The organism is Kitasatospora sp. NPDC088779, from assembly GCF_040685395.1.
In the GTDB taxonomy this organism is placed as follows: domain Bacteria; phylum Actinomycetota; class Actinomycetes; order Streptomycetales; family Streptomycetaceae; genus Kitasatospora.
Window position 1 is genome coordinate 1 of the sequence record NZ_JBFBHW010000059.1, and the last position, 51,688, is coordinate 51,688.

Annotated in this window: 49 protein-coding genes; 18 read left to right on the forward strand and 31 right to left on the reverse strand. The window is 74.6% G+C overall.

The window, feature by feature from the left end:
• Positions 1–123: 123 nt before the first annotated feature.
• Both AB0P03_RS35050 and AB0P03_RS35055 read right to left on the reverse strand, forming a co-directional pair.
• Positions 124–834, reverse strand: a complete 711-nt coding sequence (locus tag AB0P03_RS35050; RefSeq protein ID WP_363632622.1) for a lytic transglycosylase domain-containing protein — start codon at positions 832–834, stop codon at positions 124–126.
• An 84-nt stretch (positions 835–918) separates the two neighbouring features.
• The gene (locus AB0P03_RS35055) at positions 919–1,125 is read right to left on the reverse strand and encodes an antitoxin (RefSeq protein WP_280680643.1); all 207 of its coding nucleotides are present in this window, start codon (positions 1,123–1,125) and stop codon (positions 919–921) included.
• A 259-nt stretch (positions 1,126–1,384) separates the two neighbouring features.
• On the opposite strand from AB0P03_RS35055, the gene AB0P03_RS35060 reads away from it, so the two are divergent.
• Positions 1,385–1,960, forward strand: a complete 576-nt coding sequence (locus tag AB0P03_RS35060) for a DUF6542 domain-containing protein (protein ID WP_363582498.1) — start codon at positions 1,385–1,387, stop codon at positions 1,958–1,960.
• Entirely contained in the window at positions 1,953–3,545 is a 1,593-nt protein-coding gene (locus AB0P03_RS35065) for an LCP family protein (protein ID WP_363582500.1), read from the forward strand. Before AB0P03_RS35060 ends, AB0P03_RS35065 begins: the two co-directional genes overlap by 8 nt.
• A 73-nt stretch (positions 3,546–3,618) precedes the next feature.
• Here AB0P03_RS35065 and AB0P03_RS35070 read toward each other — a convergent pair whose 3' ends face one another.
• Together AB0P03_RS35070 and AB0P03_RS35075 are read right to left on the reverse strand one after the other, a co-directional pair.
• Positions 3,619–4,071 carry a hypothetical protein gene (locus tag AB0P03_RS35070; protein ID WP_363582502.1) on the reverse strand — a complete coding sequence of 151 codons (453 nt, stop codon included), beginning with the start codon at positions 4,069–4,071 and terminating at the stop codon, positions 3,619–3,621.
• A 66-nt stretch (positions 4,072–4,137) separates the two neighbouring features.
• On the reverse strand, positions 4,138–5,415 hold the full coding sequence (locus tag AB0P03_RS35075) for an MFS transporter (protein ID WP_363632624.1): 1,278 nt from the start codon (positions 5,413–5,415) through the stop codon (positions 4,138–4,140).
• Between the two features lie 136 nt (positions 5,416–5,551).
• Between AB0P03_RS35075 and AB0P03_RS35080 the strand changes: the two genes are divergently transcribed.
• The gene (locus AB0P03_RS35080) at positions 5,552–5,995 is read left to right on the forward strand and encodes a helix-turn-helix domain-containing protein (RefSeq protein ID WP_363582506.1); all 444 of its coding nucleotides are present in this window, start codon (positions 5,552–5,554) and stop codon (positions 5,993–5,995) included.
• A gap of 56 nt (positions 5,996–6,051) precedes the next feature.
• On the opposite strand, the gene AB0P03_RS35085 is transcribed toward AB0P03_RS35080, so the two are convergent.
• The gene (locus tag AB0P03_RS35085) at positions 6,052–7,323 is read right to left on the reverse strand and encodes a DUF6777 domain-containing protein (RefSeq protein WP_363632626.1); all 1,272 of its coding nucleotides are present in this window, start codon (positions 7,321–7,323) and stop codon (positions 6,052–6,054) included.
• A 413-nt stretch (positions 7,324–7,736) separates the two neighbouring features.
• Here AB0P03_RS35085 and AB0P03_RS35090 point away from each other — a divergent pair, with 413 nt between their 5' ends.
• Positions 7,737–9,137, forward strand: coding sequence for a streptophobe family protein (locus AB0P03_RS35090; protein WP_363632628.1), 1,401 nt, complete (start codon positions 7,737–7,739; stop codon positions 9,135–9,137).
• Between the two features lie 21 nt (positions 9,138–9,158).
• On the opposite strand, the gene AB0P03_RS35095 is transcribed toward AB0P03_RS35090, so the two are convergent.
• The 4 genes from AB0P03_RS35095 to AB0P03_RS35110 all read right to left on the reverse strand — a co-directional run bounded on the left by AB0P03_RS35095 (position 9,159) and on the right by AB0P03_RS35110 (position 13,861).
• Positions 9,159–9,533, reverse strand: coding sequence for a DUF1304 family protein (locus AB0P03_RS35095; RefSeq protein WP_363617229.1), 375 nt, complete (start codon positions 9,531–9,533; stop codon positions 9,159–9,161).
• A 54-nt stretch (positions 9,534–9,587) separates the two neighbouring features.
• Positions 9,588–10,580: a serine/threonine-protein kinase gene (locus tag AB0P03_RS35100; RefSeq protein ID WP_363632658.1), complete on the reverse strand. Its 993-nt coding sequence runs from the start codon at positions 10,578–10,580 to the stop codon at positions 9,588–9,590.
• A 179-nt stretch (positions 10,581–10,759) separates the two neighbouring features.
• On the reverse strand, positions 10,760–11,338 hold the full coding sequence (locus AB0P03_RS35105) for a hypothetical protein (RefSeq protein WP_363632630.1): 579 nt from the start codon (positions 11,336–11,338) through the stop codon (positions 10,760–10,762).
• 129 nt (positions 11,339–11,467) lie between these two features.
• Positions 11,468–13,861: an ATP-binding cassette domain-containing protein gene (locus AB0P03_RS35110; RefSeq protein ID WP_363582514.1), complete on the reverse strand. Its 2,394-nt coding sequence runs from the start codon at positions 13,859–13,861 to the stop codon at positions 11,468–11,470.
• A 214-nt stretch (positions 13,862–14,075) separates the two neighbouring features.
• On the opposite strand from AB0P03_RS35110, the gene AB0P03_RS35115 reads away from it, so the two are divergent.
• Positions 14,076–15,347, forward strand: a complete 1,272-nt coding sequence (locus AB0P03_RS35115; protein WP_363632632.1) for an acyltransferase — start codon at positions 14,076–14,078, stop codon at positions 15,345–15,347.
• Positions 15,348–15,432: 85 nt separating this feature from the next.
• Here AB0P03_RS35115 and AB0P03_RS35120 read toward each other — a convergent pair whose 3' ends face one another.
• The 12 genes from AB0P03_RS35120 to AB0P03_RS35175 all read right to left on the reverse strand — a co-directional run bounded on the left by AB0P03_RS35120 (position 15,433) and on the right by AB0P03_RS35175 (position 27,167).
• Entirely contained in the window at positions 15,433–16,221 is a 789-nt protein-coding gene (locus AB0P03_RS35120) for a DUF3050 domain-containing protein (RefSeq protein WP_363632634.1), read from the reverse strand.
• 15 nt (positions 16,222–16,236) lie between these two features.
• Positions 16,237–17,205 carry a transketolase C-terminal domain-containing protein gene (locus AB0P03_RS35125; RefSeq protein WP_363582520.1) on the reverse strand — a complete coding sequence of 323 codons (969 nt, stop codon included), beginning with the start codon at positions 17,203–17,205 and terminating at the stop codon, positions 16,237–16,239.
• Positions 17,202–18,227: a thiamine pyrophosphate-dependent dehydrogenase E1 component subunit alpha gene (locus tag AB0P03_RS35130; protein ID WP_363632636.1), complete on the reverse strand. Its 1,026-nt coding sequence runs from the start codon at positions 18,225–18,227 to the stop codon at positions 17,202–17,204. The genes AB0P03_RS35125 and AB0P03_RS35130 overlap by 4 nt, the downstream gene beginning before the upstream one ends.
• Complete coding sequence (locus tag AB0P03_RS35135) at positions 18,224–19,138, reverse strand: phytanoyl-CoA dioxygenase family protein (RefSeq protein ID WP_363582524.1); 915 nt, start codon at positions 19,136–19,138, stop codon at positions 18,224–18,226. The genes AB0P03_RS35130 and AB0P03_RS35135 overlap by 4 nt, the downstream gene beginning before the upstream one ends.
• 33 nt (positions 19,139–19,171) lie before the next feature.
• Positions 19,172–20,158 (reverse strand): 4-hydroxyphenylpyruvate dioxygenase, encoded by a 987-nt coding sequence (gene hppD / locus AB0P03_RS35140; protein WP_363582526.1) that lies wholly within the window; start codon positions 20,156–20,158, stop codon positions 19,172–19,174.
• A gap of 42 nt (positions 20,159–20,200) precedes the next feature.
• Entirely contained in the window at positions 20,201–21,457 is a 1,257-nt protein-coding gene (locus AB0P03_RS35145) for a beta-ketoacyl-[acyl-carrier-protein] synthase family protein (protein ID WP_363617211.1), read from the reverse strand.
• Positions 21,454–23,076: a class I adenylate-forming enzyme family protein gene (locus AB0P03_RS35150; protein ID WP_363582530.1), complete on the reverse strand. Its 1,623-nt coding sequence runs from the start codon at positions 23,074–23,076 to the stop codon at positions 21,454–21,456. Before AB0P03_RS35150 ends, AB0P03_RS35145 begins: the two co-directional genes overlap by 4 nt.
• 270 nt (positions 23,077–23,346) lie before the next feature.
• Positions 23,347–23,946, reverse strand: coding sequence for a hypothetical protein (locus AB0P03_RS35155; RefSeq protein ID WP_363632638.1), 600 nt, complete (start codon positions 23,944–23,946; stop codon positions 23,347–23,349).
• 61 nt (positions 23,947–24,007) lie between these two features.
• Entirely contained in the window at positions 24,008–25,156 is a 1,149-nt protein-coding gene (locus AB0P03_RS35160; RefSeq protein ID WP_363632640.1) for a beta-ketoacyl synthase N-terminal-like domain-containing protein, read from the reverse strand.
• Complete coding sequence (locus AB0P03_RS35165; protein WP_350885552.1) at positions 25,153–25,407, reverse strand: acyl carrier protein; 255 nt, start codon at positions 25,405–25,407, stop codon at positions 25,153–25,155. The genes AB0P03_RS35160 and AB0P03_RS35165 overlap by 4 nt, the downstream gene beginning before the upstream one ends.
• Positions 25,404–25,697 (reverse strand): acyl carrier protein, encoded by a 294-nt coding sequence (locus AB0P03_RS35170; RefSeq protein ID WP_363632642.1) that lies wholly within the window; start codon positions 25,695–25,697, stop codon positions 25,404–25,406. Before AB0P03_RS35170 ends, AB0P03_RS35165 begins: the two co-directional genes overlap by 4 nt.
• A 33-nt stretch (positions 25,698–25,730) precedes the next feature.
• Positions 25,731–27,167: an AMP-binding protein gene (locus AB0P03_RS35175; RefSeq protein ID WP_363632644.1), complete on the reverse strand. Its 1,437-nt coding sequence runs from the start codon at positions 27,165–27,167 to the stop codon at positions 25,731–25,733.
• Positions 27,168–27,347: 180 nt separating this feature from the next.
• Here AB0P03_RS35175 and AB0P03_RS35180 point away from each other — a divergent pair, with 180 nt between their 5' ends.
• The 4 genes from AB0P03_RS35180 to AB0P03_RS35195 all read left to right on the forward strand — a co-directional run bounded on the left by AB0P03_RS35180 (position 27,348) and on the right by AB0P03_RS35195 (position 31,637).
• A complete protein-coding gene (locus AB0P03_RS35180) occupies positions 27,348–28,442 on the forward strand; it encodes an alpha-hydroxy acid oxidase (protein ID WP_363632646.1) in 1,095 nt (364 codons plus the stop codon).
• 49 nt (positions 28,443–28,491) lie between these two features.
• Positions 28,492–29,286: a methyltransferase domain-containing protein gene (locus tag AB0P03_RS35185; protein WP_363582542.1), complete on the forward strand. Its 795-nt coding sequence runs from the start codon at positions 28,492–28,494 to the stop codon at positions 29,284–29,286.
• A 105-nt stretch (positions 29,287–29,391) separates the two neighbouring features.
• On the forward strand, positions 29,392–30,327 hold the full coding sequence (locus AB0P03_RS35190; RefSeq protein WP_363582544.1) for an alpha/beta hydrolase: 936 nt from the start codon (positions 29,392–29,394) through the stop codon (positions 30,325–30,327).
• Positions 30,324–31,637 carry a PLP-dependent aminotransferase family protein gene (locus AB0P03_RS35195; RefSeq protein WP_363632648.1) on the forward strand — a complete coding sequence of 438 codons (1,314 nt, stop codon included), beginning with the start codon at positions 30,324–30,326 and terminating at the stop codon, positions 31,635–31,637. Before AB0P03_RS35190 ends, AB0P03_RS35195 begins: the two co-directional genes overlap by 4 nt.
• Positions 31,638–31,721: 84 nt before the next feature.
• On the opposite strand, the gene AB0P03_RS35200 is transcribed toward AB0P03_RS35195, so the two are convergent.
• The 4 genes from AB0P03_RS35200 to AB0P03_RS35215 all read right to left on the reverse strand — a co-directional run bounded on the left by AB0P03_RS35200 (position 31,722) and on the right by AB0P03_RS35215 (position 35,143).
• Positions 31,722–32,486 (reverse strand): ABC transporter permease, encoded by a 765-nt coding sequence (locus AB0P03_RS35200; protein WP_363582548.1) that lies wholly within the window; start codon positions 32,484–32,486, stop codon positions 31,722–31,724.
• A 22-nt stretch (positions 32,487–32,508) separates the two neighbouring features.
• Positions 32,509–33,483, reverse strand: a complete 975-nt coding sequence (locus tag AB0P03_RS35205; RefSeq protein ID WP_363582550.1) for an ATP-binding cassette domain-containing protein — start codon at positions 33,481–33,483, stop codon at positions 32,509–32,511.
• A gap of 146 nt (positions 33,484–33,629) precedes the next feature.
• The gene (locus AB0P03_RS35210) at positions 33,630–34,823 is read right to left on the reverse strand and encodes a glycosyltransferase (protein ID WP_363632650.1); all 1,194 of its coding nucleotides are present in this window, start codon (positions 34,821–34,823) and stop codon (positions 33,630–33,632) included.
• Positions 34,820–35,143, reverse strand: a complete 324-nt coding sequence (locus AB0P03_RS35215; protein WP_363632651.1) for a hypothetical protein — start codon at positions 35,141–35,143, stop codon at positions 34,820–34,822. The genes AB0P03_RS35210 and AB0P03_RS35215 overlap by 4 nt, the downstream gene beginning before the upstream one ends.
• Positions 35,144–35,288: 145 nt before the next feature.
• Between AB0P03_RS35215 and AB0P03_RS35220 the strand changes: the two genes are divergently transcribed.
• From AB0P03_RS35220 to AB0P03_RS35235, 4 genes are all read left to right on the forward strand, one after another.
• Positions 35,289–36,221 carry a 3-oxoacyl-[acyl-carrier-protein] synthase III C-terminal domain-containing protein gene (locus AB0P03_RS35220; RefSeq protein WP_363632652.1) on the forward strand — a complete coding sequence of 311 codons (933 nt, stop codon included), beginning with the start codon at positions 35,289–35,291 and terminating at the stop codon, positions 36,219–36,221.
• Positions 36,222–36,290: 69 nt separating this feature from the next.
• On the forward strand, positions 36,291–36,581 hold the full coding sequence (locus AB0P03_RS35225) for a phosphopantetheine-binding protein (RefSeq protein WP_079136143.1): 291 nt from the start codon (positions 36,291–36,293) through the stop codon (positions 36,579–36,581).
• Positions 36,582–36,585: 4 nt separating this feature from the next.
• Positions 36,586–37,365, forward strand: a complete 780-nt coding sequence (locus AB0P03_RS35230) for a hypothetical protein (RefSeq protein ID WP_363582557.1) — start codon at positions 36,586–36,588, stop codon at positions 37,363–37,365.
• Between the two features lie 158 nt (positions 37,366–37,523).
• On the forward strand, positions 37,524–39,266 hold the full coding sequence (locus tag AB0P03_RS35235; protein ID WP_363632653.1) for a condensation domain-containing protein: 1,743 nt from the start codon (positions 37,524–37,526) through the stop codon (positions 39,264–39,266).
• A 30-nt stretch (positions 39,267–39,296) separates the two neighbouring features.
• On the opposite strand, the gene AB0P03_RS35240 is transcribed toward AB0P03_RS35235, so the two are convergent.
• A complete protein-coding gene (locus AB0P03_RS35240) occupies positions 39,297–39,953 on the reverse strand; it encodes a hypothetical protein (RefSeq protein WP_363582561.1) in 657 nt (218 codons plus the stop codon).
• 95 nt (positions 39,954–40,048) lie between these two features.
• The gene (locus tag AB0P03_RS35245) at positions 40,049–40,744 is read right to left on the reverse strand and encodes a sigma-70 family RNA polymerase sigma factor (RefSeq protein WP_363582563.1); all 696 of its coding nucleotides are present in this window, start codon (positions 40,742–40,744) and stop codon (positions 40,049–40,051) included.
• Positions 40,745–40,968: 224 nt separating this feature from the next.
• On the opposite strand from AB0P03_RS35245, the gene AB0P03_RS35250 reads away from it, so the two are divergent.
• From AB0P03_RS35250 to AB0P03_RS35265, 4 genes are all read left to right on the forward strand, one after another.
• Positions 40,969–41,772, forward strand: coding sequence for an SAM-dependent methyltransferase (locus AB0P03_RS35250; protein ID WP_363582565.1), 804 nt, complete (start codon positions 40,969–40,971; stop codon positions 41,770–41,772).
• Between the two features lie 118 nt (positions 41,773–41,890).
• The gene (locus tag AB0P03_RS35255; RefSeq protein ID WP_363582567.1) at positions 41,891–42,817 is read left to right on the forward strand and encodes a hypothetical protein; all 927 of its coding nucleotides are present in this window, start codon (positions 41,891–41,893) and stop codon (positions 42,815–42,817) included.
• Between the two features lie 135 nt (positions 42,818–42,952).
• Entirely contained in the window at positions 42,953–43,684 is a 732-nt protein-coding gene (locus AB0P03_RS35260; RefSeq protein WP_244293554.1) for an SDR family NAD(P)-dependent oxidoreductase, read from the forward strand.
• Between the two features lie 23 nt (positions 43,685–43,707).
• Entirely contained in the window at positions 43,708–44,439 is a 732-nt protein-coding gene (locus tag AB0P03_RS35265) for a polysaccharide deacetylase family protein (protein ID WP_363582769.1), read from the forward strand.
• 92 nt (positions 44,440–44,531) lie between these two features.
• Here AB0P03_RS35265 and AB0P03_RS35270 read toward each other — a convergent pair whose 3' ends face one another.
• The 4 genes from AB0P03_RS35270 to AB0P03_RS35285 form a co-directional block, all read right to left on the reverse strand.
• Complete coding sequence (locus AB0P03_RS35270; protein WP_363582569.1) at positions 44,532–45,485, reverse strand: excalibur calcium-binding domain-containing protein; 954 nt, start codon at positions 45,483–45,485, stop codon at positions 44,532–44,534.
• 253 nt (positions 45,486–45,738) lie between these two features.
• A complete protein-coding gene (locus AB0P03_RS35275) occupies positions 45,739–46,818 on the reverse strand; it encodes a hypothetical protein (protein ID WP_363632655.1) in 1,080 nt (359 codons plus the stop codon).
• A gap of 12 nt (positions 46,819–46,830) precedes the next feature.
• Complete coding sequence (locus AB0P03_RS35280; protein ID WP_363582573.1) at positions 46,831–47,775, reverse strand: NAD-dependent epimerase/dehydratase family protein; 945 nt, start codon at positions 47,773–47,775, stop codon at positions 46,831–46,833.
• A 96-nt stretch (positions 47,776–47,871) separates the two neighbouring features.
• Complete coding sequence (locus AB0P03_RS35285) at positions 47,872–48,996, reverse strand: DegT/DnrJ/EryC1/StrS family aminotransferase (RefSeq protein WP_363632657.1); 1,125 nt, start codon at positions 48,994–48,996, stop codon at positions 47,872–47,874.
• Positions 48,997–49,410: 414 nt separating this feature from the next.
• On the opposite strand from AB0P03_RS35285, the gene AB0P03_RS35290 reads away from it, so the two are divergent.
• Positions 49,411–51,600 carry an MMPL family transporter gene (locus AB0P03_RS35290; RefSeq protein ID WP_363582577.1) on the forward strand — a complete coding sequence of 730 codons (2,190 nt, stop codon included), beginning with the start codon at positions 49,411–49,413 and terminating at the stop codon, positions 51,598–51,600.
• Positions 51,601–51,688 lie beyond the last annotated feature (88 nt).

The following is a 51,688-nucleotide window of genomic DNA, read 5'->3' on the forward strand; positions in this document are numbered from 1 at the left end:
AAACCCACATAATATTCTGTGTTAGTGTTTTCCCGAGGTGTGCCCTCCCCACCCCGCGCGCCGGGCCCCGCCCGCCCCGGCGCCAGCTCACCCCCGGCGGGGGCGCCCCGGGGGGCGCCCGCGCTACTGGACGGCCGTGCCGGACTTGGCCCAGTTGTCGTGCAGCCGGTCGAGGTAGGACTGCGCCTGGGAGCCCACCTTGACCCCGCGGGCGAAGGCCAGCATGTTGCCCGCGCCGGCGTTGTAGCCGAGGGCGAGGAGCTCGTCGTGGTTCAGCGGCGCGCTCGGCCGCGCCGGGAGCTGCCCGGCCAGGTCGTGCAGGTGCCAGGCGGCGGCCTGGACGGCCAGGTCGCGGTCGTCCGGCAGCTCCTCCCACTTGCGGTCGGCGAAGGGGCGGCCGGGTTTGGTGTCGTCGAAGGCGGCGCGGTGCATGTTGGCGATGCCGAACGAGGCTTCGGGCTTGCCGCGCTGCCAGGCCCGTTCGAGCTCCGGGTCGTGCGGCTTGTAGGACTCGTTGTAGAGGATCGCCATCAGCAGCTGCGGGTTGACCCCGGCCTCGGCGGCGTACCGGCGCACCGGGGCCGCGTAGTCGGCGGGGTCGTAGCGGCCGGACGGTTTCGACGGTTTCGACGGCGCGGTCGAGGCGGACTCGGACGGGGAGGACGCGGACGCGGAGGGCGCGGCACCGTCCGGGGAGGGGGTCGCGGACGGGGAGGCGTCGGACGACGCCGTGGTGGGGTGGTCGCCGCCGTGGACGATGCCCCACCCGGCCGCGACGAGTACGCCGACGACCAGCCAGCGCCCCCAGCGCGACCCCTGCTGCCCCTCGCTCATCGCTGCCGACCCCTCCCCGTGCGCCCGTGTCCTTGTTCGACCGTCGTACTGCCGATCGTGCCGGCGACCGTGCCCGGTGGCAGGCTACTCGGCCGGCTTCTGCTCGCCGTCGAGGTTGCGCAGGAAGCCCTTGGCCTTCTCGACGCCGGTGTCGATCTGGCCGCTGTACTTGCCGTCCGTGCGGTCGTCGATCACGTCGCCGACCTTGTCCAGGCCCTGCCCGAGCACGTCGCTGTGCTCGCGGGCGAGGTCGGTGGCCTTGTCCGCGAGGTTCTTCAGACTCTCAAACATGGTGACGCTCTGCTCCTCTGACGCGTTCCTGATGGTGTGCCGACGTGGCGGGGGATCATGACCATCCTAACGACGGCCCACCGGGCGCTCGGCCGCTGCCGAAGGACGGCGGATGACTTTGCTGAAATGGGTTTGTATGCTCCAGCCCAACTTCTACAGAACTGTAGAAGTTGGGAACCGCCACCAGGACGGAACGCGTCCCGGCACGCACGGCGGCGCGCACGCGCCGCGGCAGCCGAAACGAGCGAGGGAAGTGCGCATGGCCGGGCAGCGGGCGAGAACGCCGTACCAGGACGCGGGACCGCGCACCGAGGACCCCGCCCTGCCCGCGCAGCGCTCGCGCGCGGCCGACCGGGCGGAGCCCGCCGCGCCACCCGCCGCCCGCCCGCCACGGACCGCGGCCTCCCGCCGCCGGCCGCAGGCCCGCCGGGGAGGCCGGCTGACGGTGCTGCTCACCGCCGTCGGCCTGCCCGTCCTCGGCGGTGTCGCGGACGAACTCGGCGGCCCCGGCGTCGGCGTGCTCTTCGCGGTCGGTGCGGTCGGCGGGACGGGCGCCGCGGCGGCGCTGTGCAGCCGGGCCGGCCGCTGGTGGGTCGTCACCGCGGCCCCGCTCGTGGTGCTGCTCGGCGCCGCCGGCATCGAGTACCTGGCGAACCGGGACGCGTACCAGGGCAAGCAGCTCGGCACCGGCGCGCTGCGGTGGGTGGTGGGGGCGTTCCCGGTGATGGCGGCGGCGGTGGGGGTCGCGCTGCTGGTCGTCGCGGTCCGCGTCGCGCTCGACCGCCGACGGCCCCGCAGTGCGGGCACCCCGACCGGAAGGAGCCGTCGTGGCTGATCGCGCCGCCCGCCTCCGCCCGCGCGGCCGCGCCCCGCGCCGCGGCACCGCCCCGCTGACCGTCGCCGGGCGCACCCTTGCCTGCACCGTCTCCGTCGCCGTCCTCGGTGCCAGCGGCTTCACCTGGTACGAGTACCGCAGCCTCGACGACGGCATGACCAAGTCCACCGCGCTGAGCGAGGCCAAGAAGAACGCCCCGCCCCACCTCGACAAGTCCGTCAACCTGCTGCTGATCGGCCTCGACAGCCGCAAGGACATGGACGGCAACGACCTGCCCAAGCAGTTCGTCGAGGACGAACTGCACGCCGGGTCGAGCGAGATCGGCGGCTACAACACCAACGCCCTGATCGTCCTGCACATCCCGGCCAACGGCGGCAAGGTCACCGCGCTGTCCGTCCCGCGCGACGACTACGTGCAGACCGCCGGCGCCGACGGCAAGATGCACAAGATCAAGGAGGCCTACGGCATCGCCAAGGTGGCCGCCGAGCAGAAACTCGCCGGCAAGGGGCTCTCCAAGGCCGACCTGGAACGGCAGAGCCGCGAAGCCGGGCGCTCCGCCACCATCCAGACCGTGCAGAGCTTCCTCGACGTCCCGATCGACCACTTCGCCGAGGTCAACCTGATCGGCTTCTACGACATCGCCAAGGCCGTCGAGCCGATCCAGGTCTGCCTCAACCACCCCGTCGACGATCCGATCATCGCCCGTACCGCCGCCCACGAGGGCGGCGGAACCGGCCTCAAGCTCCCCGCCGGCATCAGCTCCCTCAACGCCGCCCAGGCCCTCTCCTTCGTCCGCCAGCGCCACCACCTCGCCAACGGCGACCTCGACCGCACCCACCGGCAGCAGGCGTTCATCTCCTCCGTCGAGTACCGGCTCAAGCAGCAGGGCATCCTCAACGACTTCGGGCAGATGCAGAAGCTGTTCGGGGTGGTGAAGAAGGACGTCGTCATCGACAACGAGTGGAACATCCTCGACTTCGCCCAGCAGGCGCCCAACCTCACCGGCGGGAACGTCGAGTTCAACACCCTGCCGATCACCGGGTTCAAGACCGTCGGCGGCCAGGAGGTCAACACCGTCAACCCGGAGCTGATCAAGAAGATCGTCCGGCAGCTGTTCAACCGCGAGCCGGCCCCCGTCCAGGCCGTCCCCGCGCCCACCGAGACGGCCGCCGAGACCGCCACCCCCTCGCCGTCCGCGGCTTCCCCGACCGTGACCAGGGCCGTCGTGGACGTCAACGCCGTCGCGGGCGCCGGCGCGGCCGCCACCGAGTCCAAGGCCCTCACCGAACTCGGCTACCAGCCGGGGAAGATCGGCGACGCCGCCGCCAGGACCAGGGCCACCACCGTCACCTACGGCAGCGGCGCCAAGGCCGACGCCCAGCAGCTCGCCACCCGCTACGGCGTCACCGCCACCGCGGCCGCCGTCGTCGCCCCCGGCCACATCGTCGTCACCCTCGCCGTCACCCGCACCCCCAGCCCCTCCGCCGCCGCCACCGGGCCGGGCGACGCGACCACCGACCCCGCCGCCGGCCTCCCCATGCAGGGCCCCGCCGTCAAGGCCGGCGGCATCCCCTGCGTGGACTGACGGGCGGCGGCGGGCGCCGCGCGGCCGCACCCACGAGGCGGCGGGCGAACCGGCCCGGCGGCCGAACCGGCCGTCACGGGAGGGGAGTCCGGCCCCGGGCGCGCTGGACGAGCAGGCCGACCAGCCACAGCAGGACCGCCGTGGCGCCCACCGCGGCCAGCACGTAGGTCGCGGGCATGTCGTCGTTGGGGTAGTGGTCACCGGCCACGCGGACGGTGGCCGGGTCGTCCGCCGCCGCCTCCAGGGGGACGGTCATCCCGACGTGCGGCTTCTCGACCCGTTTGAGGCCGAGCGCCGACGTGCGGTAGTCGCGATCCCCCACCCGGTAGGTGACGGTGTAGAGCCAGCCGCCCTTGCGCAGGGCCACGGCGCTGACCGTCCCGTCCACCCGCAGCGGCGCGGCGTCTATCCGGCTCGCGGCCCGCCACTGCGCGGACGCGGCGAACAGGCTCCAGCAGAGCACCAGCAGCGAGACCACCGCGCCCGCCAACGGAAGGGACCACACCCGGCGTAACACTGCCTTCATGGCCGGGACGATACCCGCCTCGTGACGCGCCGTCGGATCAGGGGGAGGAGCGGTTCGGGGGTTTCGTCAATTCTGCTTCCTGGCAAGCCAGTAGAGCAGTGCGGCCAGGCTGGTGGCCGCGCCGAGGAGGCAGACGGCCGTCCAGCCCCAGCGCTCGTAGACGACGGTGGAGCCGATCGCGCCCGCCGCGCAGCCGGCGGAGTAGAGGAGCATGTACCCGGCGGTGAGCCGGCTCTGCGCCTCGGGGCGGACCTGGTACAGCAGGTGCTGGTTGACCACGTGCACGGACTGCAGGCCGTAGTCGATCACCACCATGGCGAGCACCAGCCACCACACCGAGTGCGGCAGCAGGGCCGCCGGGATCCAGGCGGCGAGCATGGCCAACAGGCCGATGCCGGCGGTACGTTCGGCCCGGCCGCGGTCGGCCTGGCGGCCCGCGTGGCCGGCGCCCAGGGCTCCGGCGGCGCCGGCCAGGCCGAACAGCCCGATCTGGGTGTGACTGAGGCTGAACGGCGGGGCGGCGAGCGGGAGCACCATCGGGGTGAGCAGGACGGTGATGGAGGTGAAGGTGAGCAGCGCGAGGACCGCCCGGGCGCGGAGCACGGGCTCCTCGGCGAAGAGTGTGAACACCGAGCCGATCAGCCGGGGGTAGCTGATCCGTGCGGTCTGCGAGGTCTGCGAGGTCTGCTCGGTCTGCTCGGTCTGCGCCGACGGTCGGTGGCGTTCGGCCGGGAGGACGACCGCGACGGCGAGGGCCATCGCGCCGGTGGCGACGGCGGACACCACGTAGACGGCGCGCCAGCCGGCCAGGTCGCCGATGGTGCCGGCGACGGTGCGGGCGAGCAGGATGCCGACCACGATGCCGCTGGTGACGGTGCCGACCACCCGGCCCCGGTCGGCGGGCGCGGCGAGCGAGGCCGCGTACGCGACGACGACCTGGGCGACCACCGCGAGGACGCCGACGGCAGCCATCGCGGCGAGCATCAGCAACGCGGAGGGGGCGAGCGCGACGGCGGCGAGGGCGAGCACGGAGAGCCCGAGCTGGGCGGTCGTGAGGGTGCGGCGGTTGACGCGGTCGCCGAGCGGGACGAGCAGCAGCAGGCCGAGCGCGTAGCCCGTCTGGGTGAGGGTGCCGACGAGGCCGATGGTGGCCGGGTCGATGCCGTAGTCCGCGGCGATGAGGTCGAGCAGGGGCTGTGAGTAGTAGACGTTGGCGACGGCGAGGCCGCAGGCGACGGAGAGGAGCCAGGCGGCGGCGGGTCGCAGGCCACGTGAGGGTGCTTCGGCGGCGGCGGTGGCGGCGGTGGCGGCGGTGGCGGCGGTGGCGCGGGTGGGCGAGGTCATGGGCGGGTCTTCCTGGTGGCGGGCGCGGCCGACTGGTTTCAAAGTGCTACCACGCCACCCTGGCATAATGTGGTTTCAATAAGCAACCGCGCGACTCGCCGATAGGCTGGGCGCCGACCGGTGGAAGGTGGGAGAAGTGCCGAAGCGCACCACGCACGAGGAGTCGACCTGCCCGGTCGCCCGCCCGCTCGACGTCGTCGGCGACGGTTGGACGCTGCTGATCGTCCGCGACGCCTTCGACGGGCTGCGCCGCTTCGGCCAGTTCCAGAAGAACCTGGGCCTCGCCAGGAACATCCTCTCGGCCCGCCTCGCCAACCTGGTCGCCAACGGGGTGTTCGCGCTCGCGCCGGCCGCCGACGGCAGCCCGTACCAGGAGTACGTGCTGACCGAGAAGGGGCGCGCCCTCTTCCCGGTGATCACGGCGCTGCGGCAGTGGGGCGACCAGTGGTTCTTCGCTGAGGGCGAGCCGCGCGCCCGGCTGGTGGAACGCGGGACGGGCGCGCCGATCGAGGCGATGGAGGTCCGTGTGGCCGGCGGCCGGGTGCTGGGGCCCGAGGACGCCGAGGTGCTGCTGCCCTGAGGTGCGCCGCCACCGGCGGCGGATGGGCGGCGGGCGGTGCCGGGGAGTCGGGCGGATCAGCTGGGGGTGGCGCTCCCGGCCGTCGCGGTCTTCGGGGGCTCGGTGGTCGTCGCGGTGGTCGTCGTGGTGGTGCCGTTGGTGGTGTTCGTCGTGGTGGAGCCGGCCGTGGTCGCCGGGGCCTTGGTGCTCGGCGTCTGGGTCGGCGTCTTGGGGGTGGACGACCCCGTGGACGAGCCGGTCGAGGAGCCGGTGGACGCGGACGCGGTGCCGGTCGACCTGGTCGTCCCGGTCGGGGCGCCCGAGGAGGTGGACGACGTTGCCGAGGCGGAGCCCGTCCCGGTCGAGGCGCCCGAGGACGTCGCTCCCGAGGAGGTCGAACCCGAGGTCGTCGCCGAGCCGGACCCGGAGGTCGCCCCGGAGGTCGAGGCGGAGGTCGAGGCGGAGGTCGAGTGCGACGTCGAGGCCGTGCCCGCCGGCGTGGTGGGCGTCATCTTCCCCGGCGGCGGGATGCCGGGCGCCAGCGGCCCCTTGGGCGGTCCGACGTTCCGGTCGACCACGTCGATCCGCCCGGTCAGCCGGGAGAACCAGCCGCCCGTCTCGATGTTCACCAGGATGATCTCGGTCACCGGCTGCGGCGCGGGCACCACGACGACCAGCGTGGTCGGGTGGAAGCCGGCCCATGCCTTCCCGGTGTACTTGGCGTCGCTCACCAGCACCGGCGGCTTCAGCGGGTTGCCGCAGGAGCAGCGCACCCGGGGCACGCCCTGGGCGTCCACCAGGACGGCGGTGCCGGCCTGGAGCGCGGACTGGTACTCGACGACGGCGCCGCTCTTGTAGTTGTGGTTGGTGACCCGGGTGTCCACCCGCAGGTAGGCCGAGGTCAGCGAGCGCAGGTAGGACGGGACGTCGGACTGCTGGACGCCCGCGGCGGAGGCCCAGGCGCGGCCGGCGTCCCCGCTGGAGACCATCCCGATCAGACGCTCGGTGTCGCAGCTGGGCTTGGTCATCGTCCCGCCGTACAGCCCGGCGGAGCTGCCCTCGACGCTGTGGATCACCGCCGGGGAGGCGGCCGTGGACCGGCCGCCCGGCCCGGACTGCGCTGCCTGCCCGGACTGCGGCGCCTGCCCGGACTGCGGCGCCTGGGCAGGGGCGGGGGCGCTCACCCCCTGGGTTTCCACCGATGGGGTGAACGGGTCCGGCCCCGGGTCGGCCGGGGCCTGGAGGGCCACCTCGTTGGCGGCCGGCAGGGTGTCGTGGTGACCACCACCCTGGCTGTTCACGATCAGCACCGTGGCCACCGCGGCCACCGCCAGCGTGCCGGCGGCCAACGCGAGCCCCCGCCCGGAGCGCCACCACGGCGTGTGCGGCCCCCGACCGTCCCCGGAGGGCGGGCCGGGCGGACCAGGCGGCCCGGACGGGGGGCCGGACGGACCGGACGGGCCGGATGCCCCGGACGGCGGCCCGAACCGGCCGCCGCCCGACGGGGGACCGGCCAGCGGGCCGGACGGGGGGCCGTGGGGCGGTTCGCTCGGCGGGCCGGACGGCGGCGGTTGGGAACTCATCGAGGCTCCGTTTCGCAGGCGGCCGACGGACGCGCCGACCCGGGAAGCTCCTGCCACTGGCCTTCATTTCCCCCCGGCTCCCCACCTGCCGCAACAGCAGGTGCGGGGGCCGTCGCCGAGCGTGCCCGCCCGCTGTCGGCCACCCTGGAACGCGAAGCCCGACGCACCGAGGAGGCGCCATGCAGCAGCCCACCACCCGGGTCGCGGGCCCGCCCGGCGCCCTGCGCGGCTGGCTGGACGCGCTGGCTGTGGTGCTGGCCGGGTTCGCCGCCATGGCGGCGGTGGCCGCGCTCGGTCTCTGGCTGGCCGGCGCCGACGACCTCCCGGGCGGCGGCTTCCCGGCCGTGCTGGCCGGGGCGGTGGCGCTGGCCGTCGGCGGATCCGTCCAACTCGACGGTGGGGCTGGGCAGTTCGCCGCGGTGGATGCCGGGATCAGCGCCATGCCGCTGTCCGTCTCGCTGGCCGGCGCGGTGGTGATGGCCGAGGTGTTCCTGCGTCAGCTGCGTTTCCGCGCGGTGGCCGGCGGCGGCGAACTGCTCGGCCGGATCGCCCGCACGGTGGTGATCTGGCTGGTCGCCCTCGCGCTGCTCACCCTCGGCGCCCGGCACACCTTCGACGTCCCGCTCGGCGGCGACCTGGCGCAGACCATCGGCGGCGCGCTCGGGCTCACCCCGGAGGTCGGCTTCCACGCGGATGCCCCGAGCACGGTCGGCATCGGGCTGGCCTGGCTGCTCGTCGTCCTCGCGGGCACCTTCGCGGTGTCCCGGCGGGCGCCGCTGCCGCGCGTTCTGCTGCCCTACCAACTGGCCGTCCGCCCGGCCGCGTTCGCGCTCTGGCTGGTCCTGCTGGCGTACCTGGTGATCGGGCTGGCGGCCGGGGTGCTGACCGCGATCGTGCACGGCAACGCCCGGCAGACCCTGGCCGTGCTGCTGCTCGCCCTGCCCGACCTGGTCTGGCTGGCCTTCGGCGTCGGGCTCGGCGCGCAGTGGCACGGGCGGCTCAGCGGCGCGCTCGGCCTGCCGGTGCCCAGGCCGCTCGCCGAGGTGCTGCGGGCGCCGGACGGGCAGCAGGCCACCATCAGCCTGGGCACCCTCGCCGACCAGGACGCGCGCAGCTGGTGGCTGCTGCCGCTGGCCGCCGTGCTGCTGCTCGCGGCCGGCTTCCTCGCCGCGTACCGCTCGCCGCGCACCGTCCGGCTCTGGCAGCACGCCGTCCGGTTCGCCCTGGCCGGCGCGGTGGCGGTGCTGCTGGTCGGGCTCTGGACCAGGGCGGACGCCGACTACGGGCTGTCGGTGCTCGGCGTCGGCGTCGGCCAGGGCGGCCTCGGCGACCTGATCGGCTCGCTCCTCGGCGGGGCCAACCCGCTGGCCGGCCTCGGTGGCGGCAGCCTCACCCTGCGCCCGGTGCTGTGGACGGCCGTCCCGCTGGCGGCGGGCTGGGGCCTGCTGACCGGCGCGCTGGGCGCCCTGCTGGCCGCCCGCACCGGCCGCCGGGGCGAGGTCTCCAGCGGCGATGTCCCCGGCGGCGAGGTCTCGGGTGGTGAAGTGCCCGGCGGCAAGGAAGTGCCCGGGGCGGGCTGACGGCTGCCGGGCGGTGCGCGCTCAGAACGCCTCGGCGATGAGGATCGCCGCCGCCGGCAGCGCCTGGGCGAGGGCGCCGCGCCAGACCTTCGGCTCCGAGGCGAAGAGGGTGACCCCGCCGGCGACCATGAACGCGGCGACGTAGCTGATCACGGCGCGGCCGGAGGCGGCGTGCCCGGTGTGCAGCAGGACCAGTCCGGCGACCAGGCCGAGCGCCAGGAACAGGTTGTAGAAGCCGACGTTGAAGCGCCACAGTCGGACCTCCGGCGCGTCCGCCGTGCTGCCGGTGAGCAGGAAGCGCACCCGCGGGTGGCCGTACAGGAAGCTCTCCAGCGGCCACGCGAGGAGGTGGACCGCGGCGGCGATCACGGCGAAGACCTGGCTCACGGCGTTCATGGCGGTCGGCTTCCTGGGGTTCGGCTTCCGGGGGGGCGGTGGACGGTACGGCGCTCACCACGGCGGCGGGTGGACGACCGGGGCGGCCCACGCGGGCGGCTCGGGCACGACGGCCGCCGCGGCGAGGCCGGGGACGACCGCCTGGACGACCCGGGTCGGCGGCCCGTTCCCGCTCCCGCTCCACGCCCTTGGTGCGGCGCCGTGGCCGGGCACGACGGCGGTGGCCGCGCGCAGCTCGGCGACGAACTGCAGGCAGCTGGCGTAGCGGTCCTGGGGGGCCTTGGCGAGCGCCCGGGCGACCACCGCCTCGACGGCGGCGGGCAGGTCGGGGCGGTGGTCGCGCAAGGTGGGCGGCGGGTCGTTGAGGTGCGCCCAGAGCAGTGCCACGTCGCTCTCCCGGCGGAACGGCGGGGAGCCCGCGAGCATCTCGAAGACCACGCAGCCGAGGCCGTACTGGTCGCAGCGCCCGTCCAGCGGCCTGCCGGAGATCTGCTCGGGCGCGGCGTAGTCCAGCGTTCCGACGATCTGGCCGACGCTGGTCAGGCCGCTCAGCGAGAGGGACTTCTTGGTGAGGCCGAAGTCCGCCAGGTACAGGTGCTCGGGGTGCTCGCTGTCCGTCCCGGCGGCGACCAGCACGTTGCCGGGCTTGACGTCCCGGTGGACCAGGTCGTGGTCGTGCGCGGCGTCGAGCGCGGAGGCGATCTGCAGGGCCAGTCGGGCGGTCCGCTCGGCGGAGAACGGGCCTCCCCGGTTCATCAGCCCGCGCAGGTCGCCGCCCTCGACGTAGCGCATCGCGATGAACAGGATGCCGTCGTGCTCGCCGGCCTCGAACACCGGGATGATGTGCGGGTGGTCGATCGCGGCGGCGGCCTCGGACTCGTGCATGAAGCGCTGCCGGAACACCTCGTTGCGGGCCAGTTCGGGGGCGAGCAGTTTGACCGCGACGGTCCGGCCGAGCCGCAGGTCCTTGGCCCGGTACACCACGGCCATGCCGCCGCGGCCGATCTCGCGCTCCAGCTGGTAGCCCGCGATCCGGCGCCCGACCATGCCGGCCGGCAGGCCGGGTGCGGGCGGCCGGTCGGGGTGGTCGAGCCGGTCGGGGTGGTCCGGCTGGTCGGCATGGCCGGGGCGGTCGGGGCGGTCTTCGGGCACCCGTTCGGCCGGCTGGGCCGCGGGTTGGGCGGCCGGCCGGTCGAGGGGGCGTTCGGGAGGTCGTTCGGCCGGGGTCACGGCGCGCCCGGCCGGGTGGGGGCGTACGGACCGGGCGCGGGCCCCGGCGGGGCGGCGGGGGCGGAGGGCGGTGTGGGCGACGGCCCGGGCACCGGCCGGTCGGTGGCCGCGTACGTCTGGAGCTGGAGCCCGTCGCAGTAGCACCAGCGGTCGCGCACCGCGTCGAACACCCAGAGAGCCTCGGCGTCGACGACCAGGCCGATCCGCAGGCCACGGGTCCGCTCCCGGAAGGCCTCCAGGTCCAGGGCGCCCGCCGCGAGGTCCTCCAGCAGGGCGCGGTAGCGGGCCACCGCGGCCTCGGCCTCCACGAGCGCCGGGCGCGGGTCCGCCGTCCGGGTGGGCGGGCCCCCGGCGGTGGGCGGCGGCTCCGGGAGGGCGACCAGCAGGCGGCCGTCGACCCAGGCCGTCCAGCCGTTGGAGCAGAGGATCTGCGCCCAGTCGCCCTGCCGGGCGACCACCCGCACCGGCAGCAGCGCGTCCAGCCGGGTGGCGGGCCGGGCCGGGTCCGGGGCCGCCCAGGTGGCCATCCCGGCCGGTGGGGCGACGTGGGTGGGGCGGAACGCGAACTCGTCCATGGGCGGCTACATTTCCTCCGCCGCGCGAGCCCGCGGCTGCGCGCGGTCATAGCGATGGGACTCGCACCACAGGTCGCTTCCCACTGTACCGGCGCTGGTCGGCCGGGGCCCGGGGCCGCTGTTCGGGACTCAGCGCCGCATGATCGCGGGCTCGTGCCGCCGCAGCAGGGCCAGCACCAGCAGCCCGTACGCGACCGCGAGGCCGGGCAGCACCGCGATGTCGAGCAGCCAGCCGGCGCGCTCGTGGCGGAACATCGGGTCGGCGGTGATCGAGCTCGGGAAGATGCCGTGCAGCTCGACGGTGCGGGCCATCGCGGCCATGCCCCAGCGGGACGGGATCAGCCAGGCGAACTGCTCCAGCCCGGGCACGCCGTGCAGCTTGAGCATCAGGCCGCTGAAGACGATCTGCACCACCGAGAGGAGCACCAGCAGCGGCATGGTGGCCTCCTCCTTGTCCACGATCGCCGAGACCACCAGGCCGAGCATCATCGCCGAGAACGCCAGCAGCGCGACCGCGATGATCAGTTCGGGCAGCTGCGGCATCACCACCCCGGTCGGCACCGCCCAGGAGAGGTCCACCCCGGCCAGGCCGACCACGGTCAGCACGACGGCCTGGGCGGCCGTGACCGTGCCGAGCACCACCACCTTGGAGACCAGGTACGCGGATCTGGACAGTCCGACCACGCGTTCCCGGCGGTAGATCGCCCGCTCCTTGACCACCTCGCGCACCGAGTTGGCGGCGCCGGTCAGCAGGCCGCCGATGCACAGCGTGAGCAGGCAGTTCACGGCGTTGTCCGGGGTGAGCCGGGAGCCGGCCATCACCCGGCACATCAGGCCGATCACGAAGGGCAGCACCACCATGATGGTCAGGAACAGCCGGTCGGCGGCGAGCACCGCGGTGTACCGGCGTACCAGGGTGCCCAGCTGGGAGAACCAGCCCTGCGGCTTCTCCCAGCCGATCGGGTCCCGCCCGGCCACCGGTGCCCGCGCCGGCTCCGCTGCCGGCCCCGCTGCCCCCGGCGCTCCCGGTGCCGCGGCCGGAGTCAGGGACACCGCCTCGGCGGCGACGTACCGCTCGTACTGCGGGGAGGTGCGGAAGCGGCGCTGCCAGGCCTCGTGGTCCTCGTTCTCGAAGGCCTCGAAGGCCTCCGGCCACTCCGCGAAGCCGAAGAACGCCAGTGCCTCGCCCGGCGGGCCGTAGTAGGCCGTCCGGCCGCCGGGGGCGAGCACCAGCAGGCGGTCGCACACGTTCAGGCTCAGCACGCTGTGCGTCACCACGACCACCGTCCGGCCGTCGTCGGCCAGCCCGCGCAGCATGTGCATCACCGAGCGCTCCATGCCCGGATCCAGACCGGAGGTCGGCTCGTCGAGGAACAGCAGCGAGGGCTTGGTGAGCAGCTCCAGCGCGACGCTGACCCGCTTGCGCTGGCCTCCGGAGAGGCTGCCGATCACCTGGTCGGCCCGGCCGGCCAGACCCAGCTCGTGGACCACCTCGACGACCCGGGCCTCCCGCTCGTGCTTCGCGGTGTCGCCGGGGAAGCGCAGCTCGGCGGCGTAGCCGAGCGCGCGGCGGACGGTGAGCTGGGTGTGCAGGATGTCGTCCTGCGGCACCAGGCCGATCCGGCGGCGCAGTTCGGCGTAGTCGCGGTAGAGGTCGCGCCCGTCGTACAGCACGGTGCCCTCGTCGGCGGGGCGCAGCCCGGTGAGTGCGTTGAGCAGGGTGGACTTGCCGGCGCCGCTCGGGCCGGCCACCGCCAGCAGCGCCTTCTCGGCGAGCGGGAAGCTCACGTCGTCCAGCAGCACCCGGTGGTCGGACCCGACCCGGACCACCAGGTGCCGCACGTCCAGGGAGATCTCGCCGGTGTCGGTGTACTCGACCAGGTGGTCGTCGGCGAGGCAGAGCGCGGAGTGGCCGATGCCGACGATGTCGGCCGGGCCGACCGCTGCCCGCTGCACCGGGCGGCCGTTGTGGTAGGTGCCGTTGTGGCTGTCCAGGTCGACGATCTCGTGGCCGCCGCCGGGCAGTTCGCGCAGTTCGGCGTGGTGGCGGGAGACCACGAGGTCGTCCAGGACCAGGTCGTTGTCGTGCGAGCGGCCGATCCGGACCGTGCGGCCGGGCAGCTGGAGCACCGAGCTGGGGCTGCGGAAGGTGCCGGAGGCCTGCGGGGCGAGCAGGGAGGGCCGTTCGCCGGGGTCGGGGCGGGGCAGGCCGGCGAAGGTCGCGGACGGGCCGTCGGCCGGGTCGCCGAAGCGCAGCCGGGTGCCGGGGCCGATGTCCTCGCGGTCGACCCGGCGGCCCTGGTCGTAGGTGCCGTTGGTGCTGCCGGCGTCCTCCAGCAGCCAGTGCCCGTCGGTGGCCCGCAGCACGGCGTGGTGCCAGGAGACCCGGGGGTCGTCCAGGACGACCTCGCTGGTCGGGTCGCGGCCGAGGTGGTAGGCCAGGGCCGGGTCGATCAGCAGCGACCCGGTGTCGGTGACCAGGACGAGGGGCGGCGCGGTGGGTGCGCCCGGGCGCTCTCCCATGCTGGGCATTCTATCGCCGCAGCAGTCCAGCGGCCTTTCCGGATCCCGGGATTGGACTGGACCACTGTGACGGCGCGGCACTATCGTTCGGCGTGCCCGCACGCCACCCGCCGAACAATCGGGGACGGAACGCATGAGTAGTTGGCCGGTGTTGCGAAGATCCCGGACTGTCAGGGCCGGCCGTGCCCCCGGAACGGTGCTGCACTGCGGCCTGATGGACACCATGCTGGCGGACCTCGCCGTCTCGGTCGTGCTCTACTTCGACCAGGCGCTGGACGAGGACCGGCTGGCCGCCGGGCTGGCCCGCGCGCTCGACCGGGTGCCGGTGTTCGCCGGGCGGCTGCGCACCGGCGGGGGAGGCGCCCTCGAAGCGGTCTGCGACGACTCCGGCGTCCCGCTGGACGTCTACACCGTGGACGGCACGCTCGCCGAGGCGATGGGCCGGGTGACGGCCGCCGGCTCCGAACTGGTCGATCCGGTGGACGCCCCGGCCGCGCGCGGTGGCGGCGTACCACTGCTCACCGTCCGGGTCACCCGCACCGGAGACGGCGGGACGGTGCTGGGCTGCTCCTGGCACCACGCGATCGGCGATCTGCACAGCTTCATGCTGCTGCTGCGGATCTGGTCGGCGGCGGTCGAGGACGAGGAGCTGCCGGAGGCCGAACTGGTCGAGGATCAGGACGAGTTGCTGGACCGGGTGCTCCCCGCCGAGGACTGCGGACGGCCCGGCTTCCGGGTGCCCTCGACGGCGCAGGCGCAGCTGCTGGCCCGCGAGGTGGCGGTCGGTCCGCGGGCCAACCGGACCGTCCAGATCTACTTCGGTGACGCCGAAGTCGAGCGGATGCGCGCGGAGTTCAGTGCGACGGTCGGCCGACGGCTCTCCTCCGGTGACGTGCTCTGCGCCCATGTCGTCAGCACCATAAGGGAGTTGGATGGCGACGAGGCGGAGCGCTGGCTGACCGTACCGGTCAACGCCCGGCGCTGGCTCGGACTTTCACCCGCCCTGGTGGGCAACCTGCTGGGCGACGTCCACGTGTCGCACCGGCCCGAGGACGGCCCGGCGGCGCTCGCGGGCGCGCTGCGGGCGGCGGTCGAGGAGTTCCCGGCCGCCCACCTCAACCTGCGTTCCAATCTCGGCTTCCTGGCCTCGCTCGGCCGCTCCCGGTTGCGGGACTGCGTGCCGCTGGGCTTCGACCCGCAGGAGCGCCGGTTCAGCTTCTCGAACTGGAGCCGGTTCGGGGCCTATCGGGTGAGCTTCCAGGGGCACCGGCCGGTGTTCTTCAGTCCGGCCGCCAACTATCCGCTTCCCTGGGTGAGTTGGACGGTCGAGGGGTTCGGCGGCACCGGATGCCTGACCACCGTGGTGCTGCCGGCCCGGCTCGCCGCCCGGGTGCGGGGGGCGGAGGGCCGGGCCGCGCTGCACCGCTTCCGGAGGGCGGCGGACGAACTGCCCGCGTCGGCCGCCGCCGTCCCGAAGGTGATCTGAGCCGTACCGCACGTGGCGTGAGTCGTACCGCGACGCGCGGGGTGAGCCGCGGGGTGAGCCGCGCCTGGGCCGCGCCTGGGCCGCGCTACGCGAAGGCGGCCTCGATCGCCGTCCACAGCTGTACCCGGGCGCGCAGCGCGGTGCGGACGGTCTCGGCGCACTCGTCCCACTTGGCCTGGTCGTCGCCGCACAGGTCGATCAGCATCTGCATCGCCATCGGGGTGTGCTGCTCGCCGTCGACCTCGATGTGCCGGGCCAGGTAGTCCTTGAAGACGGTGAGCACGCCGTCCGGGTCGTCGATGCCGACCACCTGCGCGAACATGTCCGGGATCAGGTCCTCGCGGCCGAAGGCGAAGGCGGCGGCCCGGCAGTGCACCGGCGCGTTCTCGATGATCGACCAGGTGGTGCCGGTGAAGTCGACGGCGGCCTGCGGCACCGCGGCGGCCTTCAGCGCCTGCGGGACGGCGGTGCCGGTGCCCAGCAGCCCCAGGAACTCCTCCACCGGGCCCGGGTCGGCGCCGGCCTGCCGCATGCCCTCGACGTACAGCTCGAAGTGGCTGGTGTAGCCCTCCCCGAGTTCGTCGCTCTCCTCGACCAGCACGATCTCGTTGATCAGCCGGCGGCTGGCGGTCGGCCCGCTCGGGACCCACGGGACCTCGACGCTGGTGAGGTCGCGTTGCAGGCTCTTCAGCAGCGACATGAAGTCCCAGACCGCGAAGACGTGGCTGTCCAGGAAGGTGCGGACGCGCCCGATGCTGGTCAGCCCGCCGTAGACGCTGTGGCCGACCACCTCGCGGCGCAGCGGGTCGATGGCCTGCTGGAGGCTGGTCAGGCCGGGGTGCGAACGGTCCCAGTGGTAGCGGTTGGTGGACAAGGCGGCTCCTTCTGCTCAGGGGTGCTTGAGGACGGCGTGCAGGGCATGGCGCAGTTGCTCGCGGCCGGGCTGGAGGGCGCGGTCGAGGGCGGGGGCGAACGGCAGGACGGCGCCGTCGGGGCGGGTGACCCGGCGGGGCGGGGCGATCAGGCGCATCTCCTCGGAGGCGGTGGCCAGCACCTCCGCGGCGAAGCCGCAGCTGCGGTTGGAGTCGTCGAAGACGACCAGCCGGCCGGTGCGTTCCAGCGAGGCTGCGAGCGCGGCCCAATCTAGGGGGTACAGCGTGCGGGGGTCGAGGACTTCGACCGAGATGTCCTCGGCGACCTCGTCCGCCACGGCGAGCGCGTCGTGCACCAGGTGTCCGACGGCGACCACGGTGACGTCGGTGCCGGGGCGGTGGATCCGGGCCCGGCCGAGCGGGATCGGCGCGAGGTCCCAGGTGACGGTCTCGCGCACCGGGAGGGCGGCGGCGGGCGCGAACACCACGACCGGGTCCGGGTCGCGGATCGCCGAGCGCAGCAGCCCGTAGGCGTCGGTCGGGGTGGCGGGCACCACGGTCTTCACCCCGGCGTGCGCGAACAGGCTGTACGGGTGGTCGGAGTGCTGCCCGGCCCAGCCGTCCCGGGAGCCCGATCCGGGCACCAGGCAGGTCAGCGGGACGCTCGCCTGCCCGCCGGTCATCAGCGAGAACTTGTGTGCCTGGTTGACGAGTTGCTCGAAGACCAGGAACAGCAGCGAGGGGATCTGGAACTCCAGCACCGGGCGCCGCCCGGTGAGCGCCGCGCCGATCGCCATGGCGGTGAAGGCCTGCTCGGACAGCGGGGTGTCGACGATCCGCTCGGGCCCGAAGCGGTCCAGCAGGCCGAGCGTCGGGCCGGCCATCCCGGCGCCGATGTCCTCGCCGAAGACGCAGACCGCCGGGTCGTCGGCGAGTTCGTCGGCGATCGCCCGGTTGAGGGCCTTGGTGTACGAGAGCCTGGTCATGCCACCGCCCCGGCCCGGGGCCGCAGGCCGTCGGCGTACAGGTGGTCCAACGCGCCGGCCGGGTCGGGGTGTTCGGAGGCGAGGGCGAACTCCTCGGCGGCGGCGAGCTGGCGGGCCACCGCGTCGTCGAGTTCGGCGACGGCGGGCTGCTCCAGCTGGGCGGCGGCCCGGGGGAGCGGGTCGCGGGCGCGCCAGGCCTCGACCTCCTCGGGGGTGCGGTAGTGCAGCTTCATCCGGCGTTCCATGGTGTGGTGGCCCTCGTAGCGGTAGGTGCGGCATTCCAGGAAGCCGGGGCCGCCGCCGGACCGGGCCCGCTCCACCGCGCGCAGGGCGGCGGCGCGGACGGCCTCGGTGTCCATGCCGTCCACCTCCTCGGCGGGGATGCCGAAGGCGGCGGCCCGCCCGGTCGCGCTGCCCGCGACCGCGGTGGCGGCGGGCAGGGTGGTGGCGTAGCCGTTGTTCTCGCAGACGAACACCACCGGCAGGCGCCACATCGCGGCGAGGTTGAACGACTCCAGCAGCACGCCCTGGTTGAGCGCGCCGTCGCCGAAGAAGGCCACGGCCACCCGGCCGTCCCCGGCCTGGCGGGCGGTCCAGGCGGCGCCGACCGCGATCGGGGCGCCGGCGCCGACGATGCCGTTGGCGCCGAGGATGCCGAGCGAGAGGTCGGCGGCGTGCATCGAGCCGCCCCGGCCGCCGTTCAACCCGTCGACGCGGCCCGCGAGTTCGGCGAGCAGCCGGTGCGGTGCGGCGCCCCGGGCGAGCACGTGGCCGTGGCCGCGGTGGGTGCTGGTGAGCCGGTCGGCGGGGCCGAGCGCCGAGCAGACGCCGACCGCGACGGCCTCCTGCCCGATGTACGGGTGGATGCCGCCGGGGATCGCGCCGGCCTTCACCAGGCCGAGCGCCAGCTCCTCGAAGCCGCGGATCAGCCGCAGCATCCGGTAGCGCTCGGCCGGCGTGTCCAGCGGCGCGCTGCCGGGGGCCGCGCTGCCGGGGGGCAGGGTCGCCGGGGGAGCCGTCACCGGGCCCCCCGCCAGATGGTCGGGCAGAACTGCGGGTCGGCGTAGTCGGGCCGGCCGTCGGCGGTGCGGCGCACCAGCACGTCGTGGTTGTACACCACCGGGCCGCCGTCCGCCCGGGTGTGGCGGCGGTACTCGTTGGCGCCGTCCTGGAGGTGCAGCGAGACGGCCCGGCGGGGGAAGGAGGCCAGGTTGGGGCCGCTGCCGTGGTAGGTGCGGCAGTGGTGGAAGGACATGTGGCCGCGCGGGATGTGCATCGGGACGGTGCGCACCTGCTGCCCGTTGTGGGCGGCGTTGGCGGCCAGGATGTCGTCGAGTTGGGTGCGGTCGCGGTCGGCGAAGTGGCGGGTGGAGTCCTCGCCGGAGTCCAGCTCCCGCCAGCGGTGGCTGCCGTCCACCATGGTGATGGTGCCGTTCTCCTCGCGGCAGTCGTGGAACGGGATGAACGCGGTGAGCATCTCCTCCGAGGTGGAGGTCTGCCAGTAGTGCTTGTCGAAGTGCCAGGGCACCTGGTTGCTCGGCTCCCCGGGCACCGGCGGCTTGTAGATCAGGGTCGCCTGGAACACCCGGATCTCCTCGGCGCCGGCCAGCAGGGCGGCCACCGCGCCGATCAGCGGCTTGCGCAGGATCGCGCCGATGGCGTCGCTCTCGTAGTGCACGTAGTCGTTGTGCCGCTGGATCGGGCCCTGCGAGGGATCCCAGGCGGCCAGGCGCGGTGGGCGGGCGGGCAGTTCGCGGTCGCGGTGGCCGCCGTAGTAGAGCTCGGTGGCGGCCTGGAGGGTGTCCAGTTCCTCGTCGCTGAACAGCTTCCGGGACAGGTACCAGCCGTGCTCGCGGTAGTGGGCCACCTCCTCGGGCGTGGGCAGCAGGGCGTGTTCGGCCTCGCTGAGGCGGAACTCGACGGCGGTGGTCATGGGGTGTGCCCCTTCTTGAGGTGTGGGCGGCGGTCAGACGGCGGCGTCGGAGCTCTGCCGCTCGACGGCCTCGTACAGGGCCTTGATGTTCGCGGTGCCGAAGGTGCCGGCGCCCTGGCGCTCGATCAGCTCCAGGAAGTACGTCCGCCGGGGGTGGGTGGAGCGGACGAAGATCTGGAACAGCTGGCCGCCGTGGTCCTGGTCGACGAGCACGTGCAGGTCTCGCAGGGTCTCCACCGGGATCGCCGTCTCGCCGAACCGCTCGGCCAGGGCGTCGAAGTAGGTGCCCGGGGTGCTCAGGAACTCCACGCCGTTGGCCCGGGCGGTGCGGACGGCGGTGGCGATGTCGCCGGTGCGGAAGGCCAGGTGCTGCACTCCGGCGCCGTCGTGGGAGGCCAGGAACTCGTCGATCTGGCCGGGCCGCCGGGTGGTGTCCGGCTCGATCAGGGTGAAGGTGACCTCGCCGGAGGCGCTCTGCACCACGCTGGAGTCCATGGCCTGCCGGCCGACTTCGATGTACTCGCCGAAGATCCGGTGGAAGCCGAGCGCGGCCTCGCAGAACCGTACGGCGTCGGCGAGTTCGCCGGCCGGGACGCAGATCGCGACGTGGTCCAGGGCGTCCAGCAGGCCCGGCTCGTCGGCGGGTTCCGCCGGGCGCGGCGGTACGAACCTCAGGGCGGTGTCGCCGAAGCCGGCGATCAGCCGGCCGGCCCGGTCCAGCACGCGGGCGCCGTGCCGCTCGGCGCGCTCCAGCGCGGCCTGCGGGTCGGTGCAGGCGAGGGCGAGGGCGGCGACGCCGTCCCCGTGCCGGGCGACGAAGCCGGCCACCGGGTGGTCGGGGTCGGCGGCGGAGGCCAGGTGCATCCGGATCGAGCCCTGGCGCAGCCGGATGGTGCGGGCGCCGTCCGGTGCGGTCTCCGGGGCGTCGGCGGCGAAGCCGAAGTCGGCGCAGAGCCCGGCCGCGGTCTTGTCGGCGTCCGCGCAGTGGAACTCGACGTGGGTGATGGACTGGATGGACAACGGGATCTCCCCCGGAGGGATGGAAGGGCGTGGATCGGCGCGCTACTTGGCGGCCCGGGTGGACGCCGGGCCGAGGATCAGGCTGAGGTTGTGGCCGCCGAAGGCGAAGGCGTTGCTCAGCGCGGCGCGCACCGGTGCGGACCGGGCCCCACCCCGGACGTGGTCCAGGTCGCAGGCCGGGTCGGGGTCGGTCAGGTTGAGTGTCGGCGGCAGCGTCCCCCTCGCCACCGCCAGGGCGGTCACCGCCGCCTCCAACGCGCCCGCGGCGCCGAGGAGATGGCCGGTGGCACCCTTGGTGGAGCTGACCGCGGGCGGGTGCGCGCCGAAGACGGCGCGCAGGGCAGCGGTCTCGGCCACGTCACCGAGCTTGGTGCCGGTGCCGTGGGCGTTCACGTAGTCGATGTCGCCCGGTGCCAGGCCGGCGTTGGCGAGCGCGGAGCGCATCGCGTCGGCGGCGCCGGAGCCGTCGGGGCGGGGCATGGTCGGGTGGTGGGCGTCGGTCGAGGCGCCCCAGCCGATGACGTCCGCGTACCCGGCGGCGCCGCGGGCGTCGGCGTGGTCGGCGCGTTCCAGGACGAGGACGGCGCTGCCCTCGCCGAGCACGAAGCCGTTGCGGCGGGTGTCGAAGGGTCGGCTCGCCTGCTCCGGATCCTCCCAACCCTGCGCAAGCGCACGGGCGTTGGTGAAGGCGGCGGCGATGGTCGGGTGCAGCGAGGACTCGGTGCCGCCGCACACCACCACGTCCGCGTCGCCGGAGCGGATCAGCCGCAGCCCCTCGGCGACGGCCTGGGCACCGGCCGCGCAGGCCGTCACCACGGCCGAACTGTAGCCGCGGATGCCGTGTTTGATGGCGATCCGGGCGGTGGCCATGTTGGAGAGCATGCCCGGCAGCAGGTACGGGCTGACGCCGGGGCGGCCGCGTTCCAGCCGGCGGTGCGACTGCTGCTCGAAGGTCTCCAGTCCGCCGCCGCCGGTGGCCAGCACCACGGCGGTGCGGTGCGGGTCGGCGTCCCGGCCGACGACCAGGCCGGCGTCGGCGAGCGCGTCGTCGGCGGCGGCCAGGGCGAGCAGCACGAAGCGGTCCACGCAGCGGGTCTCGGTGGGCGGCAGCACCTCGCGGCCGTCCACGGCGGGGGCGATCCCGGCGGCGGGCAGCCAGCCGTGCGCGGCGTGGCCCTCGGGGACGGCGGTCAGTCCGGAGCGCCCGGCGTTGAGCGCGTCGAACACCTCGGCGGGCTTGCGGCCGAGCGGCGAGACCAGGCCGAGGCCGGTGACGACGGCGCCCTCGCGGCGGGTCATCGGGCACCGGCCGCGGCGTCGAGGTAGCGCTGGCGCAGCAGTACCTTGCGGACCTTGCCGGTGGGGCCGAGCGGGATGTCGTCCCCGGAGACGACCAGCACCTGGCGTACGGTCGCGGCGGCGGCCTCGTCCAGGGCGGCGATGACGTCCTTGGTCCGGTCGGCGGTCGGGTCGGCGTCGGCGGTGAGGATCAGCAGCACGTCGGTGACCACGCGCTCGCCGTCCCGCACGGCGACCACCGTGCAGTCCGCCACGTCCGGGCGGGCGGCCAGCACCCGCTCCTCCGACATGGCGGTGAACAGCCGCTTGCCGTCGCCGAGTTCGACCGAGTCGACGGCCCGGTCGACGTGGTAGTAGTAGCCCTCCCCGTCCCGGTACATCAGGTCGCCGGTGAGGAAGCGGCCGCGGATCCGGGTGCGGAAGGTGGTGGCCGAGTCGTTCCAGTAGCCGAGTGCCAGGGTCGGTGAGGAGGTGGCGAGTTCGCCGACCTCGCCGGGGCCGAGCGGCTCGCCGTCCGGGCCGACCACCTCGCAGTCGACGAAGGCGTGCGGGCGCCCGACGCAGCGCCCGTAGCGCTCGGTGCCGGGGCCGTGGGTGATGAAGAAGTGCGAGTGGCCCATCTCGGTGGAGCCCAGGCCGTCGACGAACAGCGAGCCCGGCGTCCGGGTGCGGCCCGCGCGGGTGACGGACTCCCGGCTGCCGGTGGCGATCAGGCGGCGGATGTGCACCTCGTGCGCGCAGTCGCCGGTGTTCCACCACAGGGCGACGGTGGCGAGGTCCCGGGCGGCGAGGTCGTGGTGGGCGAGTTCGGCCCAGGTGGCGGCGAAGCCGATCACCCCGGTGGGCCGCCACTGCTCGATCGCGTCCAGCACCCCGGCGCCGGACTGCCGTGACAGCACGGCGAGTTCGGTGTGCGAGCTGAGCGCCAGGTTGAGCGCGATCAGGGTGGCGGCGTGCGGCGCGGGCAGTGCGCTGAGCATCCGGTCCTGGCCCTGCGGGCGGGGCAGCCGCAGCCGGTGGCGGATCGCCGCGTACAGGCTCGCGTGCGAGTGGACGACGGCCTTGGGCATTCCGGTGGTGCCGGAGGAGTGGGTGATCGCCACCGGGTCGCCGGACCAGTGCCGGTACGGCTCGGGGGCGGCGTCCGGGTCGCCCGCGCCGAGGGTGGAGATCTCGGGCAGCAGCGGCGCGCCGGGGTCGTGGCCGGCCAGCGCGGCCAGGTGGGCCGGGTCGGCGAGGACGCCGACGGCGCCGAGTCGGGCGATGTAGCGGGCGGCCCGCTCGCCGTCCACGTTGGGGTTGAGCAGCGCGGGGATGGCGCCGAGCCGGGTCAGGGCGAGGAAGGCGAGCACGTGGTCGGCGGCGTCGCTCGCGAAGACCACCACCGGGTCGCGCCGGGTGATGCCGAGGGCGTGCAGGGCGGCGGCGCGGGCCCGGACGGCGCGGTCGAGTTCGCGCAGGGTGAGCGGTTGCCAGGCGGGGTGGTCGTCCACCGGGGTGTCGAAGGTCAGCAGCGGTTCGTCGAGGCCGAGGCCGAGTGCGAGCCGGGCGGTCAGGACGTTGCCGGCGCCCACGTCGGGGTCGTCCGCGATCAGGCTGCGGACACTGCGGATGGTCACGGGGTGGATCCCTCCCTCGGGGCCGGAGACGGCCCGGGCGGCTGATCGGTTGGCGTGGGTCGGGCGGCCGCGCGGGCGGCGAAGGGTGTCGGCGGGTGTCGGTGGGCTGTCGGCGGGTGCGACGGGGCCTGGGTGGGTGACGGGGCCGGGTGCTGGTCTGCCGGGTGCGGCTGCTTCAGTCGTCGGGCCTCGTTCGTGGGTACGGCCGGCGGTGGCCGGACGGTTCAGCCGGTGGTGACTGAGGCGGTGACTCGGCCGATGACCGGGACGTCAGCCGGTGACCAGGACGGCCACCGCGTGTCCGGCGGCCTCGCCCGGTCCGTCGTCGCCCGGTTCGGCGTCGCCCGGTTCGGCGGCGATGACCAGCACCTGGTCGGCGTCGCCGTCCGCGAGGAGCAGCGCCGCGAGGTCGAGCGCGTCCGAGGGCACCTGCCCGGGGACGGCGCGGGCCGGGCTGATCGCCACGACGGGGCCGGTCAGGCCCCAGCGGGCGGCGATGTGCCCGAGGACGGCGTTGGGGTTGGACTGGAAGAACAACAGGGGTGCGGGGCGCCGTCCGGGTTCGGCGCTCCGGTCGATGGCCCGCGCGGTGGCGCGGTCGCCGCCGGCGCTGGCCAGCAGCAGTGCGGTTCGCCCGGGGGCGGGCGGGGCGCCGTGGTGGGCGCGCAGGCAGCGGTCGGCGGTGTCGGCGACCAGCGGGTTGAAGCCGGAGGCGGCGAAGCCGGGCAGCGGTGGCGGCGGGCCGGCCAGGTCGGGGTCGGCCGAGCCGGGGTCGGGTCGGCGGGCCTCGGCGAGGACCCGCAGCCGGGCGGCGGCCGGCGCGGGTGCGGCGAAGTTCGTGGCGTCGGGGTCTGTGGCGTCGGTGGTCATGGTGTGGGTGCCGGGGTACGGGGTCGGCGCCGTCGAACGGCGGGCGGGGGCCGGTGGCCGGTCATGCGGGGGCCACCAGCAGGGCGGTGTTGGCGCCGCCGAAGGCGGAGTTGAGGCTGAGTGCGTAGCGGGGGCGGGCGGCGCGGGGGCCGTCGAGGACGAGGTCCAGGCCGACGTCCGGGTCCGGGCCGAGCCAGCCGGCGTTGACCGGGAGCAGGCCGGTGCCCAACGCGCCGATGGTGACGGCGAGTTCGAGCAGGGCGGAGGCTTCCAGGGCGTGCCCGTGGACGGATTTGCTGGAGCTGACCGGGAGTTCGGCGGTGTGCGCGCCGAAGACCCGGCGCAGCGCGCTCGCCTCGGCCTGGTCGGCGAGGGTGGAGCCGGTGCCGTTGGCGTTGACGTAGCCGACTTCGGCCGGGGCGACGCCGGCGCGGGTGAGCGCGGCCTCGACGGCCCGGGCGACTCCGGCGCCGTCCGGTTCGGGGCGGCACACGTGGTGGGCGTCCCCGGCGCGGCCCCAGCCGGCCAGCCGGGCGAGGGCGGTGGCGCCGCGCCGTTCGGCGGCCGGGGCGGCCTCGACCAGCACGGCGGCGACCGCGTCGCCGAGCAGGGTGCCCGTGCGGCCGGTGCTGAACGGGCGCAGCTCGCCGTCCCGGGCCAGCGCGCGGCCGGCGTCGAAGACGGCGAACACGCCCGGCTCGACCAGGTGCCCGGCCGCGACCAGGACCCGCTCGTGCCGCCCGGTGGCGACCAGCGCCGCGGCGTCCGCGACGGCGGTCGCGGCTGCCACACAGGCGCCGGTGTACACCCGGGTGACGCCCGCGGTGCCCCAGGCGGCGCGGACGCCGGCGGCCACCGCGTCGGCGGTGCCCCTGGTCCGTTCGTCGCTGTGCAGGGCGAGCAGGACGGGCGTGTCCGCGCCGTCGGCGGCGGTCAGTCCGGCCTGGCGGCAGGCCTGCCCGACGGCGTCGAGCACCGCGCGGGCCAGCGGGAAGGTGTGCGCGAGCGGCACGTCGTCGGGCAGCAGGGCGGCCCGGGTGGCGCGGCGGGCGCTCACGTCGAAGCGGGTGACGGGGCCGAAGGCGGTCTTGCCGTGGGCGGCGGCCTCGGTCAGCGGGCCGAGTCCGCGCCCGGCGGCGCTGAGCACGCCGAGCCCGGTGACCACCGGCCGGCCGCGCGGCCGGTGTGCGGAGGGCGCGCCGGTGGTCATGGCCGGGCGCCCACACGTTCGGCCAGGACGGCCGAACGCAGCAGCTCGGTGGCGTCGTCGACCGTCCGGACGGCGCCGAAGCGGTCGTCGTCGAGGTCCACCTGGATGCCGTAGCGCTGCTCGAACTCGGCTATGAGCCAGGTGAGTTCGAGCGATCCGAGGTCGTCGGGCACGGTGTCGGCGGCGCGCTGCCCGAACGCCGCCAGCATCGCGCGGACCTCGGCCCGGTCGGGGAGGGCGGAGCCGCTCACGCCGGGCTGCCGGCGGTGGCGGTGGCAGCGGCGGCGGTGGTGCTGGCGGCGATCCGCTTGACGACGTCGGCGGTGAACTCGTCGAGCGTCATCAGCGCGGTGGTCTCCATCTCGTCGAGGTCGAACTTGATCCCGAACTCGTCCTCGACCTGCACCGACAGCTCGGCCAGCGCGAGCGATTCGAGGTCCAGCCCGGCCGGGCCGAGGTCGGTGTCCCCGGTGACCTCGGAGACGTCGTACTGCATCTCGGTGAGCGAGGCGAGGACGAACTCGCGGACGCGGTCCTGCATGGTGTGGCTCCTTGTCGGGGTGCGTGCGGTGGATCAGAGCGCGGCGGCCGTGGCGGTGCTGCGCAGGGCGGCCGGGTCGCGCAGGAGTTTTCCGGTGGCGGTACGGGGGAGTCGGGGCAGCAGGGCGAGCCGTCGCGGCCGCTTGTAGGCGGCGAGCCGGCGGGCCAGCCCGTCCTGGACGAGGGCGAGGTCGGCGTCGGGTTCGGTGGCGAGGTAGGCCTCGATCGCGCCGTCCTCGAAGACCACGACGGCCTCGCGGACCTCGGGCAGCGCGGTGAGCGTCTGCTCGACCTCGGTGAGGTCGACCTTGAGGCCGCCGATCGAGACCTGCGAGTCCAGGCGGCCGAGGACGGTGACCAGGCCGGTGGCCGGGTCGAGTTCGGCCGCGTCGCGGGTGTGCAGCCAGCCGTCCGACCAGCGGGTCGGGTCGTCCAGCCCCGGGTAGGGCGAGGATTCCGCGCCGATTCGCAGTTCGCCCGCGACCAGCCGCAGCCGCATCCCGTGGACGGGCTGCTTGGCCGGGTGGAGCGTGCCGGACAGGTCGGTGGCGATGACCCCGGTCTCGGTCATCCCGTACATGGTGCCGAGCGGGACGCCGTAGCGGTCGGCGAACAGCGCGGGCAGGCCCGGGCGGACCAGCTCGCCGGCCACGATCATCCGCCGCAGCCCCGGCAGCGCCGGGGGAGCGACGGCGCCGGCCAGCAGTTCGGCGTGGAAGGGCACTCCGATGACGGTGGTCGGCCGGTCGCCGGCGGCGACCGCGGCGAGGATGCCCGCCGCCGTCATCCGCTCGGGCACGGTGAGCGAGGCCCGGGCGTGCAGACTGTTGAGCAGTCCGCCGACCAGGCCGAGCACGTGCACCACGGAGGACAGCAGGACGACCCGCTCGCCCTCGCCGGGGAACTCCACCAGCCTGTGGTAGCAGTCGAGTTCGCGGAGCAGGTCGGAGGCCGTGCGGGCGATGACCTTGGCCGGGCCGGTGGACCCGGAGCTGAGCTGGATCAGCGCGTGCCCGGTGCGGGCCGGGCGCCCTTCCGGCAGCCGGACGGCCACCGGCTCGACCTCGGAGAAGCCGCGCAGGGCCGCCGCGGGTCGGTGGGCGGAGCCTACCAGGACCTGCGGGGCCAGCCGCGCCACCGCCGCGTCGACCTCGTGGTCCGTCAATCGGTGGTCGAGCAGCGCCACTTGGGCGCCGAGCCGCCAGCACGCCAGCAGCACCGTGACGAACGCCACCGAGGGCGGCAGCCGTAGCGCGGCCGTGCCGCCGGGGCCGAGTCCGGCCGCGGCGAGGTGCGCGGCCTGTTCGTCGACCAGGGCGCGCAGGGCGTCCCGGTCGAGTGGTACGCCGAGATGCAGGCACTCCTCGCCTCCAGGACCGGCCAGCAACAGCCGGTCGACCCAGGCGTCCGGGGCGTCGGCGTGCGGCGGTGAGGAAGGCGGAAGTGAAGAGGGGGAAATGCCGGTCAACACCGCTCCACACAAGTGAGGGGATTTGACATGGACGCCGTTCACAACCAAAACGGTCAATTCCGTTGCCAGACGATTGCACAGACGTTTGGTCAAATCAAGGTCTATACCAATGTGGTTGTTGCTCCTACGCTGCGGAACCGGGGCTGGTCCACGCGTGGCCGCCCGGAATCGAGGATGCCCGTGGGAGAACTCACGCTGGCCGGGATGGAGCGCGCCGCGCGCGCGCAACTTTCCCCGGAAATATGGGACTTCATCGAAGGCGGCAGCGGCACGGAACGCACCGTGGCGGCGAACCGGGAAATGTTCGCGCGCTATGCACTGCGCCCGCGCACGATGGTCGACGTCTCCGACTGCTCGCCCGCGAGCATGCTGCTCGGCGCGCCGCTCGGCCTGCCGGTCGGCATCGCCCCGATGGCCTACCACCGGCTGGTCGACCCGGAGGGCGAGACCGCCACCGCGCGCGCCGCCGGCCGCGCCGGGGCCCTGCTGGTCGCCGGCATGTTCGCCAGCCGCACGCTGGAGGAGATCGCGGCCGCCGCCACCGGTCCGCTCTGGCTCCAGCTGTACTGGCTGCGCGAGCGCGCCGCGCTCGCCGCCCTGGTCGAACGCGCCGAGGCGGCCGGCTACCGCGCGCTCGTCCTGACCGTGGACGCCCCCAGGATCGGCCGCCGCCTGCGCGACCTGCGCAACGGCTTCGCGATCCCGCCCGCCGTCCGCGCCGTCAACCTGGACCAGGACCTGATGTCCGCCAGCCACCGCGCGACGGACGGCGGCTCGGGCATCGCCGAGCACGCCCGCGAACAGTTCGACCCCACCCTGACCTGGGCCGACCTCGACTGGCTGCGGGCCCGCACCCGGCTGCCGCTGGTCCTCAAGGGCATCCTGACCGCCGAGGACGCCCGGCTCGCCGCCGAGCACGGCGCCGACGCCGTCGTGGTCTCCAACCACGGCGGGCGGCAACTCGACGGCGCACTGCCCTCCCTGGCCGCACTGCCCGAGGTCGTCGACGCCGTACCCGCCGACCTGCCGGTGCTGCTCGACGGCGGGGTGCGCACCGGCGCCGACATCGCCGTCGCGCTCGCCCTCGGCGCCCGCGCCGTCCTGGTCGGCCGTCCGGTGTTCTGGGGCCTCGCCACCGAGGGGGAGGCCGGCGTGCACCGCGTCCTCGACCTGCTGCGCGACGAACTGGAGCACACCATGGCCCTGTTGGGTCGCCCCCGGCTCGCCGACCTGGACCGCACGGCCCTCGCCCCCTGGCCCTGCCCGGCCGGCTGAACCGCGCACCGCCTGCACCACGTTGTCCGTACTGGATGGAGAACAACAGATGACCGAACCGACCCCCGAGACCGAACGCAACGACCCCTTCCCCGGCTGGGACTGGGACGACCCCGACGGCCTCGCCACCCGCCTGGACGCCTTCAGCGAGCAGGTCGCCACCTGCGACACGCTCGAAGCGCACCCCGGCGGGCTGCCCCGCGACCACGCCGGATTCCGCGAACTCGGCCTCACCGGAATCGAGTTCGCCGCCTTCCGGACCGCCCACCCGGAAGGACTCGGCACCGACCTCACCACCCTGCGCAGCCCCGACGCCGCCACCGAACCCGGCACCCTCTACCGGGTCGACGGCGACCGCTGGTTCACCCAGCTCGACATCGGCCGGCCGCTGCCCTTCGCCGACGCCAGCGTCGACTGGGTCTACGCCGAGCACCTGATCGAGCACGTCACCATGCCGGTCGCGGTCGGCTGGCTGCGCGAGGTGCGCCGCGTCCTGCGCCCCGGCGGCGTGCTGCGCCTCACCACCCCGGACCTCGCCCGCTACCTGGCCGGCTACGCCAACGAGGACGGCTTCCTCGCCAAGCACCGCCGCCGCCTCACCACCCTCGGCTTCGGCCCGCCGATGCCCGCCCGCCCGGCCTTCCTGGTCAACCAGATCTTCCGCCACTACGGGCACCAGTGGATCTACGACCTGGACGAGCTGCGCCACGTCCTCACCCTCGCCGGCTTCGAACCCGAGCGGATCCGCCACTGCGCCTACCGCCAGGGCGCCCGCCCCGACGTCGCCGACCTCGACACCGCGTTCCGCACCGACGAGACCGTCTACGTCGAAGCCGACCGCTAGGCCCTCGTGTCCTCAGGCCCATGGACCCCTGGATCCTGAAGTCCTCAGGCCCTGAGTCCGCCCGCCGACGCCTCCGCACCGGATCTGTACCGAACGGGACCACCCATGCCCCTGCACCCCCAGGCCGAGGCGCTGCGCGCCCGGCGCGCGAGCGGCGGTGCGCCGCCGCTCTACACCCTCACCCTGGCCGAGGCCCGCGCCGCCGACCTCGCCGACATCCGCGCCGCGGCCGGGAGCCCCGAGCCGGTCGCCGCCGTCGAGGAGCACCGTATCCCCGGCCCGGGCGGCGAACTCGCCCTGCGGCTCTACCGCCCCGAGCCGCCCGGCCGTCAACTACCGGCCCTGCTGTACCTGTTCGGTGGCGGGTGGGCCCTCGGCTCGCCGGACACCAGCGACGCGATCTGCCGCCGGCTGACCAACGCGGCCGGCTGCGTCACCGCCTCCGTCGGCTACCGGCTCGCCCCCGAACACCCCTTCCCCGCGGCCGTCCACGACTGCCGCGCCGCGCTGTACTGGCTCGCCGCACACGCCGGCGAGCTCGGCGTCGACCCGGGTCGGCTCGCCGTCGGCGGCGACAGCGCCGGCGGCAACCTCACCGCCGCCCTCACCCTGATCGCCCGCGACGAGAACGGCCCGGCCCTGCGCCACCAACTGCTCGTCTACCCGAACACCGACCACGCCGCCGACACCCCCTCGCTGCGCGAGCACGACGACCCGATGCTCTTCAACCGCCGCTCGGTGGCCTGGTACTGGGGCCACTACCTGGCCGACCCCGCCGACGGCGCCCACCCGCACGCCTCCCCGCTGCGCGCCCCCGGCCTGGCCGGACTGCCGCCCGCGACCGTCATCACCGCCGAGTACGACCCGCTGCGCGACGAGGGCGAGCAGTACGCCGAGGCGCTGCGCGCGGCCGGCGTCCCGGTGGAGAGCCGCCGCTACGCCGGCATGCCGCACGGCTTCTTCGCCATGACCGGCACCCTGGACGCGGCCGCCGACGCCCAGCGCTACGCCGCCGAGCGGCTGCGCGAGGCCCTGCGGTGAGCGCGCCCGAGCCCCTGCCCCTGGCCGACCTGCACGCCAGCCTGGCCGACCCGCTGCTGGACGCGATGACCTTCCTCAACGAGGTCACCACCCGTTACCCCGACGCCGTCTCCTTCGCCCCCGGCCGCCCCTACGAGGGCTTCTTCGAACCCGAGGACGTCCCCGCCTACCTGGACACCTACCTCGCCCACCTGGCGGCCCGCGGCCTCGACCGGGACGCCGTGCGCACCGCGCTGTTCCAGTACGGCCCCACCAAGGGGATCATCGCCGACCTGGTCGCCCGCACCCTCGCCAACGACGAGGGCCTGGCGGTGGCCCCCGAGGCCCTGGTGCTGACGGTCGGCGCCCAGGAGGGCATGCTGCTCACCCTGCGCGCGCTGTGCGCCGGCCCGGACGACGTCCTGCTGGTCAGCTCGCCCTGCTACGTCGGGGTCACCGGCGCCGCCCGGCTGCTCGACCTGACCACCCTCCCCGTCCCCGAGGGCCCATCCGGCGGCCCCGACCCGGAGGCCGTGCGCGCCGCCGCCCGGGCGGTGCGGGCCGAGGGCCGCCGCCCGCGCGCCCTCTACGTCGTCCCGGACTTCGCCAACCCCTCGGGCACCAGCATGCCCGTCGCGGCCCGCACCCGGCTGCTGGAGACGGCCGCCGAGGAGGGCCTGCTCGTCATCGAGGACAATCCGTACGGCTTCTTCGCCCGCGACCCGGGGGAGCGGCCGACGCTCAAGGCGCTCGACCGCCGCCGCCAGGTGGTCTACCTGGGCTCCTTCGCCAAGACCTGCTTCCCCGGCGCCCGCCTCGGCTACGTCGTGGCCGACCAGGAGGTGGTCGGCCCCGGCGGGCGGCGCACCCTGCTGGCGGACGAACTGGCCAAGCTGAAGAGCATGACGACGGTCAACACGCCCGCGCTCAGCCAGGCCGTCATCGGCGGCATGCTGCTGCGCCACGACTGCCGGCTGCGCGCCGCCAACGCCGCCGCCACGGCCCACTACGCGGCGGGCATGGACACCCTGCTGCGGGAGCTGGACCGGCACTTCCCGGCCTCCGAGCGGCGCCGTTCGGGCGTGTCCTGGAACCGGCCCGAGGGCGGCTTCTTCGCCGTGCTGACCGTCCCGTTCGCCGCCGACGACGCGGCGATGGAGCGCTGCGCCCGCGGGTACGGGGTGCTGTGGACGCCGATGGCGCCGTTCTACCCGGCGGGCGGCGGGGAGCACCGCCTGAGGCTCTCGATCAGTTCGCTGACACAGACTCAGATTATCGACGGTGTGGCAAAGTTGGCAGCGTTCATCGCCTCCCGGGCGATCGCTTCCTGAACGACGCTCGCAACAGCAGGAGGGGCCCGGCTCGTGAGCCGGGCCCCTCCTCGTGCACGTGTCCCCGTCCTCGTGCGTCGTGTCTCAGCGCACCCGGGTGGAGAACAACCGGGCCGACCAGTACACCGACAGCACGGTCATCACCACGACGACCAGCAGGCCCTGCCACACCGCACTGTCCCCGAGGTGGCCGGAGAACAGCGCGCGCATGCCCTCCACCGCCCAGTAGAAGGGGTTCCACTTGGCGGTCTGCTGCAGCCAGTGCGGCGCCAGGGTGAGCGGCAGCAGCACCCCCGAGAGCAGCGCGATCGGCTGCGCGATGGTGTTCACCACCGGTGCCATCGCCGCGTCCGTCGGCACCATCAGCGCGATGCCGTAGGAGATCGCCGAGGTCATCAGCGCCAGCAGCCCGAGCAGCAGGTAGGCGAGCAGCAGGTTCAGCGGGCTCACCCGCAGCCCGAACGGCAGCGCGATCAGGGTGATCAGGACGGCCTGCACCAGCAGCGCCACCATCTCCCGCAGCGCCCGCCCGAGCAGCAGCGCCAGCCGGCTCACCGGCGTCACCCGGGAGCGCTCGATGATGCCGGCCCTCAGCTCGCCGAGCAGGCTGAAGCCGGTGAACAGCCCGCCGAAGATGCACAGCACCGCCAGCAGGCCCGGCACGTACACCTGGTAGGCGTCGGCGTAGCTGCTGGCACCGTCGGGGGCGAGCACCTTCTTCAACAGCGGGGCGAACAGCAGCAGGTAGAACACGGGCTGGATGATCCCGACGGCGATCCAGATCGGGGTGCGGATCATCAGCAGCACCTGGCGCTGGAAGACCAGCCAGGTGTCGCGGGCGAGCTTCATGGTCTCCCCAGGAATGGGCGGATCAGGACTGCTGGAGCGAACGGCCGGTGCGGGCCAGGAACACGTCGTCCAGGCTGGGGCGTTGGAGCTGGACGGTGCCGGGCGTCACGCCCGCCCCGTCCAGCGCGCGCAGCAGCTGCGGGATGGCCGCCGCGCCGTCCTCCAGGTAGAGCCGCAGTCCGTCCTCCCCGCTGAACTCCAGCCGGTGCAGGTACGGCTGCGGGCGCAGCACCTCGGCGGCCCGCTCGGCGACGCCCTCTCCGGGCTCCAGCCCGAGCAGCACGACGTCGCCGGAGATCTCGCGCTTGAGCACCTCGGGCGTGCCCTCGGCCACCACCTGGCCGTGGTCGACGATCGCGACCCGGTCGCACAGGGCGTCGGCCTCGTCGAGGTAGTGCGTGGTGACGACGACGGTCATGCCCTCGGTGCGCAGCCGGCGGATCTCCTCCCACACGTACGCCCGGCTGGCCGGGTCCAGCCCGACCGTGGGCTCGTCCAGGAACAGCACCCGGGGCTCGTGGATGACGCCGAGCGCGATGTCCACCCGGCGGCGCTGGCCGCCGGAGTAGGTGGCGCACGGGCGGTCGCCGAATTCGGCCAGGTCGAAGGCCTTGAGCGCGCCCTCGGCGGCCTGGACGGCCTGCGCCTTGGCGACGCCGTACATCCGGGCCTGGAGCACCAGCTCCTCGCGGGCGCTGACGGTGTCGGTGGTGCCGCCGCCCTGGGCGACGTAGCCGATCCGGCGGCGTACACCGGCCGGGTCGGTGAAGAGGTCGGCCCCGGCGATGCTGGCCTGACCGCCGTCCGGGCGGATCAGGGTGGCCAGCATGCGCAGGGTGGTGGTCTTCCCGGCGCCGTTGGGCCCGAGGAAACCGTAGATCTCGCCCGCGTCGACGGACAGGTCGATGCCGCGCACAGCGTCGACGGTGGGGTTCTCGCCGCTCTTGCGGGAGGTCTTCTTGCGATAGGACTTGCGCAGTCCCGTGGTCTCGATCAACCGGAACTCCCGTGCGGGGATGGGCTGCCACGGCACCTGGGAAGGCGGTGCTCGGCACCTGCGAAGGCGGTGCTGGGCGCCACCCTAGGCCGAACTCCGGCCCGGAGACAATGGCCTAGACCAATGGACGTTGATCTTCCGGTCTGCTACAGGATCCCCGGTAGCGGCTGTCGGAAGTCCTGCCCGGCTCGGGCCGACAGGGCCTCCAGCCGGTCCGCGGCCGTGGCCGCCCCGCCGCCCGCGCGCAGCGCCTCGCCGACCCGAACCGCGCCGCGCCGGTAGTCGGCCGTGTCCAGGACGGCCCGCAGGGCCCGCGCCAGCCGCTCCGGCGTCACCCGGGCGAACGGCACCCGCAGCCCCGCCCCGGCCGCCGCCACCTGCGCCGCGACGAACGGTTGGTCGTGCCGGATCGGTGCGGTGACCAGCGGCAGGCCGTGCGTCAGGGCCTCGCCGACGGTGTTCATCCCGCCGTGGCACAGCACCGCGTCCAGCGCGCCGCGCGCCATCAGCTCCAGCACCGGCGCCCGGTCCACCGCGACGGCCTGCGGCGGCAGTTCGGGCAGCAGCTCGCGCGGGGCGGCGAACACCGGCTGCACGTCGTCGCCGCACAGCTCCAGCGCCCGGGCGGCCCGCGCGTGGAAGTCCGCGCCCAGCTCGCCGGCCAGTGTGCCCATGGTGACCAGCACCCGCCGGCGCCCGGGCAGCAGCCGCTCCCACGGGAAGTCCGGATCGGCCGGCCGAACGGAGTGGACCGGCCCGACCAGCGCGTGGTGCGGGGGCGGCGCGTCGTCACCGGTCAGCGCGGGACCGGTGGTCGCCAGCACCAGGGCGGGGGAGAAACGCGGGTCCACGTACTCCTGCACGGGCAGCCGGGCGCGCTCCCACAACCCGCGCAGCAGGCCGGTCATCCAGGCCTCCACCTGCGGCAGCGCCCGGTACGGGCGGCCCAGTTCCATCGCCCCGGGCGCGAAGCTCGCCCACGGCAGGCCGTGCCGGTGGGCGGCCAGCGCGCCCGCCGGGGTGTGCTGGTCGACGAGCAGGACGTCCGGCCGGAACTCCCGCACGATCGCGTCCAGCGGCTTCGCGGTGAACCGCGCGTACGGGACGATGAAGCCCTCCCAGAGCGAACGCAGCGCGGCGAGCCCGTGCCCGCCCTGCGCCCGGAACGCCCGGGTGCCGGTGCCGAGCACCTGGGCCCCGGGACCGAGCAGCGGGCGCAGCACCGACTCGGTGCCGGTCCAGGCGACGTCGTGTCCGCGCGCGGTCAACTCGGCGGCGATGCCCGCCGCGGGATTGACGTGGCCGGTCAACGGGGGCATCACCAGCAGGAACCGGGTCATCGCGCACCCTCCTCGGGGATCAGTTTCTGCAGGTCGGCGACGGTCAGCGCTTCCAGGGCGGCCAGGTCCAGCCCGGCGCGCAGCCGGGCCAGGTCGGCCGCCGGGCCGAAGCGTTCGCGCAGGCGCCCGGCGAGCGCGGCCAGTTCGCCCTCGTCGAGCAGCAGGTCGCCGTCCAGCCGGGCGTCCGGGGTCAGCCGGTCGGCCCAGCCGGCCGGCGCTCCGGCGGCCTCGACCAGCAGCGCGACCAGCTCGGGGTGCAACGGCGCGGCGGGGCGGTGCGGTTCACGGTCGGACGACGTGTGAGAAATGGCATCGGACATCGAAGGGGGTCTCCCACCTGCTCGACGGCACGGGGGTGAACGCGCCCGCCCAGGAGGCGGATTCGGCGGCCTCGGAGACGAACGCGATGGTGAAGGGGCCCGAGATCACTTGTGCGACCCGGCGGGCGTCGGAATACTAGCCCGCGTGACAGCACTGGAGGCAGTGGCCGTTCACCTCCCCCCGCACGCCGTGCCCATCGAGGCGGTTGGTGAGCGGATCGGCCTGACCCCACGTCAACTTCGACTCTTCCGCCGCTTCCACGGACTGGACCAGCTCCGTCTGGACCCGTCCGGGACGCTGCCCGACCTGCTTGACTCCGCCCTCGACAACCTGCCTGAGCTGCGCGGACGCGAACGGGACGTCCGCTTCGTGATCCACGCGCGCAGCATGCCGGTGGCGGTGCCCTACCCGCTCAACCCACTGCACGACCTGCTCGCCCCGCGCGGCCTCGCGCACGCCAACGCCTTCACGGTGACCCACCACGCGTGCGCGGTTGGCCTGCTGGCCATCGACCTGGCCGGCCGGCTGCTCGCCGCCGAGCCCGACCCGCGGGCACTGGCGCTCATCCTGGCGGGCGAGAAGACCTTCACCAAGGACGCCCAGGTGGTGCCCGAGACGGGTATCTTCGCCGAGGGCGCGGCCGCCTGTCTGGTGAGCGCCGACGGCGAGCGCCACCGGGTGCTCTCCTTCGCGGTGCGCCAGCGCCCGGAGTTCGACGGCCGGCTGGCCGAGGACGCGGACCTCCTGGCCCGCTACCAGCGCGAGTACCCGAACGTGATGGTGGAGGCGATCGAGGCCGCCCTGGACGAGGCCGGTCTGGACCTCTCCGACCTGGCCGCGGTGCTTCCGCACAACGTCAACCAGGCGTCGTGGCGGATGATAGCGCGCCGGATCGGCTATCCGCTCGACAAGGTGGTGCTGGACAACGTGCTGTCGGTGGGGCACAGTTTCGCTGCGGACAGCCTCATCAATCTTCACACCGCCACCACGCGGGGGCTGCTGCGCCGCGGCGACCACTACCTGATCGCCGCCGCCGGTGTCGGAGCCACCTTCTCCGCGATGACGGTCCGCTGCTGACGAAGCGTCTACTTCGTCCGTCTTTCCCACGCCAGACCACTCTCCCACGTACGACGGGACGGGACACCCATGTCAGAACCTGTGGTCCAGACCACTGACCCCGAGCTGCGCGAGCGGATCCGCACCGGCATCGGCGAGCTGCTGCCCCGAGTCCTCAAGCGCGAACTGCCCGAGATCCCCGAGAACGCCTGCCTCTTCGACGACCTCGGCCTCACCTCCGCCGGCACCATCGAGCTCATCCTGGAGCTGGAGGAGTCGCTCGACATCCAGGTGGACGTCGAGCAGATCACCGAGGACGACCTGCGCTCGGTCACCAAGCTGGCCGACTACGTCGCCGGACACGTCATCCCCGAGGACTGACCGGGTGGCCGACCACGGCCTGCGGATCACCCGGGCGCTCGCGCGGCGCTTCGACGGCCGCTCGGAGGCCTCGCTCCACCCGGACCTGCGGGTGTTCGTCTCCGACCTCGTCCGCCCCTACGGCCTGCCGCTGCGCGAGGACCTGCTGAGCGAGGGCGTCGGCCACTCCTACGAGGAGCTGGCCGCCGGCCTGGTGCGCGAGGCGCTCGCCGAGGACGAGCCCGTCGACCTGCTGATCCTGGCCTTCGACACCCCGGACGTCCGGCCGGGTGCGCCGTCCTCGCTGGCGCTCAGCCGATCCTGTCCGGGCACGCCGCTCGCCTTCGCGGTCTGCGACCAGGGCGTCGCAGCGGCCTTCACCGCGCTGCGCCTCGCGGTCGACTACCACCGCACCGGATCCTGCCGCCGGGCGGTCGTGGTGCTCGCCGAGCAGACCGCGCTGCACCACGAGCCGGCCGCGCCGGTGGCGCTGCCGGAGCGGCACGGTGTGGTGGTGCTGGTCTGCGAGGAGGCCCCCGGGCCTGACATGACCGTCCACCAGATGCCCGGTGCCGAGCTGTCGGATGCGGCGGTGCGGGCCCGGGCCGCCGAGCTGGGGCCCGACCCGGCGCTCGTGCTCGGCCCCGGGCTGGCCGGTGCCGAGGACTCGGCGGCCCAGCCGTTCACCGGGGCCTGGGCGGAGCTCGCCGAGCAGCTGCCCGCCTGGCGGGCGCAGGGGCGCCCCGTCCTGGTCGCCGACCTGGACCGCAGGCTCGGCGTGCTGAGCGCGTTGACCCTTCCGTAGTCATGGTTCGGTTCATGCCAACTCTCTTGTCTCACACAGGAATTGGCGAATCATCGGTTAGGTGAACGATTGGTCTGGACCAGCGTGCGAGGTCGCTGGTAGCGTCCCGATCGCACCCCGCTGAACCCTTCCCCGGCGAGCCGAAAGGCGCGTACGACGTGACCCCGTACGGCGAGACACAGACCAGTAGACGGATCGAGGTCCGGTACGCGGCCTCGGCCGACGACTCGGCCGGTGGTGCGGCTGTCGATTCGGGGCCGCTCACGCTCGGCCAGGACAACATGATCCGGTGCATCGGGCGCGATGCCCCCGAGCAGATCAACAAGGATTCGCTCTGGCCCGTCCCGGACGGCACCTCGGTGGCGGCCGGGCTGGCCGCCCTGCGCCGACTCGTCGAACGGCACGAGTCGCTGCGCACCTCCTTCCCCGCCGGCCCCGGCGCGGACGGCTTCCCGGAGCGCCAGGTGGTGCACCCGGAAGGCCGGTTCACCGTCACCGTGATCGAGGCGGGCGACCGCAGCGACCCCCAACTGGACGCGCTCGCAGCTGAGTTGGGTCGGGCCGACGTCGCCGTTCCGTTCGACCTGGCGGCCGCCCCGCGGCTGCGCTTCACCCTCGTCACGGACGGGGAGCGACTGCTGCGGCTGGTCGCGGTGGTCTGCCACGCGGGGGCCGACGGCGCCGCCACCGTGCTGCTGATCCAGGACTGGCTGGACCTCGCCGCCGGCAAGGACCTCCCGCCGGTCACCGCCCCGACCCCGCTGCGGATCGCGGACGCGGAACGGAGCGCGCAGGGCCGCCGCAGGTCGGCCGCCGCCCTGCGGTACTGGGCCCGCTGCCTCGCCGCCGGCCCGCAGGTCGTGTTCGCCGACGCGCGGATCACCGGCCCCCCGCACGACCTCTCCGCCGTCCTGGTCCGCTCCCGCACCGCCGCCGAGGACCTCGCCGCCGTCTGCCGCCGCACCGGCGCGAGCCCGTCCGTCGTCCTGCTCGCCGCCTTCGCCGCGCTCGTCGCGCACCGGTCGGGCCGCACCGGGCTGGCGCTCTCGGCGCTCTCCGCGAACCGTCAGCGCGCCGCCCTGGTCGACCACGTCGGCACCCTGGCGCAGGACGCCCTGATCCTGCTCGACACCGGGACTGCCGACCTCGACCAGCTGATCGGCCGGGCCAAGGCGGCCTCGCTGAGCGCCTACTGGCACAGCACCCTGGACGCCGAACAGGTCTGGCGGCTCATCGAGGACTGCGCCCACCTGCGCGGCAGCCGGTTCCCCCGCCACGTCGTGGTCAACGACCTGAGCCTGACCATCCCCGCCGCCGTCGCCGACGCCCAACCCGCCGCGACCGCCGACCCCGAACTGACCCGGCTGCCCGCCCCACAGCTGCCGGTCCGGCTGATGTTCACCATCCTGCGGATCAGCGGCAGCCTCGACTTCGCCCTGATCAGCTGCCCGCAGGTGCTGGACCCGGACGAGACCGACCGGTTCGCGCGGGCGCTGCTCGCCGTCCTGGCCGCCGCCGCCCGCGGGCCCGTGCCGCTCGACGCCCTGCCCGGCGTCGGCGGCGTGCCGACCCCCGACCGGAGCGGGGAGTGGCACCTGGTCGACGGCTCCTGGATCGACCTGGCCGCCGTTCGCGACCTGCTGGAGGCCGCCCTCGGCGCGCGGGCGGAGATCGAGCTGGCGCTGGACGAGGGAAGGCTGACCGCCAGGCTGACCAGCGCGGACCGCGAACTCACCCCGGCCGTCGCCCACCACGCGGTGGTCGCCGCTCTGCCCGGCCGCGACACGGCGATGGCGCCGCACCACTACGTCGTCCGGCACACCGGCTCCGGGGCGGAGGCCGTCACCTCCGGCGGCGGCCGCGACCCGGACATCGCCGCCCGGCAGGCGGTGCTCACCTGAACGGGGGAGCACGGGCAGGCGCGGGCGGGCTCACTCCAACGGGTCCTCGCCGTCCCACCGGACATCCCACGAACACTCCGAGGTCGCCCCCGAGGTGAGCCCCCACGGGCTCGGCACCTCCTCCTCGTCCTCGTCGCCCTGCAACGGCAGCCGGTCGATCACCGCGACCAGCCGCGGCGGCAGTTGCGGCGCCAGCCCGTGGTGGACCCGGGACAGGATGTCGCGCCGCACGTCGTCCGGCAGTAGCGGCCTGGTCATCCGCAACGGCATCGGCCCGGAGGGGCGTCCGGCCGCAACCAGCTGGTCCGACCAGGCCCGCCAGTAGTCGGCGTCGTCGTTCTCGCCGAGCTTCAGATGGTGCAGGTGCAGGCAGTACGCCGCCGTGCCGCAGCCCGATCCGGCGGCGAAGCGCCACCAGAACTCGGCGCCCTCCTCCCTCCCGGTCGCGTAGAGCAGCGCGGCGAACACCTCCGCGCCCTCGGGTTGGATCCGGCGGGCGTTCACCAGGAGGTCGAGCCCCCGGGAGGCGTCCGGTGCGCCCAGTACCAGGGCCACCACCAGGCCCAGTTCGAAGGCGGCCTGCTCGAACTCCGACGGAAGGTGTGTCGGCGCGGCCGTGAGCCGGGCCTGGCGCAGTGCTGCGATGCGCTCGGCGTGCGCGCGCTCCGGCCGGGGCACGTGGACCACCGCACGCCCCCCGCCGCTCGTACCCGCCTCGCCGCTCGTACCCGTCCTGTCGCTCGTGCCCGCCCCGTCGGGCGGGTCCGCTTCCTGCCCGGGCGTCACAGCTGACCCGCGTGGTCCGGCAGTTCACCCGCTCGGTCGGCCGGTTCACCCGCTCGGTCGGCCGGTTCGCCCGAGCGGTCGGGCAGTTCGCCCACGCCGAGCCGGCGCGCCAGTCGCTCCCGCGCGTGCCGCAGGTTGGAGTGCACCGTCGCCACCGGCCGCCCCAGGTAGGCCGCGATCACCTTGACGTGCAGGCCCAGCAGGTACCGCAGGATGATCACATCCCGTTGTCGGTCCGGGAGTTCGAGGATCGCCGCGTACAGCCGCACCTCGTCCGCCTCGCTGTGCAGCAGCCCGTTCGCGACCTGCTTGAACGCGCCGATCACCGCGGCGAAGGTGACGGCCTCCACCGCCACCGGTTCCTCGGCGGACATCCAGTCCGAGACGTGCCGGTTCGCCAACCGCCAGGCGTACGCGGCCGGCTCCTCGAACCGCAGCACCTGAGGCCAGCAGCGGGCCAGGTCCGCCTTCACGGCCTCGACCACCAGTGCGGCGTCCGCCTGGCCGCCTATCCTGGTCAACGCGAGAGCGTGCCAAGCGGGTTCATGGGTCTCGCAGAACGACGCGTAGGTGAGGTCCAGCCGCAGGCCGAGGTCGCCACCGGCCTCCCGGTCCGACTCCGCGCCGTCGGCGCGCTCCAGCGTCGGCCCTCCCCGGTACCCGCGCACGGGGGCGTCCCTGTCGATCGTCATCGAGCCTGCTTTCCGTGGCCGCCGGCAGCTCGGCGGGCCACTCGAGGTTCGGGCTGTCTGCGCCCATCCTCAGTCCATCCGGCTCGTCACTCCAGGCCGCATCCCGAATACAGATCGTCATCCCATGGGATCGCCCGACTGGTTGGAGCGCGGCGGTCCGCGCTCGACCTCCGGATACGGTGGGCACCAATCGACAGGTGTCCGCGACGCCGAGGGGGAACGCGATGAGCCTCTACGACGGAGTCGACCTGCGGCTCAACATGCCGCACTCGGCCCGGATGTACGACTACTACCTCGGCGGCTTCACTAACTTCGCCGCCGACCGCGAGGCCGCCGGGCACGCCCTCGCGGTCGCACCCTGGCTGCGCGTCGCCGCCCGCGCCAACCGGTCCTTCGTCCACCGTTCCACCCGCGCCCTCGCCCGGGCCGGCATCGACCAGTTCCTCGACATCGGCACCGGCATCCCCACCCCGCCCAACCTCCACGAGGTCGCCCAGAGCGTCGAACCGTGCGCCCGCGTCGTCTACGCCGACAACGACCCGATCGTGCTCTCACACGCCCAGGCGCTGCTCACCGGCACTCCCGAAGGCCGCACCGCCTACGTCGAGGCCGACGTCACCGACCCCGCCCGCCTCCTCGCCTCGCCCGGCCTGCGCGACACCATCGACCTCACCCGGCCCGTCGCGCTCTCCCTCAACGCCCTCCTGCACTTCGTCCCCGACACCCGTGGCGCCCACGAGCTCGTCGAGCACCTCAAAGCGGCCCTCGCCCCCGGCAGCGCCCTGGTGATGACCCATGTCACCCCCGACTTCGCCCCGACCGAGATCGCCGGCCTGGTCCGGATCTACGAATCCGCCGGCACCGCCGCCCAGGCCCGCACGCTCCCCGAGTTCACCCGCTTCTTCGACGGCTGGAGCCTCATCGCCCCCGGTACCGTCCCCACCCCCCACTGGCGGCCCACCCCCGCCGACCCGCCGGCCACCGCCCCCGAGGCCGCCGCCTACGCGGCCGTGGCGCTCAAGCCCTGACCCCGCCCGCCCGGTCGCCCCTGCCCGGTCGCCACCCAACCCCCTCCACCCGTGCGGCCCCGCCGTCCCGGGGACAGACTGGTGGTGGATCGATGCTGCCCGTGAGGCTGGGAGAGGCATGCTGCTGGGACTCACCACCGCCTTGGTCGCGACCGTCTGCTTCGGGTTCGGGGCGGTGTTCCAGGCGCGCGGGGCGCGGTCGGCGCCGCAGGCGGACCGGGTGCGGGCGGGGCTGCTGGCCGCGCTGGCGCGGTCGTGGGAGTTCCTGCTCGGCACGGTGCTGGACATCGTCGGTTTCGCGCTGAGCATCGTGGCGCTGCGTAGCCTGCCCCTGTTCCTCGTGCAGGCCGTCACCAACGCGAGCCTGGCCGTGACGGCGCTCGCCGCCGTCCGGCTGCTCGGGGCGCGGCTGCGCCGGGGGGACGTGACGGGAATCGTCGCCGTGGTGGTCGGCCTGACGCTGCTGGCGTCGGGGTCGGGCCGGGAGGGCCGGGAGCACGCCCCGCCGCTGTTCCACTGGGCGCTGCTCGCGACGACCGCCGTGATGCTGCTGCTGACCCTCGTCCTGGTGCGCCGGGCCGGTACCGTGGCGGCGGCCGGGCTGGGGCTGCTGGCGGGGGTGGGGTTCGGGGTGACGAGCCTGGCGGTGCGGGTGATGGACGCGTCGAGCCTGGTCACCGTCCTCACCGACCCGGCGGCGTACGCGCTCGCGGTGGGCGGCCTCGGCGGCTACCTGGCGTACGCGCTGGCGCTTCAGCGCGGCACGGTCACGGCCGCGACCGCCGCCGGGACGGTCGCCGAGACCTTCGGCCCGGCGCTGGTGGGCGTGGCGGCGCTGGGCGACGCGGCGCGTCCGGGGTTCGAGTGGTGCGCGCTGGCGGGCTTCGCGGTGGCGGTGGGCGGCACCTTCCTGCTGTCCAGGTTCGGGGAGTTGGAGGGGCAGTCCGCGGAGGTGGCCGCCGCGCGGCCGGGCTCGGCGGACCGGGACCCTGAACCGGGCCCGGACCCGGAGGCGGACGCGGAGCCGGCCGTCCCGCCCCGGTAGCCCGGGTGGCGCCGCCGTGCGAAGGTGACTTGCCGGACAAATCGGACGGTGACACGCCCACGGAGCGGCAGGTGCGCGATGGCGGACGAAGCCCAGCCGGGCCCCCGACGGCCGGGGCCCGCCGACCCTCCGGTCGTGCTCGTCACCGGCGCGTCCTCCGGCATCGGCCTGGCCACGGCCGTCCGCCTGGCCGACGCCGGCTGGCGGACCCTGCTGTCCGGTACGGACGGCGCCCGCCTGGACGAGGTCGCCGCCCGGACCGGCGGCCGCGTCCTGCCCGAGGACCTGAGCAAGCCGGACGGCCCGAGCCGGCTCGCGGAGGCGGCCCTCGCGGAGGCCGGCCGGGTGGACGCGCTGGTCGCCAGTGCGGGCCTGGGGTGGCGCGGACCGTTCGCGGACACCCCCTCGGACGTCCTGGACCGGATGATCGAGGTCAACTTCGCCGCCCCGCTGCGGCTGGTCCGCCTGCTCCTGCCGGGCATGCTGGAGCGCCGCCGGGGCCGGATCGTGCTGCTCGGCTCGATGGCCGGCCAGGTCGGCGTGCGCGACGAGTCGGGGTACGCGGCGACCAAGGGCGGGCTGGCGATGTTCGCGGAGAGCCTCTGGTACGAGCTGCGCGGCACCGGGGTGGGGGTGCGCCTGGTGCTGCCGGGCCCGGTGGACACCCCGTTCTTCGACCGGCGCGGCACCCCCTACCAGCGGGAGCGGCCACGGCCCGTGCCGGCGGAGCGGGTCGCCGACACCGTGGTCGCGACCATCACCACCGGGCGTGACCGGCTCTTCGTGCCGCACTGGCTCGGCTTCCCGGCCCGGATCCACGGCGTGGCGCCGGGCGTGTTCCGGCGCATGGCCTCCCGCTTCGGGTGAGCCCGGTGAACACGGCCACCCGGGTGCTCGCGACGGCGACCGTGACGGCGGCTGCGGCGGAGTTCGGGCACCTGGTTCCGGCGGCGGTGCGCCTCCCGGCGCTGCGCCGCACGCTGGCCCGCCGAACCGCCGGCCACGGCGCCGACCCGCACCACGTCGCCCTGACCTTCGACGACGGCCCCGACCCGCGCAGCACCCCGGAGATCCTGGACGCGCTGGACGCGCTGGGCGGTGTCCGGGCCACCTTCTTCCTGCTGGGCTCGATGCTGGAGCGCGCCCCCGCCCTCGGCCGGGAGCTGGTGCTGCGCGGCCACGAGGTGGCCGTCCACGGCTGGCACCACCGGCCGCAGTGGTACCCGGCCCCGGCCCGTGACCTGCGCGAACTGCGCCACGCGACCGAGGCGGTGACCGCGCTGTGCGGGGTGCGCCCGCACTGGTACCGCCCGCCGTACGGGGTGCTGACGGCGGGCCCGGCCCTGGCCGCCCGGCGGCTGGGCCTGCGCCCGGTGCTGTGGACGGCCTGGGGCCGGGACTGGACGGCGGAGGCGACCGGGGCCTCCGTCTACGCGACCGCCCGCCCCGGCCTCACCGGCGGCGCGACCCTCCTCCTGCACGACTCCGACTGCACCTCCGCCCCCGACTCCTGGCGGGCCACCCTCGCCGCCCTTCCGCTGATCGCCGCCCACTGCCGCGCCCACTCCCTCACCCTCGGCCCGCTCCGCGACCATGCCGTCCCGGCGCCCGCCCGCGGCTGACGGCATCGCGCCCGCCGCCGAGCGCCGGGCGGACGGCGAAGCCCCGCCTCGACCGAGGCGGGGCTTCGCCGTGTGGCGTTGCTCGGCGTCTTCTAGCGTTCGCAGGCGACGCCGTCGTTGTCGCGGTCCAGGCCGGATCGGTACCCGGGGTCGCCCCGGTGCAGGGGGGCCTTGCCGGCGGCCTTCACCGCGTCGCAGTTCTTGTAGTAGGCGCTGCCGCCGGCACCGCCCTGGGAACCGCCACCCGACGCCCCGTCCGAGTTCGCGTCCGAGCCCCCGCCTGACGTTCCGCCCGACGTTCCGCCCGACGACCCGCCAGTGGAACTGCCGCCGGCGTTGCCCTGGTGGTTCGGGCTGGACGGGTCGTTGCGTTCGTCCGCGTAGAGCGCCGCGTACCGGTCCGCCGGGCACGAAGCCCCCGGCTTCACCAGCTGGAGCGCGGGAGAGGCCGCCGGGTACAGCTTGCTCCCGGGCTGGAGCACGTTCGCGCACACCACCCAGGCGTCGTGGTCGGCGGGCAGCGCTAGGTCCAGGTAGCGGCTGTGCTCCTGGATCCGGTCGGCTGCGACACCGGCCGCCACCAGTAGGGCACGCGCCTCCCCGGCGGTGTGCTGGGCGACGTCGGGCATGACACCCGACACGGCGCTCGGAGTCGGAGTGGGAGTGGGAGTCGCGCTCGGAGTCGGAGTCGCGCTCAGGGCCGGCGTCGGGGACCCGGCGTCGGCCGGGGTGGCCGCCGTCGTGGCCGTAGCCGTAGCCGTAGCCGTAGCGGTCGGAGCCGGAGCGGCGGTCGTCGCCGGGGCCGCGACCGGCTGCGCCTTCTCCGGCTTCGGCCCCGTGATGACGCCCAACCAGAAGAGCGAGCCGATCAGGCAGCAGAAGGTCAGCGCCACCTTGGCGGCGACGTGCAGGCGGCGGGAGCGCCACAGCCAGATCGCGGCGAGCGGCGGTACGAACAGCAGGGTGGCGGCTCGGACGAGCCGGTTGGCCGTGGTGCGGGGCGGTACGGCCTGGGGCCCGGGCGGCCGGTGCGGGTCGGGGGTCACGAGGGGGTTCCTTCGAGCAGGAGCGTGTCCCCGGGGAGAGCGGCACCCCGGGGTGGGTGCTCCGGCCTGGGCTGGACGGCCGCCGCTGCCGGCGGGCGAGGCCGCTGTCCGGGGCCGTCCGGAGGCTTCGGAGAGTGTAAAGGACTCGTATGGAACAGGTATGCGCCAGGTAGCGAACTCCGGCCCCGGCCCCCGCCCGGGTGCACGGCTCCACCCCGGCCGGGACTCCCGTATGGCTCGCCCCGGCGCTCGGCTACGCCAGCCCCACCTGCGCCAGGGCCGCGGTGAACCCGGTGCGCCAGCGCTCCGGGGTGGCGCCGGGGGAGGGGGTGGGCGCTGGGCGGGCGAGGGCGGCGAGGGCGTTGCGGACCACCTCGGCGGGGTGCGCGGAGGCGACGTCGGCGTGGCCGAGTTCCAGCTCGTGCTGGAGGTTGTCGCGGCCGTGGCCCTGGACGACGTCGAGCAGCAGCAGCCGCCGCCCGAGGGCGCGGGCCTCGCTGCAGGTGTCGCCGGAGCTGGTGACGACGAGGTCGGCGGCGGCCATCAGGGCGGGGACCCGGTCGGTGTAGCCGAAGGGGTGCAGGCGCGGCTCCCGGCGGGCGGCGGCCCGCAGCCGCCGTTCCAGTTCCCGGTTGCGCCCGGCGACGGCGAGCACGTGCGGACCGGCGGCGGCGAGCGAGGCGGCGGTGCGGGCGAGCGGCCCGAGCCCCCAGGCGCCGGACATCAGCAGCACGCACCGCCCGCCCGCCGGGACGCCCAGTTCGGCACGCGCCTCGGCCCGGCCGGGCGGCCGGTAGAACGGTTCCCGCAGCGGAGCGGGCAGGACGGTGACGGCGGCGTCCGGCCGGTAGCGGCGCACGGCGCAGGCGGCGACCTCGGAGGTGACCAGGAAGAGGTCGGTGCCCTCCTGCACCCAGAGCCGGTGCGGCGTCACGTCGGTGCAGAACACGAAGTGCCGGAAGTCCCGTCGCGGCAGCCGGTTGACGGCCGAGGTGGCGGTGGCGAACACGGAGACCACCAGCTGCGGCCGCTGCGCCGCGACCAGTTGGCGCAGCGCCGGGACGAGCCGGCTGCGGGCGGCCGCGTCGGCGAGCAGCGCGAGCCGGGCGCCGGGCCGCAACGCCGAGAAGTGGAAGGCGTCGTACACGCCGGGCAGGTCGAGCAGCCGCCGGAACACGGCCTCCCCGGCGGCGCCGGAGCGCTGCCCGAGCAGGGCCATCGCGTCGACCGTGTGGGTGGTCCAGCCGCGGGCCCGCAGGGTGTCGGCGCAGGCCTGGGCCATCACGTCGTGGCCCTGGCCTAGGGAGCCGGAGACGAGCAGGGCGTGCGGCATCGGGCGGCCCGCTCAGGAGGCGGCGGAGGCGGCTGCGGCGGCCCGGTACCAGTCGGCGTAACTCCGCACGCCGTCCGCGAAGTTGGTGTGCGGAGACCAGCCGAGCAGGCGCTTGGCCTGGGCGCAGGAGATCCGCCGCCCGGTGTAGTCGGCCTTGCGGCCGTCGATGTGCTCGATCGAGACCGGCCCCAGCAGGTCGTCGACGGTGTCGGCGATGTCGCGCACCGAGACGGCGGTGGAGCCCTCCAGGGCGAAGGTCCGGTCCTCGGCGGCGGGGGACAGGGCCCGGACGTGGGCGTCGGCGAGGTCCTCGACGTAGACGAAGTTGCGGCTCTGCCGCCCGTCGCCGGCGATGGTGATCGGCCGCCCGGTGAGCGCGGCCTGGACGAACCGGGCGACGACCAGCTCGTCGCGCATCCGGGGCCCGTACGGGATGCCGTAGCGCAGGATGGTGAAGTGCTGCCCGTACAGCTCGCGGTAGCTGTGCACCAGCATCTCGGCGGCGAGCTTGGTGGCCACGTAGAGGTGGCCGCTGTGTTCCAGTTCGATCGGCACGTGCTCGTCCAACTCCTGCTCTCCGCCGTCGAGTTGCTCGTCGGTGAGAGCGGCGCCGTAGACCCAGACGGTGCTCGCCAGCACGGTGCGGCTCAGTCCGCTGCGCCGGGCGGCCTCCAGGACGGCCTCGGTGCCGTCGATGTTGGTCCGCACGGCCCGCACCGGGTCGGCGGAGACCTGTTCGACGTCGGCCATCGCGGCGAGGTGGTACACCACTTCACTGCCGGCCAACGCGGAGGTGAGGGCCGCGAGGTCGAGGATGTCGAGCCGGGCGTGTTCGGCGTCGGGGTTGAGGTACTTGTCGGTCGTGTCCACCGCGAGGACGTCGTGGCCGGCCGCGATCAGGTGGTCCACGACGTGTGACCCGATGAATCCGCATCCCCCGGTGACGGCTATCCGCACGATCTCTCTCCTTGTCGGGCTCCGTGTCGAGCGCCTTCTCGCACTCCGTGTCGAGCGCCTCGGCGCGCCCGCCTGGTCGGGTCGACCCCGCCCCGGCTATCCGGCGAGTCTCCGGTGCACCGCCGAGACGGCCTCGATGACCTGCTCCGTCTCGTCCCCGGTCATGTCGGAGTGCACCGGCAGGCACACCTGCCGCGCGCAGACGTCCTCGGCGACCGGCAGCGGCCCGCGCCGGTAGGGGGCGAGGACGGGCTGCAGGTGCAGCGGCAGGTCGTACACCTCGCCGGAAAGCCGCACGCCGTACTCCTCGGCGACCGCCCGCTTGAACGCGGCGCGCTCCACCCCGGGCGGCAGCAGCGCCACGTACTTGTAGTAGTTGCCGCGGCAGCCGGACGGTTCGAGCACCGGCTCCAGGCCGTCGAGCCCGGCCAGCGCCTCGTCGTAGCGGCGGGCGACGGCCCGGCGGGTCTCGATGAACTCCTTGAGCCGGCGCAGGTGCACGGCGCCGACGGCCGCGCCGAGCTCGCTCATCCGCCAGGCGTGGCCGAGCCGGACGTGGTGGTTGGTGGTGAAGGAGCCCTTGCCCTGGTCGCGGTAGGTGCGGGCCTCGTCGCGCAGCTCGGGCGACTCGGTGAGGATCAGGCCGCCCTCGCCGCTGGTGGTGACCTTGGTCGGGTAGAACGAGAAGGCCCCGGCCAGGCCGAACGTCCCGGCGCAGCGCCCGCCGAGGCTGCTGCCGTGGGCGTGTGCGGCGTCCTCGACCAGCGGGACGCCGTGCCGGTCGCAGAGCGCGCGCAGCTCCTCGACCCGCGGGGTGATCAGTCCGCCGATGTGGACGAGTACGACGGCTGCGGTATCCGGGGTGAGGGCCGCCTCCAGCGTCTCGGGGGAGAGCGCCAGGGTGGCCGGGTCGACGTCGGCGATCACCGGGCGCCCGCCGGCGTGCAGGACGGCGCCGGCGGTCGCGTAGAAGGTGACGGCCGGTACGACGACGTCGCGGCCCCGGACGTCGACCGTGCGCAGGATCACCTCCAGCGCCGCGGTGCCGCTGCTCACCGCGACGGCGTGCGAGGCGCCGTGCTCGGCGGCGAAGGCCTGCTCCAAGCGCTCGGTCCACGGGCCCAGGGTGAGGGCGCCGGTGGTGAGCATCTCGATCACCGCCTCGGCGACGGCCGCGCGGTCGGATTCGTCGAACACGATGCGGGCGGCTGGAACGCCCATGGGCACCTCCGGCGGCGGGCTGGGGTCAGCACCGATCGGGTCAGATGGGGCCGAACCGTACGAAAAGTGTCGGGCCCGGCACATCACGCTACTTCGCCCGCCGGGCCGCGGCCCGTCGTCGCCGCCCGCCCGGGTGACGACGCCCGGCCCCGTCGCCGCCCTGCCGCTGCCCCGCCACCGCCCCGCCGCCACCGCCGGGAGTGCGCCCGACCGCTCCCACCACAGCTGATGCGCTTCCGCCGTCCGGGGAGGGGCCGTACTGCGTCCGCAGTACGCAAACGGCCTGCGCAGGGACGACGACGGAGGAGGGGCCGGCCGTCAAGGATGGGTCATGCTGCGGGCGGTCCGCGCCGAAAGGCGCCGGGGCGGCCGCGGTGCGCACTCTGACCGAGATCCGAAGGAGTCCACTCTTCCGTGGCCACGTTCCTGTACCGCCTGGGCCGCTGGGCCTTCGTCCGACGCCGGCTGGTGACCCTGCTCTGGGTCGCCGTGCTGGCGGTCTGCGGAGTCCTGGCGGCCAAGGCGCCCGCCGCACCCGACGACGGCTTCGCGATGCCCGGTACGGAGGCGCAGAAGGCCTTCGACCTGATGAACGAGCGCTTCCCCGGCGGCCACGCCGACGGCGCCTCGGCCCGCCTGGTGTTCGTCGCCCCGTCCGGGCAGAAGATCACCGCCGAGCCCAACCAGCAGGCGGTGGAGCGGACGGTCGCCGAGCTCGCCCACGCCGACGAGGTCTCCGGCGCGGTCAGCCCGTTCAAGGCCAACACCGTCTCCAAGGACGGCACCACCGCGTACGCGACCGTCAGCTACTCCGTGAAGGCGGGCGAGCTGTCCAAGGGCGCCACCGACGCCCTCGAACAGGCCGCCCAGCACGGGCGGGACGCCGGGCTCAAGGTCGAGGTCGGCGGCAACGCGCTGATGGCCAAGCCCGAGGCCGGCGGCAGCAGCGAGATGATCGGCATGGCGCTGTCCGCGGTCGTCCTGGTGATCACCTTCGGCTCACTCGTGGCCGCAGGCCTGCCGCTGCTCACCGCCGTGATCGGGGTCGGCCTCGGCATGGCCCTGATCACCGGGCTCGGCAGCACGCTAGGCCTGTCCTCCACCACCAGCACGCTGGCGATGATGCTGGGACTCGCGGTCGGCATCGACTACGCGGTGTTCATCGTCTCCCGCTACCGGGCCGAGCTCGCCGAGGGCCGCACCCCGCAGGAGGCGGCCGGCCGGGCCGTCGGCACCGCAGGCTCCGCCGTGGTGTTCGCCGGGCTCACCGTGGTGATCGCCCTGGCCGGGCTCTCGGTGGTCGGCATCCCGATGCTCGCCAAGATGGGCATGGCCGCGGCCGGCACGGTGGTCATCGCCGTCCTGGTCGCGCTCACCCTGGTCCCCGCGCTGCTCGGCTTCATCGGCCGCCGGGTGCTGCCCCGCAAGGCCCGCAAGGGCGCCGTCCAGCCGAAGAAGGAGAACGGCGGCTCCCGCTGGGCCAAGTTCGTGCTGCGCCGCCCGCTCGCGGTGCTGCTCGGCGGCGTGATCGGCCTCGGGGTGCTCGCCGCCCCCGCGCTCGACCTGCGGCTCGGCCTGCCCGGGGACGAGTCGAAGCCGACCTCCACCACCCAGCGCCGCGCCTACGACCTGCTGTCCGAGGGCTTCGGCCCCGGCTTCAACGGGCCGCTGACCGTCATGGTCGACGTCAAGGGCACGCCCGACCCGAAGGCCGCCGCGAGCGAGGTCGCCAAGACGGTCTCCGCGCTGCCCGGCGTGGTCTCCGTCACCCCGCCGATGTTCAACAAGGCGGGGGACACCGCCCTGCTGAACGCCGTCCCGTCCACCGGCCCGAGCGCCGCGGAGACCAAGGACCTGGTCCAGGCCATCCGCGGCCACGCCGCCGGCCTCAAGACGGCCACCGGGGCGACGGTCCTGGTGAGCGGCACGACGGCGATGAACATCGACGTCTCGCAGAAGCTCACCGACGCGCTGGTGCCCTACCTCGCGGTGGTCGTCGGCCTCGCCGTCGTCCTGCTGCTGGTGGTGTTCCGCTCGGTGCTCGTCCCGCTGAAGGCGGCGCTCGGCTTCCTGCTCTCGGTGGCCGCCGCGCTCGGCGCGGTCGTCGCGGTCTTCCAGTGGGGCTGGCTGGCCAACCTGATCGGCGTCGAACAGACCGGCCCGGTGATGAGCATGATGCCGATCTTCATGGTCGGCGTGGTCTTCGGCCTCGCCATGGACTACGAGGTGTTCCTGGTCACCCGGATCCGCGAGGGCTTCGTCCACGGCGAGCAGCCCGACGAGGCCATCGTCACCGGCTTCCGGCACAACGCCCGGGTGGTCACCGCCGCCGCGTTCATCATGATCGCCGTCTTCGCGGGCTTCATCGGCATGGGCGAACCGATGATCAAGATGATGGGTCTGGGCCTCGCCGCGGCCGTCGCCTTCGACGCCTTCGTGGTCCGGATGACCATCGTCCCGGCCGTCCTGGCCCTGCTCGGCCGCCACGCCTGGTGGCTGCCGCGCTGGCTGGACCGGCTCATGCCGGACATCGACGTCGAGGGCAGCAAGCTGCAGACCGCCGCCCCCGAACCGGCCCCGGTCCGGGAGTCCGTCGGCGTCTAGGCCCGGACTTCGCACATGGGGTTTTAGGTCTCCAGCCAGCGGGGTCGGGTTTCGTCTATGCCGAGGAGTTCGAGTAGGTGTGCTTGGA

Excerpts from the sequence above, each read along its gene's own strand:
- AB0P03_RS35050 (WP_363632622.1), bottom strand. The coding sequence starts at position 834 with ATGAGCGAGGGGCAGCAGGGGTCGCGCTGGGGGCGCTGGCTGGTCGTC.
- AB0P03_RS35055 (WP_280680643.1), bottom strand. The coding sequence starts at position 1,125 with ATGTTTGAGAGTCTGAAGAACCTCGCGGACAAGGCCACCGACCTCGCC.
- AB0P03_RS35060 (WP_363582498.1), top strand. The coding sequence starts at position 1,385 with ATGGCCGGGCAGCGGGCGAGAACGCCGTACCAGGACGCGGGACCGCGC.
- AB0P03_RS35070 (WP_363582502.1), bottom strand. The coding sequence starts at position 4,071 with ATGAAGGCAGTGTTACGCCGGGTGTGGTCCCTTCCGTTGGCGGGCGCG.
- AB0P03_RS35075 (WP_363632624.1), bottom strand. The coding sequence starts at position 5,415 with ATGACCTCGCCCACCCGCGCCACCGCCGCCACCGCCGCCACCGCCGCC.
- AB0P03_RS35090 (WP_363632628.1), top strand. The coding sequence starts at position 7,737 with ATGCAGCAGCCCACCACCCGGGTCGCGGGCCCGCCCGGCGCCCTGCGC.
- AB0P03_RS35095 (WP_363617229.1), bottom strand. The coding sequence starts at position 9,533 with ATGAACGCCGTGAGCCAGGTCTTCGCCGTGATCGCCGCCGCGGTCCAC.
- AB0P03_RS35100 (WP_363632658.1), bottom strand. The coding sequence starts at position 10,580 with ATGGTCGGGCGCCGGATCGCGGGCTACCAGCTGGAGCGCGAGATCGGC.
- AB0P03_RS35105 (WP_363632630.1), bottom strand. The coding sequence starts at position 11,338 with ATGGACGAGTTCGCGTTCCGCCCCACCCACGTCGCCCCACCGGCCGGG.
- AB0P03_RS35110 (WP_363582514.1), bottom strand. The coding sequence starts at position 13,861 with ATGGGAGAGCGCCCGGGCGCACCCACCGCGCCGCCCCTCGTCCTGGTC.
- AB0P03_RS35115 (WP_363632632.1), top strand. The coding sequence starts at position 14,076 with ATGGACACCATGCTGGCGGACCTCGCCGTCTCGGTCGTGCTCTACTTC.
- AB0P03_RS35125 (WP_363582520.1), bottom strand. The coding sequence starts at position 17,205 with ATGACCAGGCTCTCGTACACCAAGGCCCTCAACCGGGCGATCGCCGAC.
- AB0P03_RS35135 (WP_363582524.1), bottom strand. The coding sequence starts at position 19,138 with ATGACCACCGCCGTCGAGTTCCGCCTCAGCGAGGCCGAACACGCCCTG.
- AB0P03_RS35145 (WP_363617211.1), bottom strand. The coding sequence starts at position 21,457 with ATGACCCGCCGCGAGGGCGCCGTCGTCACCGGCCTCGGCCTGGTCTCG.
- AB0P03_RS35155 (WP_363632638.1), bottom strand. The coding sequence starts at position 23,946 with ATGACCACCGACGCCACAGACCCCGACGCCACGAACTTCGCCGCACCC.
- AB0P03_RS35160 (WP_363632640.1), bottom strand. The coding sequence starts at position 25,156 with ATGACCACCGGCGCGCCCTCCGCACACCGGCCGCGCGGCCGGCCGGTG.
- AB0P03_RS35170 (WP_363632642.1), bottom strand. The coding sequence starts at position 25,697 with ATGCAGGACCGCGTCCGCGAGTTCGTCCTCGCCTCGCTCACCGAGATG.
- AB0P03_RS35185 (WP_363582542.1), top strand. The coding sequence starts at position 28,492 with ATGACCGAACCGACCCCCGAGACCGAACGCAACGACCCCTTCCCCGGC.
- AB0P03_RS35190 (WP_363582544.1), top strand. The coding sequence starts at position 29,392 with ATGCCCCTGCACCCCCAGGCCGAGGCGCTGCGCGCCCGGCGCGCGAGC.
- AB0P03_RS35200 (WP_363582548.1), bottom strand. The coding sequence starts at position 32,486 with ATGAAGCTCGCCCGCGACACCTGGCTGGTCTTCCAGCGCCAGGTGCTG.
- AB0P03_RS35210 (WP_363632650.1), bottom strand. The coding sequence starts at position 34,823 with ATGACCCGGTTCCTGCTGGTGATGCCCCCGTTGACCGGCCACGTCAAT.
- AB0P03_RS35215 (WP_363632651.1), bottom strand. The coding sequence starts at position 35,143 with ATGTCCGATGCCATTTCTCACACGTCGTCCGACCGTGAACCGCACCGC.
- AB0P03_RS35225 (WP_079136143.1), top strand. The coding sequence starts at position 36,291 with ATGTCAGAACCTGTGGTCCAGACCACTGACCCCGAGCTGCGCGAGCGG.
- AB0P03_RS35245 (WP_363582563.1), bottom strand. The coding sequence starts at position 40,744 with ATGACGATCGACAGGGACGCCCCCGTGCGCGGGTACCGGGGAGGGCCG.
- AB0P03_RS35250 (WP_363582565.1), top strand. The coding sequence starts at position 40,969 with ATGAGCCTCTACGACGGAGTCGACCTGCGGCTCAACATGCCGCACTCG.
- AB0P03_RS35255 (WP_363582567.1), top strand. The coding sequence starts at position 41,891 with ATGCTGCTGGGACTCACCACCGCCTTGGTCGCGACCGTCTGCTTCGGG.
- AB0P03_RS35275 (WP_363632655.1), bottom strand. The coding sequence starts at position 46,818 with ATGCCGCACGCCCTGCTCGTCTCCGGCTCCCTAGGCCAGGGCCACGAC.
- AB0P03_RS35285 (WP_363632657.1), bottom strand. The coding sequence starts at position 48,996 with ATGGGCGTTCCAGCCGCCCGCATCGTGTTCGACGAATCCGACCGCGCG.